This window comes from Actinotignum schaalii (genome assembly GCF_028864145.1).
In the GTDB taxonomy this organism is placed as follows: domain Bacteria; phylum Actinomycetota; class Actinomycetes; order Actinomycetales; family Actinomycetaceae; genus Actinotignum; species Actinotignum schaalii_B.
On sequence record NZ_JARBHJ010000001.1, the window covers coordinates 57552 to 115222 of the forward strand.

Below are 57671 nucleotides of genomic sequence, written 5' to 3' on the forward strand. Positions count from 1 at the left end.
TTCGCCTTTCCTCGGCCGCATCGCCCTGCTGCGGATTTATTCGGGCACTATTAAAAAGGGCGCGACGGTTGCGTGGGTACGTGCTGATGGTACGACGTCGTCGGCCCATATCTCCGAACTGCTTCTTACCGAAGGTCTGGAACGTAAGCCGGCCACCTCCGCCCGGGCTGGCGATATTGTGGCCATCGCGGGTATTCCCGAAATTACCATTGGTGATTCCCTGGTGGATCCGGAGGATCCGCGCCCGCTGCCGCCTATCCACGTGGATGACCCGGCCATTTCCATGACCATCGGGATTAATACTTCGCCGCTGGCCGGTACCGAAGGCAAGGGCCATAAGCTCACCGCGCGGCAGGTCAAGGACCGCCTCGATCAGGAGCTCGTGGGCAATGTGTCCATTCGGGTCCTTCCCACCGGGCGTCCCGATGCCTGGGAAGTTCAGGATCGCGGGGAATTGGCTCTGGCCATTCTGGTGGAGCAGATGCGCCGTGAAGGTTTCGAGCTGACGGTGGGTAAGCCCCAGGTCGTCACCCGCACCATTGACGGGACGGTATGCGAGCCGATGCAGCGCACCACCATTGACGTGCCGGAAGAATACCTCGGCGCGGTTACCCAGCTTATGGCCGCTCGCAAGGGACTCATGGAAACGATGGCGAATCACGGCACCGGCTGGGTGCGCATGGAATTTGTGGTGCCGGCCCGCGGCATGATTGGTTTCCGCTCGGCGTTCCTCACCCAGACCCGCGGCACTGGCATTGCCGCCTCCATCTCGGAAGGCTACGCTCCCTGGATGGGGGAGATTTCTTCGCGGGCTACCGGCTCCCTGGTCTCCGACCGGGCCGGGCAGGTCACGGCTTACGCTCTCCAGCGCCTGGAAGATCGCGGAACCTTCTTCGTCACCCCGGGCCAGGAAGTGTATGAAGGCCAGGTCGTAGGTGAAAACCCGCGCGATGAGGATATGGACGTCAATGTGGTGCGCGCCAAGGAAATGACAAATATGCGCTCGGCCACCGCCGACGTGTTTGAGACCCTGCAAGCGCCGCGACGCCTTACCCTAGAAGAAGCCATGGAATTCGCTGCCGATGACGAATGCCTGGAAGTAACCCCGGAATCCGTGCGGGTGCGCAAAGTTGTGCTGAGCGCGGTGGAACGTGGGAAAATCGCCGGGCGGAAGAAGCGCGCGAAGAAATAGCGCCCGCCCAGACAAGGAGTGAGATGAGGAGGAACCGCACCCCGTGCCCAAGCGAGCGTCCGGTCGTGCCGAGGGTCGCGCTGCGGAGGGTCGCAAAGCTGGTCACCGGCCTGCTGCTCGGGGCTTTCGCCGGGGCACTGGCCGCGGTCACCCACGCGGGGATGGCGGGGATTCCCGGTCTGGCCACCGATATTGTGTGGGTCGGCCCGCTCCTCGCCACGCTGCTCATTGCCAGTGGTGCATCTTTCGCCCGCGATTGGCTAGGATCATGGTGCTGGGCTGGATTCTGGCTGGGTGAAGTGGCCCTCACTTTCTGGGCTTTTGCCGCTCCCGGCTACGGGGACATCGTGGCTTTCCACGGGGTGGCCGCGAACCTCTGGCTTGTTCTCGCTCCGCTCGCCGGGGCATTCCCGCTTCTCAGCGCCCTGGCGCGCCGCCGGCATTCCGCGCCTCCGGGCCCACACCCGGAAACTGACCAGGATCAACCACAGGAGGATGCATGCGACCTGAGCACACGCCGCTAAGCTTCGATACCGGCGAATTCCGGCAGGTGGAAGCTACCCGCAAGCTGCGCTGGCCCTGGATTGTTTCCGCGGTTATCGCGATCCTTCTTCTCGCCTACGTGGGTTATGCGTGGTACAGCGCCGACCGCGTGGCGCGGGGCACCACGGTGGCCGGCATTGAAATCGGCGGGATGAATACCGCCACCGCTACCGAGCACCTCGGTGGTGAGGTTGCCGCGCGGGTGGCTCGCCCGGTTGAGGTGGTTGTGGAGGGCGCCAGTGTGACCGTGAACCCGGGCGATTACTCCCTGGGTGTGGACGCGGCGGCCACGGTGGAGAGCCTGACCGGTTTCACCCTCAACCCCGTGGAGATTTTCCATCGCCTCATCGGCAAGGGCGAGGTCGCCCCGAAGGTCACCGTAGACGACGCCGCACTATCCGCCCAGGTGGATACGATTCGTAACGCCACCGGGGTGGAGGCGCGTAACGCCACCCTTGTGATGGAAGGTACGACGGCGCAGCTCAGCCCGGCGCAAGCCGGGCGCGCCGTCGATACGGAGGCCACCCGCGCCGCCCTGATTGAACAGCCGTTGCGCGGCCAGGAACGTATCGAACTGGGAGCGGTGCCTTCCGAACCCGCTATTAGCACCGAAGCCGCCGAAAAGGCACGCACGGAACTGGCCGGCCCGCTGGTCTCCGGCGACCTCACCGCGAAGGTGGGGGACCGGGCCGTGAACCTCAGCCCGCAAACTCTGGCGCAGGCGGCATCTTTCGTGCCTGAAGGTGCGGCGCTCCAGCTCAAGCTGGACGGTAAGGTGCTGGGCGATGCGGTGCGGGCCGCCGCCCCGGATCTGCTCAAACCGGGGGTGGATGCTCGTATTGAGATCGTGGACCACACCACGCCCACGATTATCCCCTCCCAGGACGGCGTGGGTATTGACGACGCCGCGCTCGCCACTGGCGCTCAGGTTGCCGTGCTGCGTACCGCTGCCGCTGAGCGTCTCGTGGAACTGAGCCCGGCACCAATTCCGGCCGCTTTCAGCACCGCGGACGCGGAAAAGCTCGGGGTCAAGGAAGTGGTTTCCGAAATTTCCACCCCGCTTACCAGCGATTCGGTGCGTACCACCAATTTGCGGGTGGGAACCCGGAAAGTCACCGATACCCTGGTCAAACCGAATGAGACTCTCTCCCTGGAAGCGGCGCTCGGTCCTATTGAGTACTCGGAAGGCTTTGTTTCTTCCGGGGTGGTCATGAACGGTTTCAATAATGAGGCCCTGGGGGGAGGGCTCTCCCAGCTGGCGACGAATGTTTTTAATATCGGCTACCTGGCCGGCTACGAAGATGTGGAGCACCGTCCCCACACCAAGCATTTTTCCCGCTATCCCATGGGCCGTGAATCCACCCTGTGGTCCGGCTCCATTGACGTGAAGTGGAAGAACACCACCCCCTACGGTGCGGTCATCGACACCTACCTGGAGGGTGGCTACGTGGTCACGAAGCTCTGGTCCACGAAGTATTACGATGTCGAAACCTGGACCTCGGAACCGCGCAATTACCGGCAGCCGGTTATGACGGAAGGCAAGGGGCCGGATTGCGAGCCCCAGGGCTTGGGCGATCCCGGATTTACCGTGACCGTGTCTCGCACCGTGAAATTGGGAGATAAGGTCGTTGAGGATTCGTCCTATGACTGGACCTACCAGCCCGATCATGGCCGTACCTGCCCGAAGCCGGAGCCGGCCACCCCGCCCGCACCCGCCCCGCAGCCCGAAGGCGCTCCCGCACCAGCTCCAGCTCCTGCACCCGGTCACTAGATTTGGTGCTGGGCGTGAGCTCGGATTACGGTAGAGGAGGAGGTGACACCGGTGGCTTATGTCATTACTTTGCCGTGCGTCGATACGAAAGATCGGGCGTGCGTGGACGAATGCCCGGTGGATTGCATTTACGAAGGGGACCGTACCCTCTACATTCACCCGGACGAATGTGTGGATTGCGGGGCCTGTGAACCGGCCTGCCCGGTGGAAGCCATCTATTACGAAGATGATGTTCCCGAAGAATGGTCAGTATTCACCGCCGTCAATGCGGAATTCTTCTCTGAATTGGGTTCCCCGGGCGGGGCGCAAAGCCTGGGGCCCACCGGCACCGACCACCCCTATGTGGCCGGCCTGCCGGCGAACGTCAATGATGAGTCCTAGCGCGCCGTCGTTCTGCTCTAGGCGACCCTAGCTAATAGGAAGAGCCGTCGCTCCAATCAAGGGTGGTGCGGGCCAGCTCGCGCACCTGCGGCCAGGTGGCCGCGAAGGAAGGAAGCAGCGGGTAGGAGGTAACATCCTCCACGTTCACCCAGCGCAACTCCATGGACTCCCCGTCGGCCACCGCCTCGATACCGTCGCGGCAGCGCGCCACGAAGCTGGTATAGGACCAATCCACGTGCATGGTGGTGAGTTCCCCACCCCGGCGCAGATCCGTGGGGGCCAGCGCGGTTTCCTCCGTAAATTCGCGCAGTGCACCATCCCAGGGTTCCTCGTCCCATTCGCGTGCGCCACCCGGGAAAGCCCAGGTGGCACCGCCGTGGCTCCAGGGGGAACGGTGTTGAAGCAGGATCTGGATATGCCCGGCGTGGCGCCGGAAAGCCGCGATCCCGGCCGCCCCGTTCATACCCCAATGGCGTTTCCCGCAACCGCACAGCAGGAAACCATCCGCACCGTGCTGGACCGTGCCGTGGTGGCTATCGGCCAAGAAACGCTGCGCGGCTTCCGGAAGCACCCCGAGGGCAGGGCGGGCAGGTTTCGCCCAGAACTGGGTGAAGGACAGGCCCAGGTGCTCCACCAGGGAACGCAGCAGCGGCAGGGAAATTCCCACCACTCCGTGGTAATCACCCTCGAGGCGGTCAATAAAGGGGCCACCCAGGCCGTCCGCGGTAAAGGAACCGGCCACTTCCAGGGGCTCCCCGGTGGCGATATACGCCTCGATCTCCGCCGCGCTCAGGCGCGCGAAAGTGACCGTGGCCCGGGAAATCCCGGCCAGGGAACGCCCGGAAGGAACGTGAACTAGGCAGTGCCCGGTGTGGAGAATTCCGGAATGCCCGGACATGCGGGCCAGGCGCTCGCGGGCCACTTCCGGAGAATGCGGCTTCCCGTAGACCTCACCCTCGAATTCGAACATGGAATCGCAGCCCACCACAAAATCGGCCCCCTGGGCCGGTCCGGGGGTAGCGGCCACATCGCGGGCTTTGGCCGCGGCCAACGCGAGCACTCCCTGGGAGGGACCCCCGTGCACCCGCGCGAGCAGCGCATCTTCATCCACGTGCGATACCTGCACCAGCGGCTCCACGCCCGCGGCCCGCAAGGTGGCCAGGCGGGCCGGAGACTGGCTGGCAAGAGCCAAGGTCAGGGAGGGCAGCGCGGGCATATGCGCCGCGGGCGTATGCGCCGCGCCGCCCCCATCATGAGTCATCGGCATAGGAAGGACCGGCCTAGCGCGAAAGCTCGCTGCGCAGCACGTCCAGGCCCACCCCGCCCAGGCGCAGGGCCTTCATATGCCAGGCCTTGAGGTCGAAGCCAGCGCCCGCGCGGGACCGAGCCTCCTCACGCAGTTCCTTCCAGATCCGCGCACCCACCTTGTAGGCGCTGGCCTGCCCGGGCCAGCCGAGGTAGCGGTCCAGCTCGTAGGAAAGGAAGGACTGTTCCATAGCCACATTCGCGCGCAGGAAACGCCAGGCGGCATCGTGATCCCAGGCGCCGGTGCCGAACTGCCCGCCGGCCACCTTCCCGGCATCCTTACCCAGATGCACGCCCATATCCACCACGATGCGGGCCGCGCGCAGCCGCTCGGAATCAAGCACGCCCATGCGGTCACCCGGATCCTCGTGGAAACCGAGCTCGGCCATGAGGGCTTCGGCGTAGAGCGCCCAGCCTTCCCCGTGCCCGGAGACCCAATAGGCCTGACGGCGCCACGCATTGAGCTGATCCTTGAGGTAGACGGCCAAGCCCAGCTGGAGGTGGTGACCCGGTACGCCTTCGTGGTAGACCGTGGTCTTTTCCTGCCAGGTGTGGAATTCCGTGACGCCTTCCGGCACGGACCACCACATGCGGCCCGGCCGGGAAAAATCATCGGACGGGCCGGTGTAGTAGATACCGCCCGAATTCGAGGGCGCGATCATGCATTCGATGGTGCGCATCGCCTCGGGAATATCGAAGTACTGCGTGGCCGCGGCCATAGCATCATCGGCGGTATGCTGCATCCAGGAGCGCAATTCCTCCACGCCGTGCAGGGTGTAGCGTTCTTCCTGATCGAGGCGGGTGAGGGCCTCGTTCACGCTCACGCCCTCCCCGTACAGCTCGCGCGCAATGGCTTGCTGTTCCGCGTCGATTCGCTCCAGTTCGTGGATACCCCACTCGTATGTTTCATCCAGATCGACGACGGCGCCCAGGAATTCGCGCGAATGCAGCGCGTAACGATCCCGGCCCACCGCATCATTTTCGGTAGCCCCCGGGAGGAGACCCCGCAGTGTTTCGGCCAGTTCTCCGTAGGCCGCGCGGGCCTGGGCAGCGCCTTTCTCCAAAGCGCCGGCAAGTTCCGGGGCTGCGGCCGCCCCGCGCTGGGCCAGCCCCGCGAAGCTACCCGAATCGGAGGCTGCACCGAGGGCCTGCTCCAGGCAGCGCTCCACCTGCCGGGCCGCGAAAACGGGGCCGGAAGCGGCCCGCTGGGCCAGGGATTCCCGGTAGCCGGCCAGGGCCCGCGGCACATCGTTCAGGCGCGCCGCGATGGTTTCCCAATCGGAAGTGCTGTCCTGGGGCATCACGTCAAAAACATCGCGAATCCCCTGGAGCGGGGATTCAATAACATTGAGCTTGCCGACTTCTTCGCCGGCTTCATGCAGCTCAATTTCCAGGCCGAGGCGATCGCGTAGGCCTGCGGCGGTCACCCGATCCGTGGCATCGCGCTCCTCGAGATGATCGAGGGCCGCCAGGGTCTCCCGCACGTTATCCATATGCGCGGCAATCCCGGCGGGGGAGTAATCATCAAGCTTGGTTTCTGGGGCACCGGGCAGGCCGGTGAACGTCACCGTTTCGGGTGAGGTGTCGAGGACGCGCTGGAAATAGCGGTCCGCGAGGGCATCAATATCTGTGTGTTCTCGTTTATTCTCCACTGCTCCAGAATAGCCCGCGGCTACCCTCCACTCCACTCCCAGCAAAATCCCTGGATGAAAACATGGACGTGAGTGTCAAGGATGACTAGTATACTGTGATGGAAGGCACTTTATTTATGGCCGGCGGTTGGCGCTCCCTGTTCTCCTCACCTGAGGCGGCGCCGCGCCGGTGGTGAACAGCTAAGGGAAGGGGCTAGTGTGGCTGAGCAATTCGCTAGCGCGCCGCGCCCCTTACCCTATCCCGAAAAATTGCGCGAAGTGGGCGATGGTGGTGCGCGCAAACATTCCGGTATCGGCCCGGCCATGAGCCCGGACCTCATCGCTTACCTCCTCGGGGGTGGCGTCCAGCCCGCTGAAAGCGCGGAGCTCAGCGCGGATGATATGGCCCAGTTGCGGCGTAACACCGCTGCGGATTTGCCTCTTGGCCCGGAATCCGGAGTGCCCCGGCCCGGGCATGCCGCACGTATGGAAGCCCCGGTAGATTGTAATTTCGTGCCTAGCCGGGAAACAGCGGCCCGCACCTCGCAGCGCTCGCGGGCGTGCCGGCCCGCGCCTGATAGCCGGCGGCCGGGCAGCACTCGGGCGCCGGAGTCCGCCGCGCCAGCGGCGGCGTCGTCGTACCACTACGCACCCCCGCGTCAGCCGCAGGCTTCGGCGGATACGGAACCCACCACTTTCTCCGCCTATATGGAGCATCTTGAAGGCGGGCTACCGCGCTATACCTTGCGCCAGGCCGCGGAGCTTACCAATATGGACACGGAAGGCGTGCGGCGTTTTTGGCTGGCGCTCGGTTTCCCCACCATCGTGGATGAAGATAATGAACGCGTTTTTACGGACGGGGATATTACCGCGATGCGGGCGATGGCGGAATCGCTCGGGGAATCCCCGCTGACGGAATCGGCCCTTACATCGCTGCTGCGCGCCAGTGCCCACAATGTGGATCGCATGCTGCAATGGCATGTGGAAACCTTGCTTGAACTGGCCGAAACTACGGGTGGGCTCGGGCCGGTGGATGCGCGGCGCTGGGTGCTTGATCATTTCGCCGATATTGAAGAATTCTTGCGGCGTACCGCAGCGTATACCTGGTCGCGGCAGGCCGCCGCGCTGCTGCGCCATACCGAAGCGGAAATCGCCCATATTAATGAGGATGACGCCATCCCGCAGATTCCGCGCGCGGTGGGTTTTATCGATATTGTGTCCTTCACGAACCGGACCGAGCGGATGACCTCACGCCAGTTCATGGAATTTATTGAGCGTTTCGATTACACCTGCCGCGCCGTCATTACCGGTGGGGGTGGGCGCGTGGTTAAATCCATGGGCGATGCTTTCCTCTTTATTGCGGACGATATCGTTACGGGTGCAGATATTGTGTGCGATGTGACCCAAGCCCTGCGCGATACCCCGGAGATTCCGGCGGTGCGGGCCTCCCTCACCTGGGGGCCGGTACTGGGGCGTTTCGGTGATGTCTTCGGGCCGTCGGTGAATATGGCCTCCCGGCTGGCAGATGTGGCCTCCCCGGGTACGGTTCTTACCTCGCGTCCGGTAGCGACCGCGCTCAAGGCAGTAGGGGAGAATCGCTTCACCACGATCTCAGTGGGAACCCCTACTCTCCAGGGACTAGGTGCCACCGAGGTGCTGGAGCTGCGTCGCATCCGTGCGCATTAAGAACGGGTGCTTTCGCGTGTATCGAGAAAGCCGCTCCGGGGCTGGCTTACGCCCGTTTCACGCCCCGGGGCACAGGCCCTGAGTGAAAAAAGAAAATAGCTTAGACTTTCAGTGTGACTACTTTGCTTCTTGTTGAGGATGATGCCGCTATTTCCGGACCGCTGGCCCGCGCGCTCGGGCGGGAAGGGTACACCGTGGACCTGGTTGCTACCGGGCGGGATGCGCTGGACCAGCTCACCAACGGGGTCGATATTATGGTCTTGGACCTCGGTCTGCCGGATATGGATGGCCTCGAGGTAGCGCGGCAGGCTCGCGGGGAGGGCCATACTTTCCCCATTCTCATTCTTACCGCACGCACCGAAGAAGTGGATATGGTGGTGGGCTTGGATAGCGGGGCGGATGATTACGTCACGAAGCCTTTCCGGCTCGCGGAGCTGCTGGCTCGGGTGCGGGCGTTGCTGCGGCGTACCGAGCAGGGCAATGACCATCTCAATGCCCAAGATATTTCGGTGGATACCGGGGCGCGCCGGGCGCTACGCGAGGGAGTGGAGCTGCCACTCACCGCTAAAGAATTTGATTTGCTTACCGCGCTGATTCGCAGGGCGGGGGATGCCGTGTCACGTGAACTGCTGCTCAGTGAAGTGTGGGGGGATGAAAACGGTTCCTCCTCGAAGAAACTTGATATGCATATTTCGTGGTTGCGCCGTAAATTGGGCGACGACGTTGATAGTCCTCGCTATATCTCCACGGTGCGGGGACTGGGCTTCCGTTTCGAAACTCACTAAGAAGAACCGATGCGCGCACGTTCTTTGCGGATGACGATCCGCACCGCGCTGGCGGCTATTTTACTGGTCGGGATTCCCGCGCTGGTGATGGGCGGGGTGACGATCCCGCGCAATGCCCTTGATGAGGGGCGGGCCCGGCGGGATATGGTGCTCTTCTTAGGGGCGGAAATCCTGGCGATTATCGTAGCTATTTTGGTGGCGGTGGGGATCGCCATGCGGGTCTCGCGCCGCATTTCCGCGCCGCTTATCTACCTGGCTGCCGCTGCCGAACAGCTGGGAGCGGGAACCACCCGCCCGCAAATGGCGCCCTCGGGAATTGAAGAAATTGACCTGGTCTTTGAGGAGATCGCGCGCGCCGCGGATCGCATGGCCGGCAGGCTTTCCGCTGAACGACAATTCGCGGCCGATGCCTCCCACCAGCTACGCACTCCGCTCACCTCGCTATCCATGCGTCTGGAGGAAATCCAGTACCTCAGCAAGGATCCGGACGTTAAAGAAGAAGCTACGCGTTGCCTGGAACAGGTGGAACGCCTGACCGGAGTGGTGACCGATCTGCTTCACGCCTCGCGTGCTCAGGAAAGTGCCACGGAGGCGGTGGCGTTGCAACCCATTTTTGCCCAGCAGGGTGTGGAGTGGGAGCGGGCTTTCGCGGCGGCAGGCCGGAAAGTGGTCTTCACGGTGGGCGAGCACGGCCCGGTGCTCTCTGATCCCGGGGCGCTCTCCCAAATCATTGCCACGTGCGTGGAAAACTCGCTGAAATACGGGGCAGGGACGACGGCGGTTACCTCGCGCCCAGCCGGCCGGGGCGTCATTATCGATATTAGTGACGAGGGAGAGGGAGTCGCTCCCGAATTCGTGGAAGCTATTTTCACCCAGGGATTTTCCCTGGGCGGGTCCACCGGATTCGGCCTGCCGCTCGCCCGCCAACTAGCCGAACGCAATGGCGGGCGGCTGGAATTATCCCAGGCGCGGCCTCCTGTTTTTTCGGTGGTCCTTGCCGCGCTCCCGGCTGCTCTTGACCCGGCGAAGGTTTTCCCCGCGGGTGGCGAAATTTCGGTGGGTGCCCGCAGGCGGCGTTTCTAAAATCCGCGGCGCTAGTCGCGCACCCGGAACACCACGTAGCGGTAGAGCACGTAGCGGCAGGCGGTGCCCAAAATTAGCCCCACCACATTGGAGGAAATATTATCGGCCAGCTGGGAGCGCATATCCAGCACGTAGCGGGAGAACCACAAGCAACCCAGCTCAATCGCCATTCCGCACAGATTCACCGCCACGAATTGCAGGAATTCACGCATTTTTTCGGTGGAGCGCTGGCTGCGGAACGTCCACAAGCGATTAGCCACCCAGGAGAAAATCACGGACAGCGTAACGGATATGACTTTCGCCGTCATGGATTGGTCGCCCGGCAGCCGCACCAGTCCGGTATGAGCCAGCAGATTAAAAATACCCACATTGACGATATAGGCCCCCAGCCCCACCGTGCAGAACTGCAGGAATTCCACGAGCCACTGCCGGAAGGTCTGGCCCTTGAGCAAACGGCGCAGCAATTTCTCCACCCGGGCGCGGGTGGAAGAACGCGGTGCTGGGGTTGGTTCCGGTGCTGGGGCAGTCATCGAGCTGAGACTATCACGCTTTAGAAAGCGGGAAGCATATCGGCCGGAGTCAGGCTCCCCTCGCGCATTTTCCGGAAGAATTCCGGGGTACGCTGCGGATCGAGGAGCACATTGGATTGCCCGTTAGCTCGGTAATCAAGATCAGCGATGGGGGGAACCCCGGCCAGGCCGCCTTCGCCCAGCACGCTCCCGAGCGCCAGCCCGGCCCGCCCCACGTTGTACAGCGAGGTATCGCGATCTACCGTGAGAATGGAGCCGGCGGTGCCGACCATGCGCCGCTGCAGCGGGAAATCCACCAGCGTTGCCGGGGTCTTCAGCTTGCTAATCAGGGAGGACACCACCTGGCGTTGCCGGTTGGTACGCCCGAGGTCACCCAGCGGATCGGATTTGCGCATCCGCGCGAAAGCGAGGGCTTGGGCGCCGTTTGTATTGTGGCAGCCAGCTTCCCATACCATGCCAGAGTCCGCATCGTCCACGTCGTCGTCGTAACACAGGCGCACTCCGCCGGCCGCGTCCACAATCTGCTGCACCCCGGCCATAGAAATCTGGATGTAGTGGTCCACCGTCATCCCGGAGAGCTCCTCAACCGTTTCCACCAGGAGGCGCGGCCCGCCCAGCGCAAAGGAAGAATTGAGCTTTTGTTCGCCCTCCCCGGGAACATTCACGTAGGAATCACGCGGGAGGGAGACCAGCGCGGGCGCCCCGGATTCGGGCACGTGGAGCAACATAATGGTATCCGCGCGTTCGCCCTCGGTCGGGTCGTCAATGCCGTCCGCTTCGCGCACATCCGAGCCCACAATAAGGTACGTGGTTCCGCTCGTTGCACCGGCCCCGCTCAGCGCATCCGTTCGGGTCAGCTTGGAATTACCGTAGAAGAACAGGTAGGCGGGCCAGGTCACCGCAAGAATAAGAAGAACGACGACGATGCCAGCAACCCAGCGCCACGGGTGGCGGCGCCGGGTCCGCCCGGCAGGCGCACCCATCCCGGGCGTATCCGGTGCCGGATAGCGATCAGCGCCGGGAAGCGGGTGGGCGGCGGCCGGTGCAGCCTGCGCGGCGGGGCGCGCCGGCGGGTAGGAAACTACCGGGGGATAGGAAGGTGCCTGCTCGAAGGACTCTGCCGGACGAGCGGGTGCCCCCTGGCGCTGCGGAGCAAAGCTCGGGGGCTGCACGGGGGCGGGCCGGCGCGGAGCTCCGGCGGCCCGGGTAGCGCCCGGAGTATCGGCGTAGTGTTCGCGTGCTGCGGGTGGCACAGTGCGGCCGCGTCCCACCGCTTGGGCGCCCTGCGAGGATGGGCGCGGAAGCTTGCGCTTAGGTGGGAACGACGGCGGCGGGGTAGCCCCATGGAAACGGTTCATACTCAGGGAATCGCATTCTCTCGGGTGCATACAGGCGCCAACTCGGTGCTTTGGGCGGTGGTGGGAGCGTGTGACGCGGATGCATCGCCCTCCGGCTCCGCTTCAACTGCTGGGCTTTCGGATGAGGCGGCGGCTTCGGTATCACCACTGGTGGTGGATTCCGCGGCGCTCGCAGGCCCCTCAGCGTCGCTGGCGGTGCCGGCTGCAGCGCTCGCGGTGGCACTGGGAAGCGCATCCGGGCTACCTTCCGGGGGCAGGCCCACGAAAACGCCGTCGGCATTCTTCTCCGCACGTACCGGAACATCGCGGCGCAGTGCCTCCCACACGTAATCCGCGGAATCGGTGGCGACCACGCGGTTACCCGCCCACGCGAAAGGCATGGTCCAGAAACGAATATTGGCCGGATTGAGGGAGCGCAGCGAATTTGCCAGGCCCACAATATTGCTGATGGAGCCGATTTCCTGGGAGGTTTGCAGGGATTGGGTTGCGGCGTCGAGCAGGCGCATGAGGCGGGGGAAATCGGTGAGGAGATTGGAGCGGAGGGTCTCAGCGGCCACCGCGCTCACCAATTCGTGCTGGCGGCCGATGCGGGAAATATCCGAGCCGTCTCCCACGCTGTAGCGGGCCCGAGCCAGGGCCAGGGCCTGGGTGCCGTTGAGGAGGCGGCAACCGGAAGCGATATCGAGGCCGGCGCGTTCGTCGTACAGATCGTCCGCGAAGTACATGGGAACCCCGCCCAGAGCATCCACCGTAGAAATAAAGGAAGCGAAATCCACCACGATATAACCGTTGAAAGTAATGCCGGTCATCTTGTGGAGGGTGGTCATGGTGCAGGCCGCCGCGCTGGCCACATCCCCGTACTGGCCGCCGATGGCGAAAGCGGAGTTGAACATCGTTTCTGGGGCGGGGCGGGTGGTGACCGTTTCCGAACCGCCCGAGGATGTACGGATCGTGCAGGAAGGAATATCCACGAGGGTATCGCGGGGCACGGAGACAATATCCACGCGGCTGCGATCAGCGCTGATATGCATGATCATGGTGGTATCCGCGCGCATCCCGCCGACTTCTCCCGACTCGCCGGCGTTATCAATATCGGAATCCCCGCTGCGCACATCGGAGCCGAGAATGAGGATATTGAGCGGGCGGCCCGCGGAAGGATCTACCGGTTCTGCCGCGGCGGCGGAAGGAACCAGGTCATCAATATCAGCCCGGGTGATATTTCCCTGGTAGCGCGCCCACGCGGACCACAGTGCCGTCCCGAAAGTGAGGAGGAGCGCGAGCAGCACAAGCAGCACGACCCGCCACCACGAAGAGGTGCGGCGGCCCCCGATCAGATGCGCCGCGGCGCGTGAGTTTTTTGCCACTACCTCATCATAGGGGTTCGGGCGCGTCGCCCGCTGGAAGAAGCGCCGCACTGCGGTGTTAAGCACGGTGGCGCGGGCGGGAGGTGCGTGGCTCGGCTAGGCTAGTGCCATGCGCATTCGTGTCATCACCGTGGCTTTTAATCCCGGGCCGGAACTGGAAGTTTTTCTCGCCTCCCTCCCGGCAGCCCTGCATGATGCCTACGAATGCATCATTGTGGATAACGGTTCGGAGCACGGCGAAGTGGATCGGGTAGCCGCCGTGTACGGGGCGCAGGTGCTGCGCACCGGCGAAAATATCGGCTACGGGCGGGCCGCCAACCGCGGGGCCTGCGATTTCAGTGGGGAATGGTTGGTGGTGGCCAACCCCGATGTGGTCTTTACCCCCGGCTCCCTCGATGCCCTGGTACGCGGTGCGGAAAACTTCCCGCGGGCCGGCGCCCTCGGTCCGCTGATCCGCACACCCGAAGGGGAGATTTATCCGTCGGCGCGGCAATTCCCGCGCATCGTTTCCGGGGTGGGGCACGCGCTGCTGGGGAATGTGTGGCCGAATAATCCCTTCTCCCGCTCCTACCGCTCCAATGCGGATGTCACCCGGGCTCATCCGGTGGACTGGCTTTCCGGCGCCTGCCTGCTGCTGCGGCGCGAAGCTTTCGAAGCCGTGGGTGGTTTCGATGATTCCTATTTCATGTTCTTTGAAGATGTGGCCTTGGGGGAGGCCCTGGCCCGGGCGAAGTGGCAATCGGTTTTCTTCCCCGCGGCGGAGGTTATCCATTCCCAGGGCGCCTCCTGGAAAGACCAGCCGGCTGCCATGCTGCGGGAACATCACCGCAGCGCGGCGCACTATATCGATAGTGTCTACGCACGCCCCTGGCAGGCGCCGCTGCGCTGGGCGATCCGGGGTGGGCTCGCGCTGCGCGCCCAGATGCACGTGCGGGCGGCGCGCGCGGCGCGTCGTCGTTCCCGCTAACTAAAGCGTATTAAAATCAGAGTGGAGCTGCGAATATCCGCGAGGCGGCTCCACACCGCGCTCCGTGGCCGCAATGATAATGACATTGATGTATTTTTATGAGGTTAAAGTAAAGCGGAGTTAAGGGTGTGAAAGTTGGGACTTTTGCCGTAAGGTAAGTCTGGAAGCTGCCCGCATGACTTCGTATCGTCACGGGCAGCGTGAACCGGAGGGAAATATGACCAAACGTCGCGGCCTTGTTCTTGGAACCGTGCTCGCAGTAGCGGGTGCCGGTCTTGCCGTCCCGATTGTGGGCTACGCTTTTGCCGAGAACGATGATGCACAGGGCAGTATTGTTATTCCACTCACCACGGAAGCGGGAGCCTTAACCACTACCGCCACCGCGCAGCTGGAGGAAACCGTGGAGGGCACGCCCGGCTCCGGCAAGGAAGCTGAGCCGCGCGAGACATCGCAACCCAGCGAGGAATCCGAAGCCACCCGGGAAGCGAGTGCCGCCCGCGCGGGCGCCGTCGTACCGAATGCGGTGCGTGCCCACGCGCTGCGCGCAGACAATAGCGGTGCTGAAAACGCGGAGGCAGAGAAGGAAGCCGGACCGGGAACGGACGCGGGCAACACCGCAACCGGTGCTGAGCTGGGTGATAGCTACGCGGTATTTACCAGTCCGGTGCGGGTGGACGAGCCTTTCGCGGTGGCGGGGCTGACCTGGAACCGCGGCGAAACGCTACCCGAGGGTGCCTCCATTGAAATGCGCACCCTGGACGGGCAGCAGTGGTCGGATTGGTACGAAGTGGGCGAGGAATCGCAAACTGAGCGCGAACGGCCCGGAACGGAATATAACGTCTCCGGGGAATCCACCGGCATTCAGGTGCGTATCACCCAGGGCGAGGGTCCGCTGCCCGCAGGCCTGCGCATCGATATCGCCTATACCGCCGAGGGTGATACCGTCGAGGTGGAGGAGGCCGAAACTGCGCCGATTCTGCCCGAACGCGGCACCGAAACCGATCCGGTGGTCAATCCCGAAGAGGGCGAAGAAGAAATTCCGGCCGTGGGTGCGTCGCTTTCCGCCGCACGCGCCGGGGGCACCCTCGAGCAGGGCAGCGTGGTTGCGAACGGCCTGCTGCCCACCTCCCGCGATTGGACCAACCGCATCGGCACCCGCGGGATCCATACCCGGGCCGATTGGGGTGCGGATCGTTCCCTCATGACCTGGCCGGTGGAATACGCACCCTTCCAGGGGATGGTTATCCATCACACCGCCGGCTCGAATAATTACAGCCAGGCCGGAGTGCCGAACGTTATCCGCGGAATTTACGCTTTCCATGCCGTCACCCGCGATTGGGGCGATATTGGTTATAACGTGATCGTCGATAAATACGGCGGGAAGTGGGAAGGTCGCTACGGCACGCTGCAATCCCAGGACGGCACCATGGCCATTGGTGCGCACGCCGCCGGGCGTAATACCGGCACGATGGGCGTCTCCGTGCTCGGCACATTTACCGCGGATCACCGCCCCTCGCAAACTATTCTCAACACCCTCGCGGATGTGGCCGGCTGGAAATTCGCGCTCGCGGGCCTGGATCCGCGCGGCACCACCTCGCTGACCATCCCGCAGCGCAATAATTCGGCGCGTTACCGTTCCGGTGAAGCTATGCCGCGTATTGTGGGGCACCGCGATGTGGGCAACACTTCCTGCCCGGGCACGATCTACGATTCCATCGGTTCCATTCGTGAGAACGCCTACCGTATCTATACGCAATTGCGTTCCGGTGGTGGTACGACGACGCAGCCCGCGCCGCGCCCCACCCAGCCACCGGCACCGCGCCCGCCCGCCCCGCCGGCTCCCGCGCCGAGCAACCCGCGGCCCTCCTCCCGCGTGGCGCCTTTCCCGCCGCGCTTCTTCCTCGCTAATGGCTGGGGACGCACCGCCGATATTGTGATGGACTACGGCCTGCGCGGCGATGAAATCCTCACCGGCGACTGGAACGGCGACGGGCGCGATACCCTGGCGATTCGCCGCTCCAATATTTTCCACGTGCGCGATAACCTCACCTCCGGGGTTGCCACCCGGGTCTTTAGCTTCGGGCGCGCCGGCGATGAAGTCTATGTGGGCGATTGGAACGGGGACGGCGTGGACACCTTCGCGGTGCGGCGCGGCAACCTGCTCCTCGTGCGCAATTCCCTCACGTCCGGCCCGGCCGATGCGGTTTACTGCTTCGGTAACCCGGGGGATACCTGGCTGGTGGGCGATTGGAACGGGGATGGCGTGGACACCCTGGCGGTGCGGCGCGGCAATGTCTTTGTCTTTACGGATAACCTTGCCACCAGCGCAGTTTCCGCGGAAATGGCCTACGGGAACCCGGGTGACGAGGTGCTCGCCGCGAAGATTGAGCCCCAACGCTCCACCCTCGTGGTGCGCCGCGGGAATGTATACGTGGTGCGCGGTCCGCTCAGCGGCCCGGAAGTAGTAGAAGATGTTACGTACGGGCGCCACAGCGATATGGTCATTTTCGGTGATTGGGATGGCCAGGGGGGCCAGACCCTCGGGGTGGTGCGCTCGCGGTAAGGCGAGAGCACCAGCCTTACAAGGTACGGGCCGGGGAAACTTCGCTGCGACGCGAGTATCCCCGGCCCGTTACGTATAAGTACGTAGATGCAGTGCGCGCTGTGCCCGAGCGCGCTAGTCCCGCCCGAAAATATCGCGGGTGAGCACCGGCGTGGAGGTTTCCGGCATGGTGCCGTCCAGGCGATTCGTGATGATCACGTCCGCGCGATCCTGGAATTCCTCCCAGGAATCCAGAACCGGAATATCCCCGAGGGCGCCCGGCACCAGTGCCGGATCGTAAACGAGCACTCCCACACCGCGCGCGTGCAACTGCGCCGCGAGGCTCAGAGCGGCCGAAGCCCGGTGATTATCCGAACCTGATTTCATCGCGACCTTATAGATGCCCACCGTGGTGTAGCCGGCCGAGGCGAGGCGGCTAGCGAGGAATTCAATTCGGGTGTCATTGGATTCCACGATCGCGGACATGAGATTTTCGGGCACGCCCTGGAAGTCCGCGCGTAATTCCTTGGTGTCCTTGGGCAGGCAGTAGCCGCCGTAACCGAAAGAGGGATTATTGTAATGATCCCCGATGCGCGGATCCAGACCCACCCCGCGGATAATCTCCGCGGCGTTGAGGCCGCGCGCCAGCGCGAAAGAATCAAGCTCATTGAAATATGCGACCCGCATAGCCAGATAGGTATTGGAGAAGAGCTTGATAGCTTCGGCTTCCCGGGTTCCCACCTGGATAATCGGGACGTCGCGCGCCTCGGCTCCCTCGCTTAGCAACTGGGCAAAGTGGGCGGCTGCGGCGTCGTCGCCCGAAACAACAATGCGGGACGGGTTGAGATTATCTTGCAGCGCTTTACCCTCACGTAAAAACTCCGGGGAAAAGACGATGCGGAGTTGCGGGAACGTTTCTTGCATCCGCGCGGTAAAACCGATGGGGATAGTGGATTTAATAACGACGACGGCGCTGGGATTCGCCTCAGCTACCTGCGCGATTGCACTCTCCACCGAGGCCGTATCGAAGGCATTGGTCTCCGTATCATAATCGGTGGGGGTGGCGATAACGGCGTAGTCAGCACCCGCCAGGGCCTCAATATTTGAGGTGGTAGCACGCAGCGAAAGAGGCTTGGTAGCGAGGAACTCTTCGATTCTGGCATCCTGGATCGGGGAGGTGCGGGCGTTAATCGCATCCACTTTCGCGGGATTCAGATCCGATCCGACAACATCGTGGTGTTGGGCAAGAAGGACGGCGTTGGCCAAGCCCACGTAGCCCAGCCCGATCACAGCAATCTGCATGATGCTCCTAGCTCTTGGGTTGCGTACAGTATAGCCGGCCTGCCGCGCCCGGGCCGGTGGGACACGGAGAAACGCGCGGGTAGGCTTCCACGAATAGCGCTGCCCCGCTCGCGCTCCGGGGCACTCACGGTGCCAAGCGGAGAATGATGCGAGCGGGGCAGCGGCACAGACGGCGCTTTAGTGGCCGGTCTTGGCGTACTTAGCCTCCACGGCTTCCTTCTGCGGGCGCCACCACTCTTCATTGGCCTTGTACCATTCCACGGTGTCATGCAGACCCGCGGCGAAGTCCTTGAACTTCGGCTGCCAGCCGGTTTCTTCCACCAGCTTGGAGTTATCGATGGCGTAGCGCTGATCGTGACCGGGGCGGTCATTCACATGATCGAAATCATCGGGTTCGCGACCGAATTCCTGGAGAATCATCTTGACGACCTCGAGGTTATTCTTTTCGCCATCCGCGCCGATGAGGTAGGTTTCCCCGATCCGGCCCTTGTTGATGATCTCCCACACGGCCACATTGTGATCGCGCACGTGGATCCAATCGCGCACCTGGAGGCCGGTGCCGTAGATACGCGGGCGGATACCATCCAGAAGGTTGGTGACGGTACGCGGAATGAATTTCTCCACGTGCTGATAGGGACCGTAGTTATTCGAGCAATTAGAAATGGTGGCTTCCACCCCGAAGGAACGCACCCAGGCACGCACCAGCAGGTCCGAGCCGGCCTTGGAAGCCGAATACGGGGAGGACGCGATATAGGGATCGCCATCCTGGAAGCGGCGCGGTTCGTCAATCTCCAGGTCCCCGTACACTTCGTCGGTGGAAATATGGTGGAGGCGCACGCCGTGGCGCCGTACTGCTTCCAGAATCGTGTAGGTGCCCACCAGGTTGGAGCGGATGAAGGGGGAGGGATCAACGAGAGAATTATCGTTGTGGGATTCCGCCGCGAAATTCACCACCAGATCGCAGTCCTTGACCAGGGGATCAACGGTATCCATATCCGCAATATCGCCCTGGACCAGGGTGACGCGGTCCAGGCCCTCAATGGACTTGGGATTACCCGCGTACGTGAGTTTATCCAGGACGACAACTTCGGCATCCGGATAATCCTCAACGGTTTGGTGAACGAAATTCGCGCCAATAAATCCGGCACCGCCGGTAACCAGGACACGCATATTATTCCTTTCGTGGGTCAGTTCGTGGCTAATTCTACCCGGAACTACGGGGTAAAGAGTGAGCACACCCTTCTTAATTGGAGTACGTCAGAGGCGATCTCCACTATTGTGCCCCCTGTAGGGTTTAGGCTGGAACTATCGTCCACGCATCGCGGCCTGGGCCCATCCACCATGCCGGGGCGCGAACAACCCGAGGAGGTTCTCTTGGAGAGGTATTCACACGCGCGTAACCGCACCGCAGCGTTGCTGCTTGGCATCATCGCAGTGCTGGCGCTTATCGTGAGCTCGCTGGGGCTCATGCCGGCAGCGCAGGGCACTCCCGCGCTGGACGAGGGTGCAGGGAACTACTATTTCTTCAAAAACTCTCTTACCTCGGGTAAAGCCGACGTGGAGATGTCCTACGGGCGGCATACCGATGTGGTATTTTCCGGGGATTGGAACGGCGATGGCCGCGACACCCTCGGCGTGAACCGTGGCTCTGATTTCTATATGAAAAACAACTTCTTGTCCGGAGATGCGGATATCCACTTTAAATTCGGGCTGCCCACCGACCAATTCCTTATCGGTAATTGGGATGCGGTGGTGGGCGATACCGTTCTTATTCGCCGCGGCAATACATATTTCGTGCGCAATGAGCTCACCACCGGGGGCGGGGAACATACCTTCACCTTCGGTGAGCCCGATGATGAAGTGATCGCGGGGGATTGGAACGGGGACGGCACCGATACCCTCGCTATTCGGCGCGGCAATATGTTCTACGTCAGCAATGTTCTTGATGATGACGAGAATTTCACGGTTTTCTCTTTCGGGCGCCACGGGGATACCGTTCTGGTCGGTGACTGGGATGGCGATGGTATCGATAGTTTCGCGGTGCGCCGCGGCAATATGTACTACGTCAATAATTCCACTGTTTCCGGTGGGGATGCCTCCACGGAGTTCTCCTACGGGCGCCACGGAGATAACGTGCTGGTGGGTGACTGGGACCGCGATGGTGTAGACACCCTGGCGGTGCGCCGCGATTACGTACCGCCGGCCCCCAATAGTCAGCGCCCGCCCAACCTTGGTCCCAATTCCGGCGGATACCCCATTCTGGTCTACGGAACATTACGTCAGGGCGAAGAAGCTGCCTACGTTGTTAATAACTACTCCGGGATCAAAGAAAGCTCCGTGCCGGATTATGAACTGTGGATCACCGGTCCGCGGTGGAATCCGTGGCCGTGGGCCCTGCCCGGCCCGCACGGGCTGCGCGGGGATCTCCTCACGTATGGACCGTGGAATTATGACGCAAAAATGGCGCAAATGGATGATTGGGAAGGTTATGTTCCGGGCGGGAACCCCAACCACATGAATTACACCCGTGACCTTGTTACCACCGTAGACGGGCCGGCGTGGATGTACGTGGCAACCACATGGCGGCAGGATTTCGCGCGGCGCTGGGGCTACGTGGTACCCCACGGCGATTTCCACCGCTTCTAAGAACGCGTGGTGAGGAAAAGGAAAGATAACGAGATGACGCACAGTATTCACACCGCACAACCCGCACTTTCGTCCGGGCGTGACAGGCGCGCGAACCGGTGGACCATCGGACATGCGCTCGTTGGGCTGAGCCTAGCCGCGCTCACGGGTCTGAGTGGCTGCGCGAGCACCGCGGTGGGTGATCCCGATCCGGTCACCCCCATTCCGGTGGCGAGCGCGGCGCCCGGCGGCGCTGCGACCAGCGGGAACGGCTCCGGGACTGCGCAGGAACGCGCCGCGGTTAATGATGGGGCGGAAGGGGGCCGCCCGGTTGCGATTGCTCCGAGCGGGGACGTGGAAGCTCAGCTTGGGGTGCCGGTAGGTCTTTCGGTCGACGGCGCCACTCGGGCTGCGTTCACCCTGACTGTCACGGATATTGCACGGGCGCAGGAGTGCCCCTCACGCATCGCGGAACCAGCGGTGGTCACTGCCGAGAACGGCACTTTCCTCGTGGTTGATCTCAATGCGCAGATGGCAGCCGATTATGCCGCGTACGACCCGGATGCTCCCTTCCTCACCCTGGATCGGGATGCCTTCCACCTCACGGACCAGGATGGAAATATCCAGGAAGATAGCCACTCGGTGGCATCGTACGCGTGCTATCCCGCCGCGGAACGGGTAACCCCCTTTATCAATCCGGGAGAAAGCGCGGCCGGCAAGGTGGTCCTGGAAACCTCCCTGGAGCACGGCTATCTGGTCTACAACCCCTGGGGTGTTCCGGGTTCGGGGTGGCGCTGGGCTTTCTAAGCGCCGCTCCTAATCCGCGATGGCGTAGGTGCTGCGCACGTAACGCAGGTAGATCTTGCGATAGAGTGCCGGGCACGTACGCAGCAGGGCGGCTCCGGCCGCTAGCTGCGGGCGGGCCTGCGCGGTGGCGCGCAGCATGGGCAAGCTAAGAGCACGCCGTGCCGAGCGCACGATATCCGCGGTGTCCTTCTCCGAACGCATGGCGGATTGCGCCAAAATCATCATGGCGAGGGTACGGTACACCAAAAAAGCGGAAAGGTTTTTCGGTTCTGCCATCCATTCCGGCCCGAGCTTTTCGGCTAGGAAACGTGCGGCATCCTCATATTCTTGCGGATCGGGAACACGGCCCCAGGTGAGGGACTGGGTCCCCACCACGTAATTGGCTAGGGCATCGGGAATGGAGGTGACCTGCCGGGCCCGGGAAAGCGCTATCGCGGCAACAACTTGATCTTCCCCGCGGTGAATATGCTCGGGGAAACGCAAACCCTCGAACGTGGCGGCGGCGAAAAGCTTATCCCAGAGGAACGGGGTGAGGTTATCGGTGAGGAAAGCTCGCACCGCCTCCGGGCCCTCCAGGGTACCGAGGAAACGGGAGTGCTCGGTGCGCGTGTGGCCATTGGAGAGATGAATGGTGCGCCCGCAGCACACCACATCGGTACCGGGCGCGCTTTCCACTTCACGCAGCATCCGTTCCAGATAGGTGGGTTCCCAATAATCATCCCCGTCGAGGAAGGCAATATAGTCACCGGAAGCGCGGCCGAGGGCGGAGTTTCGCGCCCCGGATACCCCGGTATTGTTCTCGTGGTAGATCACGGTGAGGCGGGTATCGGCCAGTTCTTTTTCCAGGTCGTGCAGCACGCCGGCGGTGTTATCGGGGGAGTGATCATCCACAACGATGAGCTCCACATCGGGCATTGTTTGGCCCAGGACCGATACAACCGCGCGCCGAATGGTGTCCTCACCGCGGTAGGCGGGAGTGATAACGGATACCCGTGCCATGATTCCTCCTAGGTCAGCTCAGTAGTCTCCATGGTACCCGCGCGCGGCCCGGTGCATCCCGCCCGGCCCCGAAGGTCCCCAAGCTTCTGGCGTGCTATCGGGCTCTATCGGGCGCCATGCAGTGTTAGCGGGTGCGGCGCACCAGACCGAGGATATGGCAGATGCTGCCCAGCAGCGGGCCCGCGACCAGGGAAACAACCGTGCGTATGTCCAAAGAAATGGGGAGGAGCATCAGGGCGACGCAGACCAGCAGGGCCACGCACCACCCCAGAATATTGAGGCGGTGGTGATCGGCGGCCAGCGCCACCGCCCCGGTGAGCGTAAGAAGAGCCAGGCAGGCTGCGGCAAGAACCAATAATCCCAGCGTCAGGGGAGTATTCGCATAAGCCGATCCGAAGATAACCGCCATGAGCCACGGGCCGCACGCGGCGGCGGCCAGGGCGCCAATCCCGCCAATTCCTCCCACAATAACGGCCAGCCGTAGCAAATAACCGCGGGTGCGCTCGGGGTGCTGGACGAAGACCGTGATCACCATGGACTGGAAAGCCACCAGGGGAAGCATGAGGGGCGCGCGGGTTACAGATACCGCTTGAATGAGCGGAGCGGCCTGGGAGAACACCTCCGGCTCGGTAGTTAGGCTCATCAGGAGGGGGAAACCGTTAATGAGGAGCGCGCTGGCCCCGGTGGCGGCCATGGCCAGCAGGAGGCGGCGCACCAAGCCCCGCGGCGCAATATTGATGCGGGTGCGCGCCAAAGCCCGCATTCCCGGCGCGACGCTGAGCAGCAGCCAGGTACCGCAGGCCAGCACGCAGGCGAGGGCGTAGAGGTGGAGCGCAAGGCTGAGATATCCAGCTATCGCAATGAAGAGGAAACGCAGGGCCGGTTCCAGCGAGGTGAGAGTACCGAAAACTTTCCAGTTCCCGCGCCCCGCGAAAACTCCGAGGAGTCCCAAATGCACGCTGTTGAGGAGTACCCCTAGTGCAATAAAACCAATAAGAAGGGCACGCCCGGAAAACCCGTGAAATACCCGCAGCCACAGCGGCGTGGCGGCCAGCACCAGCAGTGCGGCACATACGCCTACCCCCGCGCAGATGAGGACCGGTGAGGTGCGGCCCCGCGGCCCCGCGGCCCCGGATGCCACGCCCGCGCTGCCTTCCACCCGCTCGCGGCCTTCCACCCGGTCGCGGCGCACCGCCCGCGTCACCTCATTTTGGAGCCCCGCCACGATCGCAATAATGGCGAACAGGGCAGCCCAGAACGTCAAAAACAGGGTGTTATCGGTAGGGGAGAGCGAACGCGCACTCACCACCGTAATAAAGAAACCGGAGAGCGCCCCGGAGGCACCCCCCAGGGCAACGGGCAGGGCAGCTCCGGCAGTTTCTGAGCTCTGGCCAGCGGCGGTGGACATCACGGATGGCCTTTCTCTTCGCGGGATTTCTTAAGTATAGGGCGCGGCACACTTCGGGCGGCCGGCTATGCACGTCCGGCCCGTGTGGACCCGCACCCTGAGCGCACCCGTGCCATAATAGGCGCTAGTACAGATGGCGGCGAAACAGCAAGCGGCTTCGCCACGGAAAGGATATGCCCGATGCGCCTCGATATCATGCTGCCCTTCTGGGGTAACCCGGACTACCTCTTCCAAACCGTGGAATCGGTCCTGGCCCAGGATAGCGATGAGTGGAAGCTCACCGTGGTGGATGATTGCTATCCCGATGAGAGCGTGCCCGAGTATTTCGCCAACCTTCATGATGAGCGCGTCACCTATATTCGTAATGAAACGAATCGGGGCATTACCGAAAACTACGAGACCTGCCTCAAGCTGGCCACCGCGGAATACATGATGTTCATGGGCTGCGATGACCTGATGGAACCGAATTTCGTTTCGACCATCCAGGCCGCTATTGCCGCTCACCCCACCATCGATATTATTCAGCCCGGCGTGCGCCCCATTGACGCGCAGGGCACGGTTATTTCGCCGCTCGGGGATCGCATCAAAACTTCCCTGCGCAAGCGCTCCACCCGGATGGGCAATGTTATTTCCGGGGAGGGAGCGGCGGCGGTCCTTCTCACCGGGGACTGGCTCTACTGGCCCTCCCTGGTTTTCCGCACCGAGACGATTCGCGCCACCCCCTTCCGCGCTGGTTTCCCCCTGATCCAGGATCTCGCCATTGTCGTCGATATGCTGGCTGCCGGTGCCTCTCTGCTCGTGGAACCTACGGTCTGCTTCCGCTACCGCCGCCACGATTCTTCCGCTTCTGCTTCCAAGCTTCTGGACGGTACCCGCTTCGCTGGGGAGCGGCGCTATTTCGCGCTCGCGGCCGCGGAGATGAAAAAGCGCGGTTGGAGGAAGGCCCAGCGGGCAGCCCACGTGCACGCCACCTCGCGCCTCTACGCTGCTACCTTGCTGCCGCGGGCCCTCAAGGAGCGCAGCTCCACCGGGGTGCGTACGCTGCTGCGTCACCTGCTGGGCAGGTAGGCCCCGGCGTCGTCGTTTTTTACGACGACGCACGCCCCGCAGCGCGCCTCTTCGCACGCCCTAGCGCGCCGGCGCGCGCAACTCTCCGAAGGGATTTTTCTTACCGCGCGAGGCTCGCATGGCGGGTCGTTCCACCAGGAACCAGGAGAATGCCGCGCCCAATGCGGTAAGCACAAAAAGAACAGCGCAGAAAACGAGGTAGGGGGCCGCGTCCGCAAGGCCGAGGCGGGTGAGGAGCTGGGTGAGCGGGAATCCCCAGATGTAGATGCCGTAGCTGAAATCGTGGACCTGGAAGAGACGCGGGGAGGGAAGCGTCTGCCCGATCCACAGCAGCACGTAAGTGAGAAGTGGCGCGGAAATCTGCGGCCCGGAATGCGGGGCCACCACCATGATGGCGACGGCCGCAACAGCGGCGCCCAGGGCTCCCCAGGTGGTCAGGCTCAGGCGGTCTTTGGCCAAGAAGAGGAGTGAGCCACCGAAGAAGAAGGGGAGCAGGCGTGAAAGCTGGTCAAGTGTGCCGTTCATCGTGCCCAGGTACACCGTGGCGGTGGGGAGGAAGACCCGCAGCGCGCAGGTGCCCAGGAAAATTGCGGCGGTGGGCCAGATGTGCCGCTTGAAGAAGGGGATGGTGAGCAGCGCGCCCACAATGAGATAGCACACGAACTCGTAGTAGAGCGACCACAGCGAGCCGTTCCAGGCGATGGGGTAGGGAACATTGTGGAGGGTATCCGCGATGCCCCACTGGTTCATGTAGAGGAAGAAATTGCCCAGGATATAGCTGATGGGAGTGGGACCGGTGGTGAGATAGCCGTCCAGGGTACCGTGGTCGAGCAGATAGACGAAGGGCGCGAGGAGGAAAGCGGTTACCACATTGATGAATAGGAACGCCGGGAAAATGCGCACCACGCGATTCTTGAGGTAGCGCCCCACATCCGAACGCAGCCGGGCCGCGGTAATGAGATACCCGGAAATCATGAAGAAACCGAAAACAGCCCAGGCGCCTACCGATTCACCGGGCGTGATTTCGAATTCCCCGACGAGCTGGGTCACCGGCCCCACGTGGTGGAAAAGTACCATGAGCGCAAAAACCAGCCGAATCAAATTCAGCGAGTTATTGCGGGGGTCAAGCCAGGTGCGCATACGTTCCTTCGTGTGGTCCCAGCACGGTGGGGGCGACGACGCCGTTACCGGGTCGTCGCCGCACACCGCGCTATCGTTTCAGGTTTAGAGATACTGGGTCTGGGTGTTAATCCAGGAAGCAAGGCGTGCGAAGCCTTCTTCCACGTCTACCTCGGCTTCGAAACCGAGGAGCTCGCGGGCCGGCTGCGGATCCGCCCAGGCGTGGCGCACATCCCCGTGGCGCCACTGGCCGGTGATCTTCGGTTCGGGAGCCCCGTAAATCTTCGCGATAATTTGGGCGGCTTCGAGGATGGTGGTGTAGTGGCCCGCTCCGATATCCACGGAAACGGCGGGGCACTTCTCAATTTCGATCATTTTAATGAGGGCGCGGGCCACATCATCAATAATGATGAAATCGCGGCGGATGAGGCCGTCCTCATACACGGAAATCTGTTGCTTATTGTAGGCAACGCGGCAGAAGAGGGACATGATCCCGGTGTAGGGATTGGAGGGCGTTTGGCCGGGGCCGTACACGTTTTGCAGGCGTACAATCCCGATCTCGCAGCCGAAAGCATCGCCCCACATGCGCAGGAGCTGTTCCTGGGCGATCTTGGTCACCGCGTACACCGAAGAAGGATGGGGCTCCACCAGGCTGGCATTCATGGCCACCGGCTCCGCCTCCGGGAAATCCCATTCTTCTTTTTCAAACATGGCCACCGTGCGCGAACCGGGGTAGAACAGCTCACCGGCGTGTTCCCCGGAGGTGTGCCGCCAGGCACCCTCACCGTAGACCGCGCGCGAAGAGGCGAGGACGATGCGCTGCGGGATCACCTGGTGGCGCGCAAAAGCATCGAGCATCGTGGTGGTGCCCACCACGTTCACGGAGGCGTGCCGGGTGGATTCGGTCAGGGACTGCCCGGTTCCGGTTTCTGCCGCCAAATGGACAACGACATCCGGGGTGAAGCGCTCCAGCAGGGCATCCCAGGCGGCCGGATCGGTCACATCGGCTTCGTAGAGCTCCACGCGCTTATCGAAGCCGGCCGTGGGCTGATGATCCGGGTGGATCTGCGGATGCAGGTTATCGAAAGCGATAACCTGGTCGTGATGGTCGGCAAGGTACGTTGACATCGCCGCTCCGATAAAACCGGCACCACCGGTGACAAGAATGCGCATGGAAGTCCTTCCTTTATTTGATGCACATGAAGTTTACGCCTCAGGTAGGGGCGTCGCGCGTTCCGCGCGTAGCAAAGCTATTTCTTCAGCCAAACGCCGCCGGTCTTCTTCCAACCGGGAGACTGCGGTAGAGAGCTGGATCGTTACCATGAGCAGCACCACGCACGCGATCACCAAAATCATATTGGAGGCGCGTTTGAAACCGAGGGCTTGGGAAACGAGGAAAACAACCTGGGGCCAGATTGAAATAACGAGCAGGCCGATACCGATAAGGAACCAGATATACACGTAGGTTTGTTTCATCCGCCGGGAGCGCAGCAAGATAAACAGATATATAAGGAAGAGGATGCTCGCGGCGATGGGCAAGAGGCGGTACAGCACGTTATTGCCTTCCTTCGGTTCCGTCGAGATCTTTTTGGCCGGGGCGGGTGGAAGCTACCGCCATGGCGATAATACCGCGCAGCAACAGACGTGCGGCTTTGAGCGGGTTATGGGAGGGAGTGCCACCCTGCCGTTCGCGCATCTCCACCCCTACCTGGGTGACGCGCAGCCCAGCTTTGCTGGCGATAATAAGCGCTTCGATGGTATCGCCCAGGTATTCAGCCGGGAGCTCATCAGCGAGGACCCCGATGGCCCTCCGGTTCGTTAGCTTGAAACCCGAGGTGGTATCCGTGAGCCGGGTGTGATGCACGCGGGAGAGTACCTTGGAAAGAAATCGCATAGCCCAGGCGCGCGGGCCGCGCACCCGATAGGAGCCCCGCTCGGCAAAACGCGCCCCGATCACAATATCGGCACCGGTCTCATCCATGCGGGCCGCCAGGCGAGCAATATCTTCGGGGCGGTGCTGGCCATCGGCATCTACCTGCACAGCGCGGTCAAATCCGTGCCGCCAGGCGTACAGGTAGCCGGTGCGCATAGCCCCGCCCACCCCGAGGTTAATGGGCAAATTGAGGACAGTAGCCCCGCCGGCCGCGGCCACCTGCGCGGTGGCATCCCGGGAGCAATCGTTAATGACCACGAGGGATGCGTGCGGAACTGCCTGGCGTAATTCGGTGAGAACCGCCGGCAGTGCCTCTTCTTCATTCCAGGCCGGAATGAGGACGACGAGACGTGGGTGTCTGTCTTGCTCAGAAGTCATTCTTTGATTTTAGGCCATTTAAGCCCGAGCTTGAACGAACGCTCGTGCTGTGTGCCCTATATGAGGGGCGGTCGTTCGCGATAAGATAACGCGGCAAGTGAAACGTTGTCCATCTCAAGGAAATCCATGGTTGCAGCCACACACGCGGATGCTCGGGCACCTCGGGCCGAGTCGTCTCCGCAACACTCTCAGCATCGGGCGGCTCTCTTGTCGCGGTTCCGTAGAATCAGCGCCGGGCGCCCCTGGGTCGTGTGGTTAGCCGTCCTAGTGTTCTTCGGAATTCTGGGCGGGGCGCTCAACCTTCACTTCATCACGACCAATCCGCACCTGTCTCCCTTCGATGAATACGTGTACCTCGACGCGGTAGATAAGGCCGGGCGCGGGATCGTGGTACGTGACGGGATGACCACGGACTCTTATGCCCGTGAGGTGCTGGCCTGCCTCGGTTTCGGTTCCAATCCGGTCAGCTCGGCAACCATCGGGGTGTGCGGGGGAGATTTCCCGGATGAGAAGCTTCCCTTCGCGGGTTATACCACCGCCGGGGTGCATTCGCCGGTCTATTACTTCCTGACCGCCTGGCTAGCCAAGCCCTTCACCATGCTGGGAATGGGCTTGCTGGGTAGCGCTCGCCTCACCAGCGTGCTCTGGTTGGTGGTGGGTATGACGGTGCTGGCGTGGGGGATGCGCCGTGTTGGTGCCACCTGGGCGATGGCGCTCACGGTGCCGCTCCTTATCACGTCCATGCCCACGTTCCGCACCACGAATTGCTATATCACCCCGGACGCGCTCAACCTCCTTGTTGGCACCCTTATTATCTTCGGGAGTATTTTCTACGCGCGCCGGCAGTGGTCAATCGGCTGGCTCATCCTCATCTCCGCGGTGGCCTGCGTGGTGAAAATGCAAAATATTTTCGCGGTGGTGGCAGCCCTCATTTTCCTGGTGTGGTACCGGATACGGCCCGGCCACGGCTGGGGTAAGAAAGCCGCTGCTGATCCCGCTAAGCTGCCGCGCTGGTGGGAAATTGGTGCCCTCGGGTTGGTCTCCGCGATAGCAGGCGGTGCCTGGCTGGTTATTCGCACGTTCATTCCGGTGGCACGCCCGGATATTGTGGTGGATCCTACCGGGGCGCTTGATCTTCGTCAGTTGCCCTATATGACCGATGATGCGCTTCAAATTATTTTCGCTGGCATTGGCGGGACTTCCGAGCAATATCCGAAATCACCCTTCGCGAGTGTGGTGCTCTGGCTGGGAATTACCGCCATTGTAAGCGTGGCCTGGATCCTGGAACGTCACTCCACTTTGGCGCAGCGTTTCTGCCAGGCAGCCGCGGTTTCTTTCCTCGGCATCGCTCCGGCGGTGGTGCTCGGGTTCAATATTCTTTCCGGCTCACTCACCTTTATGCAGCACCGCTACGGGATGGTTCTTATCCCGCTCTTCTGCGCCGCTGCCGCCTGGATCAAGCTGCGCCACTCCGTGACCTGGGGTTTGGCGCTCCTCACCGCCTGCGTATATGGATACGCCCTCATTATTCCCTCGGCAACGTAGCACATTGCCGCAACGCAGCAGCTGATCATGCCGGCGGCATGAGGGATGCCCGCGGAACGCACCGAGCGATCCGCGGGCATCTGTGCACCTTCCTCAGACGCACGAGGGGCGACTAGGTGGACTAGGTGAACTAGATGTACTTGCGCAGCCGGGACTTCACCTTCGAGGCCAGCACCTTCGGGCCGCCGGTACGCAGGTAATCCACCACGAGTTTGAGATCACGCATCGGGTTGAAACCGGGGTCGATAAAGCCGAGCATGGTTCCCGGCACATCGTCCCCGGCGCGGAAAGCCACATCCGCAGCCCGGCGTGGATGCCGGCAGAACTCCAGCAGCGGAGCCAGCGCCCGATCCCAGTGGAACTGCTGGGCGAAACCGGCAATATTCGCACGCGCGCGAGCCGCTGCGGCGTCGTCGTACAGCAGTGTTTCGAGCGCGGCGGCGAGGGCCTCCACGTCGCGCGGGGGTACCGAGATGCCGATGCCTTCGCTATCGAGGGCATTCCCGAAAGAATCCCCGCTGGTCGCCACGATCGGCAGCCCGGCCCACAGGTAGTCGAGGATACGGGTACGGAAAGAGAATTGGGTTTCCACGTGCTCGAAATGGGTGGAGACTCCCACGTTCGCATCAAGCAGGTAGTTCTGGCGCTCGTGGTAGGGAACCCAATCGTGGTTGAAGAACACGTGCCGGTTCGTCAGGCCCAGCTCATCGGCCAGGGCCACCGCTTCGGAAGCGACCCGCATGGCCGGTACCCCCGGATTCGGGTGTTTCATCCCCAGGAAGTAGAGGCGCACGTCGCTATGGGTGCGGGAAAGTTGCGCCACCGCGCGAATGAGGGAGAGCGGGTCGAACCAGTTATAGACCCCGCCGCCCCAGAGAATCACCTTGTCATCCATACCGATGCCGGGAACCTTCCCGCGGATGGCGTGCTCGGTTTGCCGGGGGGCTTCTTCGCCCAGACCGAAAGGCGCAATATCGATAAGGCTGCGCACATCCGCGTTGTCGGGAAGGACATTGCGGTTGATGCGGCCCATACTCGCCAGCTGCCCCAGCCAGAAATTGCGCTGTTTATCCGAGGCGCACAGGAATTTATCGGCGCGAGCCAGCTGCCGGTTGAGCACGCCGGTCACCCCGGTGATGGAACGTTCGCGGCCCTCCGGCCCCTGGTCGCGGGCCTGTTCGAGCTGCTCGAGGTGCATGGGATCGTAAATATCGGCCACGATGATCTTTTCCGAGCTCATGAGCCACGGGGCGCTTTCCAGCAGGAACCCCTGGAAAATAATGACGTCCGCCCAGTCGGTGCAGGCGCGCAGGGTATCGGTATCGCCATTGTGGATCTCGAAAGCCTGGGGTACCACCTTCCCTACGCCGGCTGTGGAGCACAGCCGTACCGGGTGTTCGAGCGCCAGGCGGGTACACATTTCCCAGGCGCGGATAGCCGGCCCGGCCATTTTCTCCCCGATGGGTTCGCCAGTCACCACCAGCACCTTCGCCTGCCCGGAGAAACGCTTGGCAATCCCGAAGAAACGCGCTAGCGCCTCGTGGAGGTCCAGGTAGCGGGGGAGCGGGTAGGCCGGCTCCATAGCATTACGCATGAGAGTGATGATTTCCGCGTCTGACTTTTTACGCCCGGCCTGGATTTCCCGGCGCGATTCGACCAGAGAAGGCAGAATATCGCGGAAATACGACACCGCGTAGGGCGAGGTGGCCGCCATCTTCGTGATGGTGCCCTCCGCGGCGCGGTAAGAATCCGGGCCGCGGCGCGCCTCCACCTCACTGCGTTCGGCGCTGCGTTCGAGTGCAAAAGCGAGGGCCGGGGCGAAAACCGTGCGCAGCAGATCATCCCCGAGATTCTTATACAAGCAGGCCAGCGCATTGCGTTCCAGGAAATACGTTTCGCGGAAATTCCCAAACTTTTTCATGGTGACGTGGTGGCGGTGGTAGGCCACCGACTCGGGCACATAACGCACATCGTATCCGGCCAGATTGGCACGCCACCCGAAATCAGCATCCTCGTAGAACATGAAGTAACGGTCATCGAAACCGCCCAGTTCCTCGAAAACGTGGCGCGGCACAAACATGGCGGCCCCGGTGGGGAAGAGCACATTCTTCGGGGTATCCCAGGCGCCGGTATCCTCGCGTTCCGCCTCGCGCTTGTAGCCCATGCCGAACCACGTCATCGAGGAATCCACGAAATCGATCTTGTCACCCTCCCAGGTGAGCACCTTCGATGCCACGCACCCGACCTTCGGATCCGCCTCGATGGCCTCCACCGCGGCGCGAATCCACTTCTTACCGGGCCGGGCATCATTATTGAGGAAGGCCACGATCTCCCCGCGCGAATGCTCCACCCCAAAGTTACAGCCCCCGGTAAAGCCCAGGTTGGCACCCGATTGCAGGACCTGGCAGTCGGGCAACTGCGCGCGCAGGCGCTCGAAAGAACCATCCCCGGAATTATTATCGACGACGACGATCTCCAGATCCTGCGCGGGCCAGTCACATTCACGCAGGTAGCGCGCGGCGGCAATCGTATCCTCCGCCCCGCGGAAATTGACAAGAATAACGGAAACAGAGGTCACTTGCGTTCTCCCTTGAGAGTGGTTGCCAGGCCGCGCAGCACGCGGCGCAGATGGGGATGCTTGCGGGCGCCGGACTTACCGGGCTCCTCGTAGAGCTGGGTGGTGCCCACCCGTTCATAGGCGTGAATCGGGGAGCGCAGTGCGGCGAGGGCCGCCGCAATACCGCCGTTTTCTTGGGCGACGAGGCTGGTGAGAGAGTGATCGTCGTCGTACGTATTTTGATCGAGGCGATAGTTCCCGGACAGGGCCCCGAGCACAAAATCACGCTGGGCGGTATCCGCGGTGATCAAGCGGTCCGCAATACTGAGCGTTTCGTTGAGAACGCTGGCGTTCGCCCCCAGGCTCTCCGTGCCGGTCACCCCCACCCAATCGGTGCGGACCATCGCCGTGAGGTTCGCGGTGGTGACATCAGCGATGATCACCCCGTGGTTCCCGCTCCACGGGACGGCACGGGCCGGCAGGTTGAGAATATAGGTCACCGCAATTGTGGCGACGGCGCTGCCAATATCGCGGCGGGCCGGTTGGAACGGTGCGGTGGGGTCGACACTCCGCTCGCTCAGCTCTCTGCTTTCCGGATCCCACAGGTAAAGCGGCTCGGGAATTTCAGCGGCGATCCGGGCGAAACGGGCACGGGCCGCGGTATCGGAACCGGCCACCGCGAAAGCGATGCTCGGCTCATGATCGCGGCGCACATCCGCGAAAGCCATGTCCAGGAACTCCCGTTCGGAGGCGGGGATGCCGGCGCTGGCCCACACCAGGTCAAGGAAATCAGCCACATGGGGCAGGCGGCGGTCCGGGATACGGGCAGCGCCAAGAGCCGCTTCATTGCGGCTTTCCAAGCCGGCTAGGGAGGCAGCCCAGTCCCGCACCACCTGGGCCCCGCCGAAAGTGGTGGAGGGGATCTGGAGCGTTGGTACGTCGTCGTTCCCGGGGCGGCGGGCAAGATCGAGGGCCGCGGTATCTACCCCGGAGCTGCGGATCGGGTGATCGATGAGTGCGAGGAAAAGCGGGGCGAGGAATTCCAGCTGGTAGGCCGGAGAAAGATTCTTCGTGAGGATACGCAGGTAGTCCACGGTATCCAGATCGGGGATGCCGGCTTCGAGGAGCGGGGTAGCACGCTGCTCACCGGGCACCCCGGCGGCGCTCAGGCGCCACTGGGCATCCACGGCCAGGGCCGGAAGCGTAAAAGCGGTATCGAGGCCGCCGCACAGGTGCAGCGCCCGCGAATCGAAGGTGTAGACCGGGGCGGGAACCGCGAGGACACCGCGGGACTCGGATGCGTTCGGCTCTTCGGAACGCGGGGCACCCCACGCGGTATTGCGCCCCGGGGTGGCAAGGAGCTGCGCGAGAGCTGTTTTCGTCACAGCACCGGGATCGGTCACCACCGCGGTCACCGTTTCCCCTGCTGTGAGATCCGCGCGCGGGGCGGGCTGGCCCGCAATGAGCTCCGCAACACGGTAGGGGAGGGCGCGCGCTAAAGCCGGCCCGGCTCCGGCGGGAACAAGAACACAAACACTCATGACTGCCTATCATCCTCCGCGGGGCGGCAAGCGCGGCTCACGTAGCCGCGGCGGCTCGCGGGTGAAACTTACTTTCTCTATCGTACAAGGCGACGCGAGCTAGCGCTGACATCACGCCGCAGGGCCTGCTACCGGAGGAGTGCGCGCTTCGGCGCGCGGCCCGGTGCGTGGCGCGGCACGTGTGCTGGTACGCGGCCCGGCGCGCGGAGCGGCCCGCAGCTGGGTAATATGAGACAGATAGGTGCATGCGCGCGGCTAGCCCGGGTGGGTAGTGAGAAGCGCGAATGCCGGTAGGAAAGGTCGGGTATGGCAACAGGGCGCGAACGCGAGGTGGGTCCCGAGGCGCAGGCACGCTTCGAAAAACTCGCCGGCCAGGATCTCACGCGCGTGGCTATTGACACCGGGTTCTTTAGCGGGTGGCGGGCTTCCATCCGCGATATTCTCGCGCATCGCCACCTTCTCGGCCTGCTCACCCGGCGGGAGCTCAAGGCACGCTACAAGGATTCGGTGCTCGGCTACGTGTGGACCCTGGTACGCCCACTTATCAACCTGCTCATCTACTACTTCGCCATCGGCAAGGTATTGGGCGCCGAACGTGCCATCCCCGATTTCGCCATCTATGTTTTCGCCGGGCTCACCGCCTGGGGGCTTTTTTCCCAGATCGTGGCGGCCTCCACCGGTGCGATCGTGAGTAATTCCGGGATCGTCAAAAAGGTGTATCTCCCGCGCGAAATCTTCCCGCTCTCCGCGGCCGGTGCCGCCTTCGTGGACTTCCTCTCTCAGCTGGCCATTTTGGTGTGCGGGGCCCTTATTATCCGCGGGGTGCCGTGGGGGAGTACCCTCATCTACTTCCCGATCTCCCTGGCCGTGGTGGTGGTGTGGGCGGTGGCCTTCGGGCTTTTCCTCTCCGCCGCGAATGTTTACCTGCGGGATGTGCAATACCTCGTGGAAGTTATTCTCCTCATCGGTTTCTGGCTGACCCCTTCGGTGTACTCCTTCGCGATGATTGCCGGAGCAGCCCCCGGTTGGATGATCAACCTCTATCTCCTCAACCCCACCTCGGTGGCGGTTATGGGCTTCCAGCATTCCTTCTGGGCGGCCGGGCAGGGCGCTCTGCTGCCCTCCCATCTCCTCAGCCGCCTGGGAATCTTCCTTATTATTGGGCTGGTGCTGCTCTGGCTCGCACAGCGCTACTTCGCCCGCATGCAACGTAATTTCGCGCAGGAACTCTAAAAGAAAGGCGAGGCAAGGATTCTCATGTCACGTCCCGACGTCATTCAAGTTGATGGAGTTTCGAAGAAATTTATCGTCCACAAAGATAAATCCCTCAAGGAACGCCTGGTTAACGCCGCACGTTCACGCACCCACGCGGAAGAATACTGGGCGCTCAAGAATGTCTCCTTCAGCGTGGCTGCCGGAGAATCGGTGGGCCTGGTGGGTGCGAACGGTTCGGGTAAATCCACCCTTCTCAAAGTGATCGGCGGGATCCTCACTCCCGATGCCGGGCAGGTGCGCACCCGGGGGCGCATGGCGGCGCTCCTAGAACTGGGTGCCGGTTTCCACCCCGACCTGACCGGTATGGAAAATATTTATCTCAACGCTTCTATCCTGGGGCTTTCTGAAGCGGAGATCGATGCCCAGCTCGATTCGATTATTGAGTTTTCGGGGATCCGGGATTTCATCCACACCCAGGTGAAGTTCTATTCCTCGGGGATGTACGTGCGCTTGGCTTTTGCGGTGGCGGTGCATTCGGATCCCGATATCCTCCTCGTGGACGAAGTGCTCGCGGTGGGCGATGAGCCTTTCCAGAAGAAGTGCATGGAGAAGATTCGCCAATTCCAGCGCGAGGGGCGCTCCATTATTCTGGTTTCACATTCCGCGGCGCAGGTCATCGAGGTGTGTGATCGCGCCGTCGTTCTGGATAAAGGCGCCATGGTCATGGTGGGGGACGTGCGCGACGCGATGTCTCGCCTCCACCAGGGCTACCAGGCCCAAATGCTGGCTGAACTGGCCGCGAAGAACGGCGGGGTGCTCACCGCGGTGGATACCCACCCGTGCAGTATTGAGAACGCCGCGATTGTGGACGGGGTGCGCACCTCCGATGATGGGCTCTTCGTGCATATTAGCGGTGACACCATGCGCATCGCCTTTGATCTGGTGGCCCATGAGCCTTTGCATGATTATGGCGTGGTGGTGGAAATCGCCACGATGAACGAGGGCACCCCGGTTTTCGGGATGTCGAGCCGCCGCCTCCAACTTCCCCTGCCACCCATCACGGACCGGGAAACTATCATGGTTGTTCTTCCCGACCTGCCGATTGGGGAGGGCGATTACATTGTTAATCTTGCGATTCTCAACAGTGCGGATATTGAAATCGAGCGGCGTAATAGCGTTGCGCTCTTCACCACCAAATCCGATGGCATGACCACGGGATTCGTCAAAACCTTCCCCGAAGTCTATGTTCATAATGTTAAGATCGAGGCGGGGAGCGCAACGAGCCACTAACCGCGTTCGCGGCCACCACGCTCCCGCGAACAGAGGGGAACCACGTGCCAGTTATCGATGCCCAAGCGCGCAGCGCTCCGCTGCGGTGGCGCACCCGTGGCTTCGCGGGCCTGGGCGCTCTCCTCTATTCCCTCGCCCTGTCGTTTATCTACGGTGTGAACGCGTGGGCCATCGGCCCGGTGCACGCCTGGGTGGCCGACCTTGGGCGCCTGCAATGCGGAACTGAGTTTCCGCGCCTGTACCTGCAAGAAGGGCGCTGCCCCACCATCGGTTTTCCGGAAGGGACAGCCACGGTCAACGGCGGTATTTTTAGCCGCGCGGCCACCTTCTTTTCATTAATATTTCCCGGCGACGCCGCCGCAACGCTCTCTGCGTGGTACCTCATCTGGATCGTCCTGGCACTGGTGGGCGCCTACGGGCTGTTCTTCTGGCTCACGGCGCACCGCCTGATCGCGGCACTGGCTGCCGCGGTATGGATGATCAACCCGTCCCTTATCGGAATGGGGAATTTTGGTACCACCTTCTGGGGCGCTCTCCTTCTACCCGCCACCATCTACGTGGGCACGGTGCTGCTGCGTTTCTGGCTGCAGCCGCCCTGGTGGCGCCGGCTTCTTGCCGGAGCCGGTTGGTGCGGGGTTCTTACCTGGGCTGTTTTCCTTGATGGTTATTCTTTCGTCATGCTCGGCTTCACCGCTGGGGTGGTGGTTATTGTGCTACCGCTGCTGCGCGGGCGTAGCGGTCTGCGGGATGCCGGTCTGGGCTTTGTCTATATGTCGGTTGCCAGCGCAGTTGCGCTAGTGGTCTATTACCGCAGCGCCGGTGGTGCCCTGGCCGGCATGGGTACCAGCGAAGATTTCTTCCGCTCCATGGGAGTGGATGTAGCTACCACGATTATCCCCACCTCGAGCGTATGGTGGGCCGACCTCCTCGGAATTGGGCTGGATGCGGATGTGCTGTGGGGAGACGGCACCAACGTCCGCTGGAATTACATCGGTATCGCGGCCTTGGTGCTGCTCGTTTGTGTGCTGGTCTGGGCGCGCGGGCCACGCCGCTACGTGCTGCTCTGGGCTTGCGTGGCGCTGGTGGCCTTTGTTATCGCCCTGGGGCCCTCGCTGAAATGGTGGGAGATCCGCGGTCCGCTGACCCCGCCGATCCAGGTGAGCGACTACCTGATGCCCCGCTCGGAGGCCGTGTGGACTTTCCCGTGGGCACCGCTGTATGAGGAGCTCCCGGGGCTCGATCTCATGCGGGCGATCTACCGCTGGATGCTGGTGGTCCGCCTGGCTCTTCTCGCGGCGCTCGCGAGCGGTATCAGCGCATTGGTGCGCAGCGAAGCGCGCGGCAGCTGGAGGCGGGTAGCCTGCGGAGTTTTAGCCACGCTGGCTGTGGTGGGCTCCGCCCCGAACTTCGCCGGCCTAGCGGTAGGGGCCAGCTACCGTGCCACCCATCTTGAGGCACTTATCGGTGAGATTCCGGAAAAACTTGATGCGGCTCTGCCGGACGATGCCGTGGTGGCTTTCAGTTCCCCGGTATCAGGCGGTAATGATTTCCTAGCCGGGGTGCTCGCGAGCGAGTCTGACCTGGTCCTCTACAACACCTTCGGAGATAAAGATGTGGCCCGGGCCCGCGAAAACTGGACCCCGGAAATGCAGGATGTCATCGGTTCGCACGTGAACTTTGGGCATTCGGTGTGGCAGGTGCTCTACACCGGGCAGGTGCAAGCGGTTATCATCCCGAATTTTGATTTACGGTGGGGAATTGAACAGGGGTCCACGGATACTTTTGCCGCGGAGGCGCAAGCGTTGCGTGAACAAATTGCGTCCGATCCGCGCCTGCGGGTGGAACCCCATAAGGATTTCACCATCGTGACGCTCGCGGAATAGCGCATTGGCGTACTAGCAGGCAAGTGCGCCAATGCGCCAGCGCATGATCGGCGTGCGCGTTACCCGGATGAGCGGCAACGCGCACGCTTCGCCCCCGATGCCCTCGGTGCTCAGACGCGCGTAATCCCCGCGAAATCAAAGGCGGCCGCGAGATCCTGGTGGAGGCGCGGCACGCCCATAATCTCCTGAATATGGCGCTCACCCGCGGTAGCGAGGCGCTCCCACAACTCATCATCACGCATGCCGTCCACGATGGCCCGGGCGAATTCCTCCGGGCTATTGGCGATCAGCGCGGTGTGGCGGTCCTCCAAGCCCATACCCTCTGCGCCGATATCGGTGGTCACAATAGGCACGCCCCAGGAGAGAGATTCTCCGACCTTGCCCTTCACGCCAGCACCGTAGCGTAGCGGCGCGATGGAGAGCCGGGCCGGATTATAAACATCGGCTAAATCAGCGGCGTAGCCGCGTAGCTTCACACCGTTCCCCTCAAAAACGCGCAGGGATTCCGGCGGGTTCTTCCCGTACACATTGACCTCGACATCACCGAGCTCTTTACGCACCAGCGGGTGCACCTCGGTGAAATACCATTTCAGGCCATCCGCGTTCGGGGGATGGGCGAAGGAGCCAATAAAACTGATGCTGCGCCGGCCCGTCAAACCGGCGGGGTGCTCTACCGGGACGTGCACATTCCCCACTACAAAGACCGGAAGTTCGGGGTGGTCCGCATGCAGCATCTTGGCCTCTGCGGAGGACACAACCAGGGTGGCGGTGCTCGCTCGCATAACCCCGAGCTCCAATTCCTTAGTTTGATGCGCGGCGGTGATAAGAGCAGCGTCATCGGCAAGTTTCGCTTCGCGTAATTCGCGGGTACCGTGCAGATCCACCGTGTCAAAAATAACGGGGACACCCGGAAGTGCGTGGGTAATGGGGAAGAGGCTTGCGGCGGCTACCCCGACTCGGGAGAGTATCACCCCGCGCACATTCCCGCGCAGCAGGATGGTGAGGGCTTGCCCGCTAATATTCGCGCGGCCCATATCGTTATATGTATCGTAGACAACCTGGATCCCGTACGCGGTCAAATTGCCGACATAGGGTTCGTGGCGGGTTTTGTTTTGCGGAATGAAGATGGGTTGGTATCCGAGCCGGAGCAGTTCCAGCAAAATCTGTTCCATTCGCACCGAACCCGAGTCCAGATCCGGGGTGATAACAGCGCCGTCGCATACAATAACAACATTTTTCGTATGAACGGCTCTTTCGATCTCAAAATCGGGATCCTCTTCTGGACTTAACGGCTGCGCGGCCAGCTCAGCCGCCCATTTTTGCCGGAACTTGTCCCGATTGATGACCTGGTAACGTTTCGTTCCAGACGAGGTTTCGGTCCCGTTCGATACGCCTTCGTGGTGAATAACGAGGGAGCGCGGTTCATAAACGGTGCGGTAGCCCAAGCGCCGTACTTCAAAAGCCAGATCGGTATCTTCGTAGTAGGCGGGAATATAGCGTTCATCAAAGCCGCCCAGTTCATCAAGAATGGACTTGCGTACCGCCAAGCACGCTCCGGAACAGTAATCAACATCCCGGAAATAGGTATAGGAGTGATTTTCGGGATTATCTCCCTTCCCGTAATTCCAGGCGCTACCGTCAGAAAATACCACGCCGCCAGCTTCCTGCAACGTACCATCTGCGTACACCAAGCGCGCTCCCACCAGCCCAATGGTGGGATCCTTCAGGCGTTCCACAATGGGCAGGAGCCAGCCGGGATTCACTTCGGTGTCATTATTGAGATAGATAACAATCTCACCGCGCGCATACTGGAGTCCGGTATTGCAGGCCCGAATAAAACCGCCGTTTTTCGGCATATGAACAACGCGCAAGCCGATAATGCGATCCAGCTTCTTGCCGGTGGAATCCGGGGAACAATCATCTACCGCGATGATTTCATAAGGAATATTCCCTGCCGTTTCCGCCACCGCTTTCAGGCAGGCAAAAGTTTCCTTCCAGTGCCCGTAGACAGGAATAATGATGGACACCAGCGGCCGCTCCGAGCAGGGCACCTGGTAGAGAAGCTTCTGGAGTACCTTGCGCCCGGCAGTTTCCGCTCCCGGAACGCGGCGCAGCGCGGAACGGAGGGCAGTCATGGCCGAGGAAGAAGAAACATTCGTCACGGCGGAATCCTTTGGTTGAAGAGGCGGCATCGGCTGTTCTGTTCTTTGAATTGTACTGTAGCGGCGCGCCGCGGCGCGGGAAGCACGGACCTCGCGGCGCGGGATACTGTTGGGATGCCGGCGCCCTCCCAGCGTGCACCTGCGTATCTCCCCGTGCGAGCCCGCGTAGCTTGTTAGGCTAGGTGCTGGATAATCGCTGATATGGCGGAGAGGGATATGAAACTATTTGTGCAGGTTCCGTGTTTGAACGAGGAAAAAACCTTGCCCCTGGTACTGGAGTCCATTCCCAAGGAAATTCCGGGCATCGATAGCATAGAGATCCTTATTATCGACGACGGATCGACGGACGCGACCGTGGAGGTCGCTAAATCCTACGGGGTCACACACTTTGTACGCCACGCCCGCAACCAGGGCCTGGCACGCTCCTTCCGGGACGGCGTGGAATACGCGCTCGCGAACGGCGCGGATATCGTGGTGAATACCGACGGTGATAACCAGTACCCCCAGGAAGCTATCCCGGAACTGGTGGCCCCCATTGTGGCCGGGCGGGCCGATATTGTGATCGCGGACCGGCAAACCTCCAAAATCGCGCACTTCTCCCGTTTCAAGAAGCTCATGCAGAATGTGGGTTCCCGGGTGGTCAATCGGGCGGCCGGCACCAAACTCCCGGACGCTGCCTCCGGTTTCCGCGCCTACTCCAAGGGCGCGCTCTACCGCCTCAATGTGGTCACCCAATTCTCCTACTGCATGGAGACTATTATTCAGGCCGGTAATAAGCGCTTGCGTATCGACTCCGTACCCATTACCACCAACCCGAAAACTCGCGAATCGCGCCTGTTTTCCAATATTTTCCAGCACATGTTCAAATCGGGAACCGCGATTGTGCGTTCCTACCTCATGTTTAAACCCCATGTGCCCCTCGGCTGGACGGCAGCGATTACCGGGATCCTCGGTGCCATTCCTTTTATCCGCTTCCTCATCTTCTACTTCATGGGGCAGGGCGCAGGCCATATCCAATCTCTTATTTTCGGTTCGGCCATGATCGTGGCTTCGATTATTTCCATCACCATCCTCATCATCGCGGACCTGCTGAAAACCAATCGCGTGCTCCTCGAACAGCAACTGGAGGGCATTAAAGCCCTGCGCTTCGGCCCGCCGCGCCCGCTGGCTGCCACCGCGAGCATCGAGCAAGCCCCCCATGCGCTCGAGGTGCCCGATGAGCTGGAATCCCGCCAGGTGGGCGAGGCGGGGGAGGCCCGCGCGTGAGAATCCTGGGCTTTGGTACCTACAACACCGCGAACCACCCCCGGGTAGGGGTGCTGCTGCGCGGATTGGCTGACCACGGGCATACCGTGCGTGAACTCAACTACCCCCTCGATACCGGCACCGCCGGGCGGGTAGCTGCGCTCGCCAGCGCCCGCGGGGCACTTTCTTTCGGTGCGGATATTGCCCGGCACTGGTGGCGCCTGGTGCGCGGAGCCCGGCGCTTTCGCGGCCCGCACGCCCCGGACGTTATCGTGGTGGGCTACCTCGGCCACTTTGATGTGCTCCTCGCCCGTCTCCTTTTCCCACGCACCCCCATTGTGCTCGACCACCTTATTTTCGCCTCCACCACCGCCACTGACCGCGGCCTGAACACCGGCATCAAAGACCGCCTGCTGCGCACCCTGGATAGCGCCGCTATTCGCGCCTCCACCATCACGGTCCTGGATACCCCCGCGCACCTGGCACATATGCCCGAAGCCCTGCGCGCTCGCGGCGTTGTTGTTCCCGTGGGCTCGCCGGAAAGCTTCTTCGCGGCCCGCAGCGCGCATCCGGTCCACACCCCACCCCGCGTGGTTTTTTACGGCCTCTTCACGCCGCTGCAGGGCACTGTCACGATTGCGCGTGCCCTGCGCCTCGTCGAGGAACGCGGCGTGGACCTCGAGGTTACCCTCATCGGTACCGGTCAAGATTATGCCGAAGTGCGCGAGATTCTGGCGGGCGAGGGCGCGCACGTCCGGGTGACGTGGCGGGATTGGGTCGACGCCGCCGCGCTGCCGCGCGATATCGCCACCCATGACCTCTGCCTGGGAATCTTCGGAACTTCGGATAAGGCCCAGCGTGTGGTTCCGAATAAGGCCTATCAGGGCATGGCCGCCGGCCTGGCCCTCATCACCTCGGATACCGCCCCGCAACGCGAGATGCTCAAAGAAGCCGCCTGCTACGTTCCCGCGGGGGATGCCAGGGCGCTAGCCGATATGCTCGTCCGCCTTGCCGCGGAGCCGGAAGTTGTTACCGCGGCACGCACCCGCGCCGCCGCGCGCGCGGATCTAGCTTTCCACCCCGCCCAGGTGGTGCGCCCCCTCCTCGCCGCCCTCGACCGAGTCCCGGGCCGGCGCGGCACGAGCCGCAGCAAAGTCCCAGATTTTGGTGCAAATATCCACCAGAGCGGCGAAAAGAGCACCCGGTGAAGAAAATTCTTAGCGTCCTGCAAGCACCTCCCATGCGGGCCGGGTTTATGATCCTCGCGGTCATTGCCGCGATCTGGGCCATCGTGGCCAACCGGGAGGCCGTGGGAGAGGCGCTAGCCGCACTGCCCTGGTGGGTGAGTTTGGCCGGAATCGCGCTATCTCTCCTCTACGTGGCTTGCACGATGGTTTCCTGGCGCTACCTTCTCAATGACGTGGGCCAGCCCGTCCCTGCGCGGGTAGCCCGGCGTATTTTTTATAGCTCCCAAGTGGCGAAATACCTGCCCGGCGGAGTGTGGAATTTCGTGGCGGCCGCGGAAATGGGCGCGGCGCATTCCATCGCCCGGCGGCGCTCCTTCGTGGCGTTGCTCGTCTCCATGGTAGTTTCCATCGTTACCGGCCTGGTGCTCGCGGTCCTCGCGCTGCTCCTCGGCCCGGCCGGCCTCATGGCGGATTACGGCTGGCTTGCCCTGGCCATCCCGGTGGGCGTGGTGGCCCTGATTCCACCGGTTCTCAATAAAATCATTAGCCTGGGCCTAAAAATTCTGCGGCGCGGGCAACTGGAAGCACAGCTGAGTTGGCGCGGCACCGGCCTGGCGGCATTGTGGGCCGCGGCCGGATGGCTCCTCATGGGCGCCCAGCTCTGGCTCATGCTCATATACCAGGGCATGGCCGCCTCGATCCCCACCTTCCTGCTCGCCACCGGCGGTTACGCGCTAGGCTGGACCGTCGGTTTTCTTGTTTTCTTCGTCCCGGCCGGGGTGGGGGTGCGGGAACTGGCTCTTGCCGCAGTACTGTCTACCGCGGTTGGGAGCGGGCCGGTTGTCGTCGTCGTACTACTCTCGCGCGTTTTCACGACTCTCGCGGACGTGAGCCTCGGGCTCCTCGCCGGTTTCGCCGCGCGCCGTGCGGCCCGCCGCTAAAGTCTGCGGATGCAGATACTCGCGCCACGCGGCACGTAGCGCGCTCAGATGCGGGCGGTAGCGGCGCACAACAACGTACGCAACCGCGCAGGAAAGTCCCACGCACAACAGGAGACCCAGGAGCGCGCGGGGCGGCGTCGTCCAGGCGACCGCGAACACCGGGGTACGCAAGCCCACGTAAAAACGCCAGGCCATCCGCACCGTGAAATCAATGGTGGTGACGGCGAAGAGCAGTGCCCCGGCCAGGGAAAGAACCGGAAGGAGGCGGGAGGCACGCGCGGGATCCGTCTGTTTACGCAGGTCGTGATGCTGGAGGAGGGCCGCCGCGCATGTCACCAAGAACGGGAAAACGAAGGGGAACCAATAGCGTCCCTGCCACATAACCAGCGGGATACGATCCGCCACCGCAGTATTGAGGAGCAGGGCGCTGAAGGGGAGAACCACCACCCCGAAAATAACCGCGCGGCGGTGGTGGCGTGCCCCGGCCCGGTAGACCGCGATAAGCAGGCAGGCGAAGAAAATTACGTAGCACAGGGAGACCGGGCTGCTCGGCTCCACGTTTCGCCAGCCCGCGGTACCTATTGTTTCGTGGATGTAATAGGGCATGGTCCCCAGGATTTGTAGACCCATGCGGAAAGCACCCTTATTCGCCACCGGATCGGGTGCTTTCCCGTAGGTGGAGGACAGGTAATTCCATCCGAACCAGGCGAGGCACCCCAGGGCACATAGCGCGAGGAAAATCCAGAATCCGGGGGTGCGCAGGTAGCGCTGTACCGCCACGCGCCCAAAAATAATTGCGAAAAGTAGACACAGCAGTATCGCCCAGTAGGGACCCACCGGGCGCGCGCAAATGAGGGGGATAGCGGCTAGACCCCCGCCGATCCAGCGCCACAGCTCTTCGCGGGCGGGAACGTGGTTGAGGAGGGGGAGGAGGAAACCGGTGAGGGCCAGGGCCGCCCCGATTTCCATCGATTGCGGATTAGAAAAACCGCTGAGGGAATAGAAACCCGGAGCGAGCAGGCCGATGGTGAGATAGGGGAGCGCCGCGCTGCGCAGCCCCGCGTAAAGAGAAGAGAAGCCGAGCGCGGCCAGCCCGGCGAAAAGCCCGGCGGAGAGCACCCGGATACCCCAGAGCACATATTTCCCGGAGGCCAGCAGCAGGGGCCAGTGGGTGAGGTAGTAGTAGAGCGGCGGATAGTTAACCGCCGAGGTGCCCTGGGAGATGAGTTCGTCATTTGTGGTGAAAATACGGGAGCAGAAAGCGGTGGCGGCCGGGTCGTGGCGCCAGCAATCGGGGGCACCGCGCCGCAAAAAAGCGGGGGCATCCACGCGGATACTCTTTTGGGGGATTTGCCCGGTGACCACGGCATAGCCGTAAATTTCGTGCTGGGTTTCATCGGGGCCGCCGTTGAGCGGGGTGAGCAAACTGAGTCCCATCGCATAGATAAAGAAACCCACGAAGGCGAGGAGGAACACTTTTCCGTGCACTACCCGCCGGCGGTCCCGCGAAAAATCGATGGAACGCGCCTCAGCAGCATCGCCGCCCATGATCACCTCGATTAGTCATTGATTTACGTACATCTCATAACAAGTAAGCCCAAGGAATTATATGACGGGCGCGGGAGAATCGGCACATCTGCGCGCGTAGCGCCACGTGAACACCAGGTACGTTCCCGCTACCGTGATGGCGAGCGCGGCGCCGATGAGGGCGTGCGGCGGGGTATCGGTGAGGACCCGCCCCAGTGGCGCCGTGGTGATGCCCGCGTAAAAACGCCAGGCCATCCGCACCGTGATATCAACGGTGGCCAGGAAGAAAAGAGCGGAGGTCGCGCGAGCGAGTGCCCCGCTCACCGTGGAACGACGGCGCCCGGAGGTCGCTATGAGCATCACGCACACCCAGAAGAGCGGGAAGAGGAAGGGGAAGCCGTAGCGGCCCTGCCAGATAGGGAAGGTGGTGCGGCTGAGCACCAGGGTATTCATGAGGACGGCGCTGAGCGGTAGCGATATAAAAGCCAGGGCGATAGACACCCGGTGCCGCGCCTTCCCCCCATGCCACGCGGCCGCCACAACGGCGAAGATGACCACCCAGTAGAGCACCGTGACCGGTACCGAGGTGGTGACCGAGCGCCAGCCGGCCGTTCCGATGGTTTCGTGCATGTAGTAGCGGAAGTTCCCGAGCAGGCGCAAGGTGAGAGCACCCCAGCCGTCGTTGATAACTTCGGTGGGAGTGGGGCCGTAGATTGTGGAGATGCGGGTCCAGGTCAGCCAGCCCAGGCACCCGGCCGCGCAGAGTGCCATAAATATCCCGAAAGCGCGGGTACGAATATAGGTGCGCACCCGCTCGCGCCCTAATACCCCGGCCAGCAGCAGGCACATGGCAATAGCCCAGTACGGACCTACCGGGCGTGCCAGAATGAGCAGGACTGCCGCGCAGCCTCCCGCGATCCACCGCCTCGCCGTTTCCCGCGGGGAAAGGGACTGAACAAGCGGGATGAGGCACCCGGCCATGGCGAGGGCCGCCCCGATTTCCAGACTTTGGGGATTAGAAAAACCCGCGAAGGTGAAAAAAGCCGGGGTGAGGACGGTGAGGGCGATGCAGGCTTCGAGGCGATGGGGTAAGCCGGCCACGAAGGCGGAAACCCCGAAAGCTGCCAGTAACGAAAAGAGCAGCGCGGAACATATTCGCACGGCCCAGAGCGCCGCCGCACCGCTGAGAAAACGCAGGGGCTGGTGGGTGAGGGCGTAGTAGAGGGGCGGGTAATTGACCGCGCTTGTTCCCATTTCCCGCAGGGTGGCATCGGAGCTGAGCGGGGGTGAACACCACGCCGTTTGGGCGCGGGTGGTGCGCCAGCAATCGGGGGCACCCGAACGCAGGTAGCGCGGGGCGAGTACCCGTTCCGATTCGAGCGGGATATTACCCGTGACCACCTGGTACCCGTAAATTTCGTGCACGGGTTCATCCGGGGAGCCCTGCAGCGGGGTGAGCAGGCTCAAGCCTGTGGTGTAGCAGAGAAAAGCGAGAAAAGAAAAAAGGAAAATCCGAGGGGACCACAGGCCGCGGGCGGTGGGAGCGGGCGGGTCGGTCGGAGCGGGCGGGGCAGCCGGAGCAGCCGGAGGAGCGGGGCGGTGCGGACGAGGTGTCATACTGCCGCATCACCGATGCGTCCGCCGCGCCGCCGCCGCGCATCACGTAATCCCTGGCGCATGAGCTGGCGCCGCTCGGCCCCGCGGTCGAGGAGCAGCCCGTTAAAAGCCAGGTATTTCGCCAGCCACCAGGCATAGCGCACCCGCCACTTGCCCGGGAATAGCGAACTGCCAATCACCCGGGCGGTATTGCGCACCAGATAGTAATTGCGGATCGGGGCATGGACGTGGACCGGTTGCGTGCGCCCGGGAAGAAGAACGACGGCGTCACCTAGGGAGTGGTAGAGCCGGGCGGCCGTCACGCACACCAGGCGCCACCCCTGGCTGCGGGCCCGCACGCCCCACTCCAGGTCCACGTGGTCGATAAAGAGGGCGGTGCCCATCCCGCCCACGTCATCGAGCGTCTCCATCCGAATGAGGCAGCCGGAGGCGATAAGGAAAGCAACGTCGAGGACCGGGCGTTCCAGTTCGGCCGCGGTGGCGCGCTTGGGGGCCCACTCGCGGGCAACGTAGACCAATTGGTCCTCCCCTTCGCGTTCTTCGCTGGGGAGGGGGCCGGCGGCACCGATCTGAGGATCACCGGCCAGTACCTCGAGCAGGCGGGCCACCATATCCGAGCCGACCAGGGAATCCTGATCCATGAGCAGTACGAAACGAGCGCCGCGGGCGCGAGCCTGCTCAATGCCGATATTCGTGGCCGCCGCAATCCCGAGATTCTGGGTGAGTGAAATGAACTGGGCATCCACCGCGCGGGCGCTTTCCGCTACGGCTGCCCGGCGCGATTCTTCCGAACCGTTATCAATAACCACCACGTGCCCGACCTGCATGGCCAGCGCGGTGAGACGAGCGGCGCAATTCCCGTCCGGGTTATAGGTGATAACGACCGCGGTGACCTGGTTGGCAAGGGCAGATAGCTCAGCCCGCTTCATAATTTAGCTCCGCAGAGTGCCAAGGAATGCCTGGACATCCTCGTAGCGGGGGAGGAGCCCGCTGCGTTCAGCCTCGTCAAGACCGGGGGCCTCGGTATCCTTCGGGGAGAGCAGCAGCTCGAGCTTTTTGCCCTGCCGATCAGTTTCCGGGAAGACCAACCCCACCTGCGAGCACAGTGGATTCACCCCGTGTTCCCGCCCGGGCGCGTATTGCGCCGAGCACAGGTAGACCACGGTGGAATCATCTTCCAAAGCTACGAAGCAGTGACCCAGGCCCTCCGAAATATAAATGGCTTTCCGGGTGTCATCATCGAGAAGAACGGAATCCCATTTTCCGTAGGTGGGGGATCCCACCCGAATATCGATAACAAAATCGAGAACCGCACCGCGCGGGCACATCACGTACTTTGCCTGGCTGGGCGGCACATCAGCGAAGTGGATACCGCGGACGGTGCCGGCCTTCGACACGGAGGTATTTACCTGGCGCACATCCAAACGATGACCGATTGTCTCTTCAAAAACGGAGGATTTGTAGGCTTCCAAGAAAATACCGCGTTCGTCGGGGAAATGTTTGGTGGTGATTTCCCATGCGCCCGCAATCGCTAATTCCCGAATCTCCATGACGTTATCCTTATGTCGGCTACTCGATGTACGGGAACTACGATACCGTCTCCGCGCCGGTGATGCGGAAGCTAGACTGGAAGAGCTAGCGCCTTTCCTTGGTCCCGGCCTCATTTAGCCGGTGAGGAGGGCAGGCCGCCAGGCGCCCTGTCAATTCCCCGAAGGACCGTATGAGAAGCACCGATACCACCATGAGCTCACGCCGTTTCTTCACGTGCGCGGGCTTCCTCACGGTTCTCTTCCTTCTGTGGCAAATGCTCTGGGCCCTTGGCAGCCCGCCGCTGCGTACCCCGGATGAACCCCATCACCTCAATTCCATTATTCGACTCGAGCAGACGGGGCAGTGGCCCGACCCGGGAACAAGCTGGCTCTACCGCGATATTTTTGAGGCGTCGCGGGCTAGTGGTCTGCTCGTGGAGGGTGCCCCCAGCTACTCCTTGCATTACCGCACTCGCCTGGGGCGAGATGCCTGGATAGGTGCGGATCCGGATTCTTATCCCAGCCAGAAAATTCTCCCGCACGAGCAGCGCAGTTCCCTACGGGCCGAGGGGACAGTTCCGATTTTGGATCAGATGACCCAGCATCCCCCGCTCTATTACGCCGGCGGGGCACTGGTGCTCCGCGCCACCGGGCTGACGGATGCCCCCTGGGATCGCCAGATCCTCACCCTGCGGCTCTATTCCATTGTGCTGACGTCGCCCCTGGTGCCCTGCCTTATTTTCGCGGCCCGGCGCGCCGGTCTCAGCCGACGTGGCGCTCTGCTGGCCTCCGGCACCGTGTACGCAATCCCCATGCTCGCCTTTATCTCCGCTTCGGTTACCAATGACGCGCTCTTCATCGGTGCCGGAGCCCTCACCATGGCAGCGGTGAGCGCGGCCATGTTCGGAGCCGGGCGGTGGCGTACCGTATTCGGGGCGGGGCTTGCCCTGGGGCTCGGCTTGTGGAGCAAGGGGATTTTCATTCCCATGGGCTTGGTGGTCTTTCTCGCCTTCCTTGCCAATCCGCGCGTAGGAACATGGGGGCGGCGCCTGGCCCAGGGACTGAGTGCGGGACTCATCGGTGTTGTGACGGGCGGGTATTGGTGGTTGCGCAATATCCTGCGCTACGGCGTTATCCAACCGGATGGTTTCCAGGCCGAAGCCAAAGCGCCGGGCAGAGACATCGGCTTCTTTGCCGAGCGGGTGACCACGTCCTTTGTGGACTCCTTCTGGTCGGACTTCGGGTGGTTAGATGTCACTTTTGCCCCGCCGCTCCTCATTCTTCTTACTCTTCTCGCACTTATTCTTCTTGTTCGCGCCCTCCGTACCCACCCGGATAAGCTGTGGCGCTTCCTCATCTTCACCTCGAATATTGTGCTGGTCCTAGGAATGCTTATCGTGCAGGCGTATAGCCAGTACCGAGGATTGGGAATTATCGGCGGAGTGCAGGGCCGCTATCTTTTTGCCGGAGTTGTGGGCTTGCTCGTGGTCATCACGATGGGCGCGGCCGGGCACCACTGGGATCCGCCACTGCCCGAAACCGCGAGCCGGCCCCGCTACCGCGAAGAAGCAGGGTGGCGCAGTTTCCTCCTCCCCGCGCTGGTGGCCGGAAGCATGCTCCTCTCCGCGTACGCGATGCTGCTGTGGTTGCGCTCGTGCTACCCGGGGGCTTTCTTGGGCATAGGTGTAGAACGCTGGGCACGTGCGGCTGGACTGCCGGCACCGTTGCTCGTGAGCGTCGCGGCCCTCGGGTATGCCGCGCTCCTGGCGGCCGGGGTAGTGTGTTATCGGCTTACCCGCGCCCAGCTGCTGCCCCAGTTTCGCCCCGTGAGGCCGGCGCATCAGAGTGCCAGCTCATCTCACCCTGCCGCGGCTTCGGTCCAATGAGTACAATTACGCGGGTATAGACAAGGAAAGGACACCCATGCGCTGGATGGTTACCGGAAGTCGGGGAATGCTCGGCCAGGATCTCGTTGCTTTGCTCGCACAGCGCGGGCAGAACGTGCTCGCCGTGGATAAGAGCGAGCTGGATATTACCGATCCGGCCGCGGTAGCGCACCTGGTCGATAAGGTCGACGTCGTCGTTAATGTTGCTGCGCACACAGCCGTAGATAAAGCCGAAAGCGAGGAGGCTGCGGCCTTCACCATCAACGCAACCGGCCCGCAGATCCTGGCCCGGCGCACCGCCCGCATCGGCGCGAAACTGGTGCAGGTGTCCACCGATTATGTATTTTCCGGCGACGCCGTGGACCCTTACGAAGAAAATGACGTCATGAACCCCAAGGGTGCCTACGGGCGCACCAAAGCCGCAGGCGAGTGGGCGGTGCGTGCCGAAACGGACGACTACTACATCGTGCGGACCGCGTGGCTCTACGGCGCGCAGGGTAATTGTTTCCCGAAGACGATGGCACGCCTGGCCTCCGAACGCGATGCGCTGTCCGTCGTGACCGATGAAGTGGGCCAGCCCACCTGGACCGTGGACCTCGCGGATCTGATTTACCGCATGGTCGAGGCGAATATTCCCTCCGGGACCTACCACGGAACATCCTCGGGAAAGACGAACTGGTGGAATTTCACCCGCGAGATCGTTTCGACGCTGGGCAAAGACCCGGCGATGGTAGGGGAGACGACGGCGGCTGCTTTCAACCGCCCCGCCCCGCGCCCGCATTTCTCGGTGCTCTCGCACGGTGCCCTGCGCCGGGCCGGTATCGAGCCGATCGGGGATTGGAAGGAACGCTGGGAAGCCGCGGCCCCAAGCGTGCTCGCGGAGTACCTGGGCTAGTCGAGTACCCGGGCTAGTGAACTAGCTCGGTAGACGAACGGGGCGGCCGACACCATGTCAGCCGCCCCGATTGCTTGAGCAGACCCGAGTCACGCGCCCGGCGGGCTCGCTCGAGTAGCGCTTTAGTAGCTTGCCGAAGGAATATCGTGCTGGGCTTCCAGGATCCCGAGCAGGTAGTCCCCGTAACCGGATTTACGCAGTTTCTCCCCGCGTTCCCGCAGTTCCGCATCGGTGAGGAATCCGCGCCGCCAGGCCACTTCCTCCGGGCAGCCCACCGAAAGACCCTGGCGGGCCTGGATGGTGCGTACGAAGCTGGTGGCATCCGCGAGGGAATCGAAGGTGCCGGTATCTAGCCACGCGGTACCGCGGTCGAGCACCTCAACCTTGAGTTTGCCAGCTTCCAGGTACTTGCGATTGACATCGGTAATTTCGTATTCCCCGCGTGCGGACGGTTCGAGGTTGCGGGCGATCTCGATAACGTCGTTGTCGTAGAAGTACAGACCCGGCACCGCGAAATTGGACTTCGGGTGGGCGGGCTTTTCCTCAATGGAGATCGCCTTGAAATTCTCGTCAAATTCGACGACGCCGTAGGCGCGCGCATCCGAGACATGGTAAGCAAAAATAGCGCCACCATCAGGATTGGTATTGCGTTCCAAGCGGCGGCCCATCGTGGGGCCGTAGAAAATATTATCTCCGAGCACCAACCCGGCCGGTTCGTTACCGATGAAATCGGCGGCGATGGTGAAAGCGGTAGCCAGGCCGTTGGGCACTTCCTGCACTGCAAAAGAAATGCTGATGCCGAATTGGCTGCCGTCCCCGAGGAGCCGGTGGAAGGCCGGGGCATCTTCGGGTGTTGTAATGACCATGACGTCACGAATCCCGGCGAGCATCAGGGTGCTCAGCGGATAGTAGATCATCGGTTTGTCATACACGGGTACCAGCTGCTTGGAGGTGCCCAGCGTAACGGGATGAAGTCGAGTGCCGGAGCCTCCGGCCAGAATGATTCCACGCATAGGGTCATTTTTGCCTATTTGCAGGCCGGGCGCCACCGGCCGGGCCGGTTACGCCCGCGGTGATTGTGAGCAAATCGCCCAAGCGGCACAAGGCGCGCCCGGACGCGGCAACACGCCGCACTCGAACGAAAGTTCGGGTGGGCAATATACCGCTTTCGCTTGACTTTTGGGGTATGACACGCTTGTAATTTATAAAGACACCTTGGTTAGAGGAGGACATGTGCGGAGGATTAATCCCGGCTTGCGCGTCGCGGGGAACGGCGGATTGACGCCGCAGGACGCCCAGGACGCCATGCTCGATATCTTCGACCTCGGTTATGAGAAGGCCGATTCGGCATCCCTGCACTGGCGTGAATCCGCGCTGTGTGCCCAAACCGATCCCGATATTTTCTTCCCGGAAAAAGGCGGCTCCACCGCCCCCGCCACCTCGATCTGCCACGAATGCCCGGTGCGGGAGGAATGCCTGGAATACGCCCTCCAACATGATATTCGTCACGGTATCTGGGGCGGCATGTCGGATAATGACCGCCGGCGCCTGAGTCGGCAACGCCGCCGCGTCGGCGAGGCATAACCGCCCAGCGCCCGCGCTGGCGTAGCATCAACAGCAATGCAGTTCAGAATTCGCGCTCTCGTTATTACCCGGCCGGGCTCCGCCTACCTGGAGGACACCCTCGCCGCGCTGGAATCCTCCACCCGGAAACCCGATGCCATCAGCGTGCTCACCGGAAAACTCGGGCTGGCGGTCAATGAGGCGCTTGCCGCGGATAGTCGTAACGCAACGGGCGGTGAACCGCGCGATACCGAAGAATCCAGCAGCGCAGAATCCACCACCGGCTACGACGCCTACTGGATCCTCCACGACGATAGCGCCCCCGCCCCGGATGCCCTCGCGAATCTCGCCCGCACCCTGGAAAACGCCGCGAATATTGGCGCGGTGGGTTGCAAACAGGTGGACTGGTCCGATCCGGGTGCGCTTCTGGAAGTCGGAATCCGCGCCACCCGCAGCGCGCGGCGGGTTCCCGAAGTGGCCCTGGACGACCGCGACGGCGGGCAGCTGGATGGGCGTTCTGATGTTCTCGCGGTGGGAAGCGCCGGCATGCTCGTGCGCGCCAGCGCCCTGCGCGACGTAGGCGGTTTCGATACCTGGCTGGGGCCTTTCGGGGACGGACTCGAACTTTCGCGGCGTTTGCGCGGAGCGGGCTGGCGCGTCGTCGTCGAACCTGCCGCCACCGTGCGCCACGCGCGTGTGTCCCTCGGAAACGACGGCCGTGATTCTTTCGCGGCCCGCCGCGCCGCGCAACTCTATAACGCGCTGCTCGCCGCGCCCGCGCTGCTCGCGCCTTTCCTTTTCCTCGGTTACGTGCTGCTCGCCCCGGTGCGGGCGCTGGTGCGCCTCCTCGGGAAAGAGGCACGGCTTGCGGACGGTGAAGTGCGCGGGGCCGCCCGCCTGATCACGAGCCTTCCCGCGCTGGTGCGGGCGCGCCGGCGGCGCCGTCGTACCGAAAAGAGCCGCGCCGGACTCGCGGCCCTCGAAGCGCGCGGGCGCGATGTACGTGCGGCCCGGCGCGAAATGACACGCAGTGAACGGGAGAAAATCCGTTTGGTGGCGCGTCCGAATCCACTCGAAGAAGCAGAACGACGGCGCTGGCGACGGTCCACCGCACACGCCCGGCGCACCGTCCTCCTCCTGACCGCCCTCGTGGCGGGTGTGGCTGCCTTCCCGCTGCTGCGCGGCGGGTACCTGATGGGCGGGGCGCTGCGCCCCGATGCCCTTAGCGGCACGGAACTGCTGCGCGCCAGCCTGCCCGGCTGGCTCGCGGTAGGGGATGGCACCCCGGGGCGCATCGACGCGCTGTGGACCCTCCTTTCCCCGCTGGCCCTGGTACTACAACCCTTCGGGGGCACCCTGGGGGACGCGGCGGTACTCCTGCTTCTCGGCGCGCCCGTGCTGGCCGGCATGACGGCTTTCTGGGCGGCCCGCACCCTCACCTTCTCCCCGCACGTGCGCGCGGTGGCCGGCCTGGTGTGGGCCGGAGCCGGGCCCCTGGTGGGGGCACTGAGCGCGGGCCATGTGGCCGGAGCGCTCGTCCATATTCTCTTGCCGGTGCTGGCCGCCTCGGTGCTATCCGTGTGGCGCCTGCCCCGCACCCGCGACCGTATCGAATCCACCGCGGGCCTGGGCACCGCGGCGCTGGCCGGTATCTACCTGGCCGCGGCCGCCCCGGTGATGCTCGCCGTTCTTCTTCTCATTGCGCTGGTGGGGGCACTGCGCTGGCGGCGTGCCCGCTGGCTGTGGGTGGTGATCCCGGCGGCCGTTGTGGTCATTCCCGGGCTGGAGGCAAACTGGCGGCTGCTTTTCGCCACTCCGGGAGAGCCCTTCGCCGCCCGCCCGGTCCCGCTCGATCTCCTTTCCTTCTTCCCGCTCACCCAGCCGAACTCCCTCCCGTGGCTCGGGGAGATTGCCATGATCTGCGCGGCTTGCCTCGTGGTCATCGCGGTGCTGGCCCTGGGGCGTGCCCGCAACTGGCAGCGCATCCGCGCCGGCTGGCTTATTGCCGCGGCCGGTTTCGCCTGGGCGGTTGCCTCCACTCACGTTTCCGTGGCCCGGGTGTACGACGGCGCCACCGCACTCAGCGCGCCGGCCTGGAGCGGTATCGGCTTGAGCGTGGCCTTTGGCGGGTTGTGGATTGCCCTGGTGAGTGCCGGGGACGGCCTGCGTACCGATATGAGCGGACGCTCCTTCGGGCTTTTCCAGCTCCTGGGGCTCGGATCCGTCGCGGTGCTCATCCTCAGTGCTCTGGCTGGGTCGGGTCTTTACCTCAGCCGCGCGCTCACCGGCACCACCGAGCTGCACCTAGAAACCGGCCGGCAGGTGCCGGCTGCCGCCACCCTCGAAGCATCCTCCCCGGACCGGGTACGGGTCCTGGCGCTCTACCCGGCTGAGGATGGTATCCGCGCCGAAATCTGGCGCGGGCCGGGCCGCCAACTCACCGATAGCACCATGGTCGGCGCGCTCGCGGCCCTGGAAGGAAGCTTCGCGAATGACGCCGCCGCAGCGGACTTAGCCAGCGCCGTCGCCGATATGAACGCCGGAAACCCGCGCGCCGCAGAGACTCTAGCCGAACACGCCATCTCCTACGTGGTCATCCCCGCCCAGGCCCCGCGCGCCGGAGAGCTGGCCCGCGCCCTGGGCGCAACCGGGCGTTTCGATATGATCAGCTCCAATGAGCAGCAGCTTTCCTGGCGGCTCACCCGCAGCGAGGCGCGCGCCGTGGACGCCGCGCGCCTCACCCTGGACGGCAGCGCACTACCCGCCGGGCGCTACCGCGCGGATACCGAACTCTCCGAGCGGGCGGGGCGCAGCGGCGGGATTGTGCGCCTGGCCGAACGGCATGATCCGCTCTGGGAGGCTCGCCTGGACGGCCAGCTCCTCCCCACCTATAACGCGGGATGGGCCCAGGCTTTTGAGATTCCACCCGGGAGCTCCGGGCGCCTGACAATCTCCTATAACCGCACCGGGGACGGGCTGGTGGCCGCAGCGCGGATCCTTGCCGTGGCCGCAGCGCTCGTGGTCGCCATCCCTGTGCGGCGGAAGGTGGTCGAGTAATGGATCAGATTCGTGATGCAGCCGAAGCGGGGCGCGCCAGCGGGCGCGGGGCGCGCTGGCGGCACCTGACGGTGCGAGCCGGTAGCGCACTCGGGGTGGTGGGAATCGGCGCCGCGGTAGCGGCGGCCGCCGTCGTTCTTCCTACCGCCGCACCCCGCGCGGTAGAAGCGGAGGTGGCCAGCGCGGGAGAAGCCCCCACCCAGCTGCTGTGCGGGGGTGGATTTGAACAAACTATTTCCGCGGGTATGACCGTGGAAGGCACGCCCGCGGCAAACGCGGACAACATCGCCACCCAGGTGCTGCTTTTCGGCACCGCGGATAAGGAGGCGCGCGCCGCGCTTCCCACCGGAACGATCCTGAGTGCCGATCCCGGTGAGGTCCTCTCCGGCGCGGTGGCCTACAGTGCCCAGGGCGGTAACGGGCGCGGCCTGGCCGCTAATCCCTGCGTGAGCGGGGCGGGGGACCTGTGGATCACCGCTTCGGCCACCAGCGTGGGGTACTCCAACCAGCTTCTGCTCACCAATCCGGGCGCCGCGCCTATCACCGTGCGGGTCGACGGCCTGGGCGGTGCCGGGCCGCTCGGCACGGTGCGGGTGGCCGTTCCCGGGCGCTCCACCGTACGTCACACCCTGGACGGGCTGCTCGCTGAGGACTCCCGCCTCGCCCTCCACCTGAGCACCCCGGCCGGCACTTTCGGGGCGACCCTGCAAAATCAGCGTATTTCCGGCACCAGCGGTGCCGGGGTTGATTTCACCACCGGGGCCCCCGCCGCCACGGAGCTCACCATCCCAGGGATCCCGGAGGGTTCCACCCTGCGTATTGCCAACCCGGGCGAAGCCACTACGTTCACGGTGCAACTGACCGGAGAAAACGGCACCACCCGCACCCTTCCCGGTGGGGAGGACGTGGAGATTGCCGCAAATTCGGTTATGGACCTCACCCTGGCCGGTATCGACCCGGGCACTTACGCGGTGCAGGTGCGCGGGGCGCAGGCCCTCGCCGCGGGTGTGGCGCTGAGCGGCGGCGGAGATGTGGCCTGGGCCAGCCCGGTTGCCCCGGCCGCCCGCACCGCGGGAAGTTTCGGGCCCGGCCCGGCCCGCCTGGCCCTTGCCGGGCGCGGCCACGTGGAAATCACCCCGGTGGGAGCCGACGGCGTGGACCTCGACCCCGTAGATGCCCAAGTTTCGGGGTACACCGCGGTGGAACTACCCGAAGCTGCGCGCGGCTACCGCATCGAGGCGGAAAACCCGGTGA

At 63.0% G+C, this 57671-nt stretch carries 45 protein-coding genes (2 of these 45 cut by a window edge); 24 read left to right on the top strand and 21 right to left on the bottom strand.

The genetic code is table 11. The features are described 5' to 3' along the window. The 4 genes in view from typA to fdxA are tightly spaced (at most 51 nt apart) and all read left to right on the top strand, a layout consistent with a single transcriptional unit that may run on beyond the window. Positions 1–1192: the 3' portion of a translational GTPase TypA gene (gene typA, locus PWJ82_RS00260; RefSeq protein WP_274732886.1), read on the top strand. The gene continues 731 nt to the left of window position 1, outside the view; 1192 of the gene's 1923 nt are visible here — the last part of the coding sequence; its start codon lies off the left edge, out of view; it ends in the stop codon at positions 1190–1192. A gap of 23 nt (positions 1193–1215) precedes the next feature. Beyond that, positions 1216–1716 carry a hypothetical protein gene (locus PWJ82_RS00265; RefSeq protein WP_274732884.1) on the top strand — a complete coding sequence of 167 codons (501 nt, stop codon included), beginning with the start codon at positions 1216–1218 and terminating at the stop codon, positions 1714–1716. After that, positions 1692–3506, top strand: a complete 1815-nt coding sequence (locus tag PWJ82_RS00270; protein WP_274734823.1) for a VanW family protein — start codon at positions 1692–1694, stop codon at positions 3504–3506. Before PWJ82_RS00265 ends, PWJ82_RS00270 begins: the two co-directional genes overlap by 25 nt. A gap of 51 nt (positions 3507–3557) precedes the next feature. Next, on the top strand, positions 3558–3887 hold the full coding sequence (gene fdxA / locus PWJ82_RS00275; protein WP_016443178.1) for a ferredoxin: 330 nt from the start codon (positions 3558–3560) through the stop codon (positions 3885–3887). A 31-nt stretch (positions 3888–3918) separates the two neighbouring features. On the opposite strand, the gene PWJ82_RS00280 is transcribed toward fdxA, so the two are convergent. Then, a complete protein-coding gene (locus tag PWJ82_RS00280) occupies positions 3919–5148 on the bottom strand; it encodes a Maf family nucleotide pyrophosphatase (protein ID WP_274732880.1) in 1230 nt (409 codons plus the stop codon). Between the two features lie 19 nt (positions 5149–5167). Next, entirely contained in the window at positions 5168–6844 is a 1677-nt protein-coding gene (locus PWJ82_RS00285) for a DUF885 domain-containing protein (RefSeq protein WP_274734824.1), read from the bottom strand. Between the two features lie 198 nt (positions 6845–7042). Here PWJ82_RS00285 and PWJ82_RS00290 point away from each other — a divergent pair, with 198 nt between their 5' ends. The 3 genes from PWJ82_RS00290 (at position 7043) to PWJ82_RS00300 (ending at position 10377) form a co-directional block, all read left to right on the top strand. Beyond that, positions 7043–8509, top strand: a complete 1467-nt coding sequence (locus tag PWJ82_RS00290; protein ID WP_274734825.1) for an adenylate/guanylate cyclase domain-containing protein — start codon at positions 7043–7045, stop codon at positions 8507–8509. Between the two features lie 113 nt (positions 8510–8622). Next, a complete protein-coding gene (locus PWJ82_RS00295) occupies positions 8623–9294 on the top strand; it encodes a response regulator transcription factor (protein ID WP_274734826.1) in 672 nt (223 codons plus the stop codon). Between the two features lie 9 nt (positions 9295–9303). Further along, complete coding sequence (locus PWJ82_RS00300) at positions 9304–10377, top strand: sensor histidine kinase (RefSeq protein WP_016443173.1); 1074 nt, start codon at positions 9304–9306, stop codon at positions 10375–10377. 11 nt (positions 10378–10388) lie between these two features. On the opposite strand, the gene PWJ82_RS00305 is transcribed toward PWJ82_RS00300, so the two are convergent. The 3 genes from PWJ82_RS00305 to PWJ82_RS00315 are packed head-to-tail and all read right to left on the bottom strand — an operon-like array spanning position 10389 to position 13629. Continuing rightward, positions 10389–10907, bottom strand: coding sequence for a GtrA family protein (locus tag PWJ82_RS00305; protein WP_274734827.1), 519 nt, complete (start codon positions 10905–10907; stop codon positions 10389–10391). A 20-nt stretch (positions 10908–10927) separates the two neighbouring features. Continuing rightward, positions 10928–12265 (bottom strand): LCP family protein, encoded by a 1338-nt coding sequence (locus tag PWJ82_RS00310; RefSeq protein WP_274732873.1) that lies wholly within the window; start codon positions 12263–12265, stop codon positions 10928–10930. 2 nt (positions 12266–12267) lie between these two features. Beyond that, complete coding sequence (locus PWJ82_RS00315) at positions 12268–13629, bottom strand: LCP family protein (RefSeq protein ID WP_274732872.1); 1362 nt, start codon at positions 13627–13629, stop codon at positions 12268–12270. A gap of 109 nt (positions 13630–13738) precedes the next feature. Between PWJ82_RS00315 and PWJ82_RS00320 the strand changes: the two genes are divergently transcribed. Next, positions 13739–14596: a glycosyltransferase family 2 protein gene (locus PWJ82_RS00320; protein ID WP_274732870.1), complete on the top strand. Its 858-nt coding sequence runs from the start codon at positions 13739–13741 to the stop codon at positions 14594–14596. Positions 14597–14771: 175 nt separating this feature from the next. Then, positions 14772–17159 carry an N-acetylmuramoyl-L-alanine amidase gene (locus PWJ82_RS00325; protein ID WP_274732869.1) on the top strand — a complete coding sequence of 796 codons (2388 nt, stop codon included), beginning with the start codon at positions 14772–14774 and terminating at the stop codon, positions 17157–17159. 114 nt (positions 17160–17273) lie between these two features. On the opposite strand, the gene PWJ82_RS00330 is transcribed toward PWJ82_RS00325, so the two are convergent. Together PWJ82_RS00330 and rfbB are read right to left on the bottom strand one after the other, a co-directional pair. Next, complete coding sequence (locus PWJ82_RS00330) at positions 17274–18440, bottom strand: nucleotide sugar dehydrogenase (RefSeq protein WP_274732868.1); 1167 nt, start codon at positions 18438–18440, stop codon at positions 17274–17276. A gap of 177 nt (positions 18441–18617) precedes the next feature. Further along, positions 18618–19610: a dTDP-glucose 4,6-dehydratase gene (gene rfbB, locus PWJ82_RS00335; protein WP_016443166.1), complete on the bottom strand. Its 993-nt coding sequence runs from the start codon at positions 19608–19610 to the stop codon at positions 18618–18620. 204 nt (positions 19611–19814) lie between these two features. Between rfbB and PWJ82_RS00340 the strand changes: the two genes are divergently transcribed. Further along, complete coding sequence (locus PWJ82_RS00340) at positions 19815–21086, top strand: gamma-glutamylcyclotransferase family protein (RefSeq protein WP_274734828.1); 1272 nt, start codon at positions 19815–19817, stop codon at positions 21084–21086. Positions 21087–21119: 33 nt separating this feature from the next. Then, on the top strand, positions 21120–21872 hold the full coding sequence (locus PWJ82_RS00345) for a hypothetical protein (RefSeq protein WP_274732863.1): 753 nt from the start codon (positions 21120–21122) through the stop codon (positions 21870–21872). 9 nt (positions 21873–21881) lie between these two features. Here the strand turns inward: PWJ82_RS00345 and PWJ82_RS00350 are convergent, their stop codons facing one another. Together PWJ82_RS00350 and PWJ82_RS00355 are read right to left on the bottom strand one after the other, a co-directional pair. Then, complete coding sequence (locus PWJ82_RS00350; RefSeq protein WP_274732861.1) at positions 21882–22871, bottom strand: glycosyltransferase family 2 protein; 990 nt, start codon at positions 22869–22871, stop codon at positions 21882–21884. 124 nt (positions 22872–22995) lie between these two features. Further along, positions 22996–24279 (bottom strand): hypothetical protein, encoded by a 1284-nt coding sequence (locus PWJ82_RS00355; RefSeq protein ID WP_274732860.1) that lies wholly within the window; start codon positions 24277–24279, stop codon positions 22996–22998. Between the two features lie 180 nt (positions 24280–24459). On the opposite strand from PWJ82_RS00355, the gene PWJ82_RS00360 reads away from it, so the two are divergent. Then, positions 24460–25347 (top strand): glycosyltransferase family 2 protein, encoded by an 888-nt coding sequence (locus tag PWJ82_RS00360; RefSeq protein ID WP_274732859.1) that lies wholly within the window; start codon positions 24460–24462, stop codon positions 25345–25347. Positions 25348–25407: 60 nt separating this feature from the next. Here PWJ82_RS00360 and PWJ82_RS00365 read toward each other — a convergent pair whose 3' ends face one another. The 4 genes from PWJ82_RS00365 to PWJ82_RS00380 all read right to left on the bottom strand — a co-directional run bounded on the left by PWJ82_RS00365 (position 25408) and on the right by PWJ82_RS00380 (position 28777). Beyond that, positions 25408–26487: an acyltransferase family protein gene (locus tag PWJ82_RS00365; protein ID WP_274732858.1), complete on the bottom strand. Its 1080-nt coding sequence runs from the start codon at positions 26485–26487 to the stop codon at positions 25408–25410. A gap of 84 nt (positions 26488–26571) precedes the next feature. Then, positions 26572–27639 carry an NAD-dependent epimerase/dehydratase family protein gene (locus PWJ82_RS00370; RefSeq protein WP_274732856.1) on the bottom strand — a complete coding sequence of 356 codons (1068 nt, stop codon included), beginning with the start codon at positions 27637–27639 and terminating at the stop codon, positions 26572–26574. 33 nt (positions 27640–27672) lie between these two features. Next, positions 27673–28020: a DUF2304 domain-containing protein gene (locus tag PWJ82_RS00375; RefSeq protein ID WP_274732855.1), complete on the bottom strand. Its 348-nt coding sequence runs from the start codon at positions 28018–28020 to the stop codon at positions 27673–27675. Position 28021: 1 nt separating this feature from the next. Next, on the bottom strand, positions 28022–28777 hold the full coding sequence (locus tag PWJ82_RS00380; protein ID WP_126135045.1) for a glycosyltransferase family 2 protein: 756 nt from the start codon (positions 28775–28777) through the stop codon (positions 28022–28024). A 267-nt stretch (positions 28778–29044) separates the two neighbouring features. On the opposite strand from PWJ82_RS00380, the gene PWJ82_RS00385 reads away from it, so the two are divergent. Next, on the top strand, positions 29045–30322 hold the full coding sequence (locus PWJ82_RS00385) for a glycosyltransferase family 39 protein (protein ID WP_274732854.1): 1278 nt from the start codon (positions 29045–29047) through the stop codon (positions 30320–30322). Between the two features lie 130 nt (positions 30323–30452). Here PWJ82_RS00385 and PWJ82_RS00390 read toward each other — a convergent pair whose 3' ends face one another. Continuing rightward, positions 30453–32900, bottom strand: a complete 2448-nt coding sequence (locus PWJ82_RS00390; RefSeq protein ID WP_274732853.1) for a glycosyltransferase — start codon at positions 32898–32900, stop codon at positions 30453–30455. Further along, entirely contained in the window at positions 32897–34420 is a 1524-nt protein-coding gene (locus tag PWJ82_RS00395; RefSeq protein ID WP_274732851.1) for a hypothetical protein, read from the bottom strand. The genes PWJ82_RS00390 and PWJ82_RS00395 overlap by 4 nt, the downstream gene beginning before the upstream one ends. A 306-nt stretch (positions 34421–34726) precedes the next feature. Between PWJ82_RS00395 and PWJ82_RS00400 the strand changes: the two genes are divergently transcribed. The 3 genes from PWJ82_RS00400 to PWJ82_RS00410 are packed head-to-tail and all read left to right on the top strand — an operon-like array spanning position 34727 to position 38808. Beyond that, on the top strand, positions 34727–35653 hold the full coding sequence (locus PWJ82_RS00400; protein WP_274732849.1) for an ABC transporter permease: 927 nt from the start codon (positions 34727–34729) through the stop codon (positions 35651–35653). Between the two features lie 24 nt (positions 35654–35677). Then, positions 35678–36925: an ABC transporter ATP-binding protein gene (locus PWJ82_RS00405; RefSeq protein ID WP_126135040.1), complete on the top strand. Its 1248-nt coding sequence runs from the start codon at positions 35678–35680 to the stop codon at positions 36923–36925. Between the two features lie 44 nt (positions 36926–36969). Further along, a complete protein-coding gene (locus tag PWJ82_RS00410) occupies positions 36970–38808 on the top strand; it encodes a hypothetical protein (protein WP_274734829.1) in 1839 nt (612 codons plus the stop codon). Between the two features lie 110 nt (positions 38809–38918). Here the strand turns inward: PWJ82_RS00410 and PWJ82_RS00415 are convergent, their stop codons facing one another. Beyond that, a complete protein-coding gene (locus PWJ82_RS00415) occupies positions 38919–40970 on the bottom strand; it encodes a glycosyltransferase (RefSeq protein ID WP_274734830.1) in 2052 nt (683 codons plus the stop codon). A gap of 216 nt (positions 40971–41186) precedes the next feature. Here PWJ82_RS00415 and PWJ82_RS00420 point away from each other — a divergent pair, with 216 nt between their 5' ends. The 3 genes from PWJ82_RS00420 to PWJ82_RS00430 are packed head-to-tail and all read left to right on the top strand — an operon-like array spanning position 41187 to position 44343. Then, positions 41187–42236, top strand: a complete 1050-nt coding sequence (locus PWJ82_RS00420) for a glycosyltransferase family 2 protein (protein ID WP_126135037.1) — start codon at positions 41187–41189, stop codon at positions 42234–42236. Beyond that, complete coding sequence (locus PWJ82_RS00425) at positions 42233–43423, top strand: glycosyltransferase family 4 protein (protein ID WP_274734833.1); 1191 nt, start codon at positions 42233–42235, stop codon at positions 43421–43423. Before PWJ82_RS00420 ends, PWJ82_RS00425 begins: the two co-directional genes overlap by 4 nt. Further along, the gene (locus tag PWJ82_RS00430; RefSeq protein WP_274734834.1) at positions 43420–44343 is read left to right on the top strand and encodes a lysylphosphatidylglycerol synthase domain-containing protein; all 924 of its coding nucleotides are present in this window, start codon (positions 43420–43422) and stop codon (positions 44341–44343) included. The genes PWJ82_RS00425 and PWJ82_RS00430 overlap by 4 nt, the downstream gene beginning before the upstream one ends. Here PWJ82_RS00430 and PWJ82_RS00435 read toward each other — a convergent pair. The 4 genes from PWJ82_RS00435 to PWJ82_RS00450 are packed head-to-tail and all read right to left on the bottom strand — an operon-like array spanning position 44257 to position 49037. Next, positions 44257–45891 (bottom strand): hypothetical protein, encoded by a 1635-nt coding sequence (locus PWJ82_RS00435; protein ID WP_274734836.1) that lies wholly within the window; start codon positions 45889–45891, stop codon positions 44257–44259. The two genes, PWJ82_RS00430 and PWJ82_RS00435, sit on opposite strands and share 87 nt — an antisense overlap. A 57-nt stretch (positions 45892–45948) precedes the next feature. Next, entirely contained in the window at positions 45949–47487 is a 1539-nt protein-coding gene (locus tag PWJ82_RS00440; protein WP_274734838.1) for a DUF2142 domain-containing protein, read from the bottom strand. Continuing rightward, positions 47484–48416, bottom strand: coding sequence for a glycosyltransferase family 2 protein (locus PWJ82_RS00445; protein ID WP_274734840.1), 933 nt, complete (start codon positions 48414–48416; stop codon positions 47484–47486). The genes PWJ82_RS00440 and PWJ82_RS00445 overlap by 4 nt, the downstream gene beginning before the upstream one ends. A 3-nt stretch (positions 48417–48419) precedes the next feature. Beyond that, positions 48420–49037 (bottom strand): dTDP-4-dehydrorhamnose 3,5-epimerase family protein, encoded by a 618-nt coding sequence (locus PWJ82_RS00450; RefSeq protein WP_126135032.1) that lies wholly within the window; start codon positions 49035–49037, stop codon positions 48420–48422. 170 nt (positions 49038–49207) lie between these two features. Here PWJ82_RS00450 and PWJ82_RS00455 point away from each other — a divergent pair, with 170 nt between their 5' ends. Together PWJ82_RS00455 and rfbD are read left to right on the top strand one after the other, a co-directional pair. Further along, positions 49208–50902, top strand: coding sequence for a DUF2142 domain-containing protein (locus PWJ82_RS00455; RefSeq protein WP_274734841.1), 1695 nt, complete (start codon positions 49208–49210; stop codon positions 50900–50902). Positions 50903–50939: 37 nt separating this feature from the next. Next, positions 50940–51797: a dTDP-4-dehydrorhamnose reductase gene (gene rfbD, locus PWJ82_RS00460; RefSeq protein WP_274734843.1), complete on the top strand. Its 858-nt coding sequence runs from the start codon at positions 50940–50942 to the stop codon at positions 51795–51797. A 122-nt stretch (positions 51798–51919) separates the two neighbouring features. On the opposite strand, the gene rfbA is transcribed toward rfbD, so the two are convergent. Next, complete coding sequence (rfbA, locus tag PWJ82_RS00465; RefSeq protein WP_126135029.1) at positions 51920–52810, bottom strand: glucose-1-phosphate thymidylyltransferase RfbA; 891 nt, start codon at positions 52808–52810, stop codon at positions 51920–51922. Positions 52811–53030: 220 nt separating this feature from the next. Here rfbA and PWJ82_RS00470 point away from each other — a divergent pair, with 220 nt between their 5' ends. The 3 genes in view from PWJ82_RS00470 to PWJ82_RS00480 are tightly spaced (at most 36 nt apart) and all read left to right on the top strand, a layout consistent with a single transcriptional unit that may run on beyond the window. Beyond that, positions 53031–53381: a WhiB family transcriptional regulator gene (locus tag PWJ82_RS00470; RefSeq protein ID WP_016443139.1), complete on the top strand. Its 351-nt coding sequence runs from the start codon at positions 53031–53033 to the stop codon at positions 53379–53381. Positions 53382–53417: 36 nt separating this feature from the next. Then, positions 53418–56417: a glycosyltransferase gene (locus tag PWJ82_RS00475; RefSeq protein ID WP_274734846.1), complete on the top strand. Its 3000-nt coding sequence runs from the start codon at positions 53418–53420 to the stop codon at positions 56415–56417. Continuing rightward, a protein-coding gene (locus PWJ82_RS00480; RefSeq protein ID WP_274734847.1) for a DUF5719 family protein crosses the window boundary here: on the top strand, positions 56417–57671 show its 5' portion. 125 nt of this gene lie beyond the right edge of the window; the window shows 1255 of its 1380 coding nt (coding positions 1–1255); the start codon lies at positions 56417–56419; its stop codon lies beyond the right edge, outside the window. Before PWJ82_RS00475 ends, PWJ82_RS00480 begins: the two co-directional genes overlap by 1 nt.

Excerpts from the sequence above, each read along its gene's own strand:
- PWJ82_RS00355 (WP_274732860.1), bottom strand. The coding sequence starts at position 24,279 with ATGTCCACCGCCGCTGGCCAGAGCTCAGAAACTGCCGGAGCTGCCCTG.
- PWJ82_RS00370 (WP_274732856.1), bottom strand. The coding sequence starts at position 27,639 with ATGCGCATTCTTGTCACCGGTGGTGCCGGTTTTATCGGAGCGGCGATG.
- PWJ82_RS00475 (WP_274734846.1), top strand. The coding sequence starts at position 53,418 with ATGCAGTTCAGAATTCGCGCTCTCGTTATTACCCGGCCGGGCTCCGCC.
- PWJ82_RS00450 (WP_126135032.1), bottom strand. The coding sequence starts at position 49,037 with ATGGAGATTCGGGAATTAGCGATTGCGGGCGCATGGGAAATCACCACC.
- PWJ82_RS00405 (WP_126135040.1), top strand. The coding sequence starts at position 35,678 with ATGTCACGTCCCGACGTCATTCAAGTTGATGGAGTTTCGAAGAAATTT.
- PWJ82_RS00265 (WP_274732884.1), top strand. The coding sequence starts at position 1,216 with ATGAGGAGGAACCGCACCCCGTGCCCAAGCGAGCGTCCGGTCGTGCCG.
- rfbA (WP_126135029.1), bottom strand. The coding sequence starts at position 52,810 with ATGCGTGGAATCATTCTGGCCGGAGGCTCCGGCACTCGACTTCATCCC.
- PWJ82_RS00345 (WP_274732863.1), top strand. The coding sequence starts at position 21,120 with ATGACGCACAGTATTCACACCGCACAACCCGCACTTTCGTCCGGGCGT.
- PWJ82_RS00280 (WP_274732880.1), bottom strand. The coding sequence starts at position 5,148 with ATGACTCATGATGGGGGCGGCGCGGCGCATACGCCCGCGGCGCATATG.
- PWJ82_RS00420 (WP_126135037.1), top strand. The coding sequence starts at position 41,187 with ATGAAACTATTTGTGCAGGTTCCGTGTTTGAACGAGGAAAAAACCTTG.
- PWJ82_RS00300 (WP_016443173.1), top strand. The coding sequence starts at position 9,304 with ATGCGCGCACGTTCTTTGCGGATGACGATCCGCACCGCGCTGGCGGCT.
- PWJ82_RS00395 (WP_274732851.1), bottom strand. The coding sequence starts at position 34,420 with ATGAGTGTTTGTGTTCTTGTTCCCGCCGGAGCCGGGCCGGCTTTAGCG.
- PWJ82_RS00360 (WP_274732859.1), top strand. The coding sequence starts at position 24,460 with ATGCGCCTCGATATCATGCTGCCCTTCTGGGGTAACCCGGACTACCTC.
- PWJ82_RS00305 (WP_274734827.1), bottom strand. The coding sequence starts at position 10,907 with ATGACTGCCCCAGCACCGGAACCAACCCCAGCACCGCGTTCTTCCACC.
- PWJ82_RS00380 (WP_126135045.1), bottom strand. The coding sequence starts at position 28,777 with ATGACTTCTGAGCAAGACAGACACCCACGTCTCGTCGTCCTCATTCCG.
- PWJ82_RS00365 (WP_274732858.1), bottom strand. The coding sequence starts at position 26,487 with ATGCGCACCTGGCTTGACCCCCGCAATAACTCGCTGAATTTGATTCGG.
- PWJ82_RS00325 (WP_274732869.1), top strand. The coding sequence starts at position 14,772 with ATGACTTCGTATCGTCACGGGCAGCGTGAACCGGAGGGAAATATGACC.
- PWJ82_RS00440 (WP_274734838.1), bottom strand. The coding sequence starts at position 47,487 with ATGACACCTCGTCCGCACCGCCCCGCTCCTCCGGCTGCTCCGGCTGCC.
- rfbB (WP_016443166.1), bottom strand. The coding sequence starts at position 19,610 with ATGCGTGTCCTGGTTACCGGCGGTGCCGGATTTATTGGCGCGAATTTC.
- PWJ82_RS00350 (WP_274732861.1), bottom strand. The coding sequence starts at position 22,871 with ATGGCACGGGTATCCGTTATCACTCCCGCCTACCGCGGTGAGGACACC.
- PWJ82_RS00330 (WP_274732868.1), bottom strand. The coding sequence starts at position 18,440 with ATGCAGATTGCTGTGATCGGGCTGGGCTACGTGGGCTTGGCCAACGCC.
- rfbD (WP_274734843.1), top strand. The coding sequence starts at position 50,940 with ATGCGCTGGATGGTTACCGGAAGTCGGGGAATGCTCGGCCAGGATCTC.
- PWJ82_RS00270 (WP_274734823.1), top strand. The coding sequence starts at position 1,692 with ATGCGACCTGAGCACACGCCGCTAAGCTTCGATACCGGCGAATTCCGG.
- PWJ82_RS00320 (WP_274732870.1), top strand. The coding sequence starts at position 13,739 with ATGCGCATTCGTGTCATCACCGTGGCTTTTAATCCCGGGCCGGAACTG.
- PWJ82_RS00435 (WP_274734836.1), bottom strand. The coding sequence starts at position 45,891 with ATGGGCGGCGATGCTGCTGAGGCGCGTTCCATCGATTTTTCGCGGGAC.
- PWJ82_RS00455 (WP_274734841.1), top strand. The coding sequence starts at position 49,208 with ATGAGAAGCACCGATACCACCATGAGCTCACGCCGTTTCTTCACGTGC.
- PWJ82_RS00400 (WP_274732849.1), top strand. The coding sequence starts at position 34,727 with ATGGCAACAGGGCGCGAACGCGAGGTGGGTCCCGAGGCGCAGGCACGC.
- PWJ82_RS00445 (WP_274734840.1), bottom strand. The coding sequence starts at position 48,416 with ATGAAGCGGGCTGAGCTATCTGCCCTTGCCAACCAGGTCACCGCGGTC.
- PWJ82_RS00310 (WP_274732873.1), bottom strand. The coding sequence starts at position 12,265 with ATGAACCGTTTCCATGGGGCTACCCCGCCGCCGTCGTTCCCACCTAAG.